The organism is Citrobacter sp. Cpo071, assembly GCF_030332765.1.
GTDB lineage: Bacteria > Pseudomonadota > Gammaproteobacteria > Enterobacterales > Enterobacteriaceae > Citrobacter > Citrobacter portucalensis.
The window spans coordinates 1-57,138 of record NZ_JAOWHE010000067.1; the positions used below are offsets into that span (position 1 = coordinate 1).

56 protein-coding genes (1 of these 56 only partly in view) are annotated in these 57,138 nt (G+C 52.5%); 8 read left to right on the forward strand and 48 right to left on the reverse strand.

Annotation, left to right across the window (positions count from 1 at the left end; all coding sequences use genetic code 11):
* Positions 1–240: 240 nt before the first annotated feature.
* Genes mukB through cmoM form a run of 4 tightly spaced genes read right to left on the reverse strand, consistent with a single transcriptional unit; the run spans position 241 to position 7,504 of the window.
* On the reverse strand, positions 241–4,701 hold the full coding sequence (gene mukB, locus OGY09_RS04000; protein ID WP_032942890.1) for a chromosome partition protein MukB: 4,461 nt from the start codon (positions 4,699–4,701) through the stop codon (positions 241–243).
* On the reverse strand, positions 4,701–5,405 hold the full coding sequence (mukE, locus tag OGY09_RS04005; RefSeq protein ID WP_032942889.1) for a chromosome partition protein MukE: 705 nt from the start codon (positions 5,403–5,405) through the stop codon (positions 4,701–4,703). Before mukE ends, mukB begins: the two co-directional genes overlap by 1 nt.
* The gene (gene mukF, locus OGY09_RS04010) at positions 5,386–6,708 is read right to left on the reverse strand and encodes a chromosome partition protein MukF (protein ID WP_003831939.1); all 1,323 of its coding nucleotides are present in this window, start codon (positions 6,706–6,708) and stop codon (positions 5,386–5,388) included. Before mukF ends, mukE begins: the two co-directional genes overlap by 20 nt.
* Positions 6,701–7,504: a tRNA uridine 5-oxyacetic acid(34) methyltransferase CmoM gene (cmoM, locus tag OGY09_RS04015; protein ID WP_003035803.1), complete on the reverse strand. Its 804-nt coding sequence runs from the start codon at positions 7,502–7,504 to the stop codon at positions 6,701–6,703. The genes mukF and cmoM overlap by 8 nt, the downstream gene beginning before the upstream one ends.
* 135 nt (positions 7,505–7,639) lie before the next feature.
* On the opposite strand from cmoM, the gene elyC reads away from it, so the two are divergent.
* Positions 7,640–8,404: an envelope biogenesis factor ElyC gene (gene elyC, locus OGY09_RS04020; protein WP_003836882.1), complete on the forward strand. Its 765-nt coding sequence runs from the start codon at positions 7,640–7,642 to the stop codon at positions 8,402–8,404.
* 93 nt (positions 8,405–8,497) lie between these two features.
* Here elyC and OGY09_RS04025 read toward each other — a convergent pair whose 3' ends face one another.
* The 13 genes from OGY09_RS04025 to OGY09_RS04085 form a co-directional block, all read right to left on the reverse strand.
* Positions 8,498–9,391 carry a YcbJ family phosphotransferase gene (locus tag OGY09_RS04025; protein WP_003831934.1) on the reverse strand — a complete coding sequence of 298 codons (894 nt, stop codon included), beginning with the start codon at positions 9,389–9,391 and terminating at the stop codon, positions 8,498–8,500.
* Between the two features lie 165 nt (positions 9,392–9,556).
* Positions 9,557–10,303, reverse strand: a complete 747-nt coding sequence (kdsB, locus tag OGY09_RS04030; RefSeq protein ID WP_003831932.1) for a 3-deoxy-manno-octulosonate cytidylyltransferase — start codon at positions 10,301–10,303, stop codon at positions 9,557–9,559.
* Positions 10,300–10,482, reverse strand: a complete 183-nt coding sequence (gene ycaR / locus OGY09_RS04035; protein ID WP_003035793.1) for a protein YcaR — start codon at positions 10,480–10,482, stop codon at positions 10,300–10,302. The genes kdsB and ycaR overlap by 4 nt, the downstream gene beginning before the upstream one ends.
* A gap of 51 nt (positions 10,483–10,533) precedes the next feature.
* Entirely contained in the window at positions 10,534–11,766 is a 1,233-nt protein-coding gene (locus tag OGY09_RS04040; protein WP_008784266.1) for a winged helix-turn-helix domain-containing protein, read from the reverse strand.
* Positions 11,767–11,807: 41 nt separating this feature from the next.
* Complete coding sequence (lpxK, locus tag OGY09_RS04045) at positions 11,808–12,785, reverse strand: tetraacyldisaccharide 4'-kinase (protein WP_032942888.1); 978 nt, start codon at positions 12,783–12,785, stop codon at positions 11,808–11,810.
* A complete protein-coding gene (gene msbA / locus OGY09_RS04050; protein ID WP_003831926.1) occupies positions 12,782–14,530 on the reverse strand; it encodes a lipid A ABC transporter ATP-binding protein/permease MsbA in 1,749 nt (582 codons plus the stop codon). Before msbA ends, lpxK begins: the two co-directional genes overlap by 4 nt.
* Before the next feature lie 36 nt (positions 14,531–14,566).
* A complete protein-coding gene (locus OGY09_RS04055; RefSeq protein ID WP_032942887.1) occupies positions 14,567–16,831 on the reverse strand; it encodes a ComEC family protein in 2,265 nt (754 codons plus the stop codon).
* A 206-nt stretch (positions 16,832–17,037) separates the two neighbouring features.
* Entirely contained in the window at positions 17,038–17,322 is a 285-nt protein-coding gene (gene ihfB, locus OGY09_RS04060) for an integration host factor subunit beta (RefSeq protein ID WP_003035780.1), read from the reverse strand.
* Between the two features lie 159 nt (positions 17,323–17,481).
* Positions 17,482–19,155 (reverse strand): 30S ribosomal protein S1, encoded by a 1,674-nt coding sequence (gene rpsA, locus OGY09_RS04065; protein ID WP_003035776.1) that lies wholly within the window; start codon positions 19,153–19,155, stop codon positions 17,482–17,484.
* A 113-nt stretch (positions 19,156–19,268) separates the two neighbouring features.
* Positions 19,269–19,952: a (d)CMP kinase gene (cmk, locus tag OGY09_RS04070; protein ID WP_003831921.1), complete on the reverse strand. Its 684-nt coding sequence runs from the start codon at positions 19,950–19,952 to the stop codon at positions 19,269–19,271.
* A gap of 171 nt (positions 19,953–20,123) precedes the next feature.
* The gene (aroA, locus tag OGY09_RS04075) at positions 20,124–21,407 is read right to left on the reverse strand and encodes a 3-phosphoshikimate 1-carboxyvinyltransferase (RefSeq protein WP_003831919.1); all 1,284 of its coding nucleotides are present in this window, start codon (positions 21,405–21,407) and stop codon (positions 20,124–20,126) included.
* A 69-nt stretch (positions 21,408–21,476) separates the two neighbouring features.
* Positions 21,477–22,565: a 3-phosphoserine/phosphohydroxythreonine transaminase gene (gene serC, locus OGY09_RS04080; protein WP_032942886.1), complete on the reverse strand. Its 1,089-nt coding sequence runs from the start codon at positions 22,563–22,565 to the stop codon at positions 21,477–21,479.
* Positions 22,566–22,777: 212 nt separating this feature from the next.
* Entirely contained in the window at positions 22,778–23,470 is a 693-nt protein-coding gene (locus tag OGY09_RS04085; protein WP_008784261.1) for a DUF421 domain-containing protein, read from the reverse strand.
* Between the two features lie 136 nt (positions 23,471–23,606).
* Here OGY09_RS04085 and ycaO point away from each other — a divergent pair, with 136 nt between their 5' ends.
* The 3 genes from ycaO to pflB all read left to right on the forward strand — a co-directional run bounded on the left by ycaO (position 23,607) and on the right by pflB (position 28,975).
* A complete protein-coding gene (gene ycaO / locus OGY09_RS04090; protein ID WP_020996515.1) occupies positions 23,607–25,367 on the forward strand; it encodes a 30S ribosomal protein S12 methylthiotransferase accessory factor YcaO in 1,761 nt (586 codons plus the stop codon).
* Between the two features lie 404 nt (positions 25,368–25,771).
* Positions 25,772–26,629, forward strand: a complete 858-nt coding sequence (gene focA, locus OGY09_RS04095) for a formate transporter FocA (protein WP_003831909.1) — start codon at positions 25,772–25,774, stop codon at positions 26,627–26,629.
* Positions 26,630–26,692: 63 nt separating this feature from the next.
* The gene (pflB, locus tag OGY09_RS04100) at positions 26,693–28,975 is read left to right on the forward strand and encodes a formate C-acetyltransferase (RefSeq protein WP_003035753.1); all 2,283 of its coding nucleotides are present in this window, start codon (positions 26,693–26,695) and stop codon (positions 28,973–28,975) included.
* A 436-nt stretch (positions 28,976–29,411) separates the two neighbouring features.
* Here pflB and OGY09_RS04105 read toward each other — a convergent pair whose 3' ends face one another.
* The 14 genes from OGY09_RS04105 to OGY09_RS04170 all read right to left on the reverse strand — a co-directional run bounded on the left by OGY09_RS04105 (position 29,412) and on the right by OGY09_RS04170 (position 40,974).
* Positions 29,412–29,633, reverse strand: a complete 222-nt coding sequence (locus OGY09_RS04105) for a DNA-binding transcriptional regulator (protein WP_047090157.1) — start codon at positions 29,631–29,633, stop codon at positions 29,412–29,414.
* Positions 29,634–29,708: 75 nt separating this feature from the next.
* Positions 29,709–30,878 carry a phage late control D family protein gene (locus OGY09_RS04110; RefSeq protein WP_286589978.1) on the reverse strand — a complete coding sequence of 390 codons (1,170 nt, stop codon included), beginning with the start codon at positions 30,876–30,878 and terminating at the stop codon, positions 29,709–29,711.
* Positions 30,875–31,339, reverse strand: a complete 465-nt coding sequence (locus OGY09_RS04115) for a phage tail protein (protein WP_286589980.1) — start codon at positions 31,337–31,339, stop codon at positions 30,875–30,877. Before OGY09_RS04115 ends, OGY09_RS04110 begins: the two co-directional genes overlap by 4 nt.
* A gap of 13 nt (positions 31,340–31,352) precedes the next feature.
* Complete coding sequence (locus OGY09_RS04120) at positions 31,353–33,794, reverse strand: phage tail tape measure protein (RefSeq protein ID WP_286589981.1); 2,442 nt, start codon at positions 33,792–33,794, stop codon at positions 31,353–31,355.
* Positions 33,784–33,942, reverse strand: a complete 159-nt coding sequence (locus tag OGY09_RS04125) for a GpE family phage tail protein (protein WP_306308100.1) — start codon at positions 33,940–33,942, stop codon at positions 33,784–33,786. The genes OGY09_RS04120 and OGY09_RS04125 overlap by 11 nt, the downstream gene beginning before the upstream one ends.
* Positions 33,939–34,253 carry a phage tail assembly protein gene (locus tag OGY09_RS04130; protein ID WP_279267796.1) on the reverse strand — a complete coding sequence of 105 codons (315 nt, stop codon included), beginning with the start codon at positions 34,251–34,253 and terminating at the stop codon, positions 33,939–33,941. Before OGY09_RS04130 ends, OGY09_RS04125 begins: the two co-directional genes overlap by 4 nt.
* Before the next feature lie 53 nt (positions 34,254–34,306).
* Positions 34,307–34,825, reverse strand: a complete 519-nt coding sequence (locus tag OGY09_RS04135; protein WP_286589984.1) for a phage major tail tube protein — start codon at positions 34,823–34,825, stop codon at positions 34,307–34,309.
* A 12-nt stretch (positions 34,826–34,837) separates the two neighbouring features.
* Positions 34,838–36,031 (reverse strand): phage tail sheath protein, encoded by a 1,194-nt coding sequence (locus OGY09_RS04140; protein WP_286589987.1) that lies wholly within the window; start codon positions 36,029–36,031, stop codon positions 34,838–34,840.
* A 135-nt stretch (positions 36,032–36,166) separates the two neighbouring features.
* Entirely contained in the window at positions 36,167–36,703 is a 537-nt protein-coding gene (locus OGY09_RS04145; protein ID WP_286589989.1) for a tail fiber assembly protein, read from the reverse strand.
* An 11-nt stretch (positions 36,704–36,714) separates the two neighbouring features.
* On the reverse strand, positions 36,715–38,538 hold the full coding sequence (locus OGY09_RS04150; RefSeq protein ID WP_286589990.1) for a phage tail-collar fiber domain-containing protein: 1,824 nt from the start codon (positions 38,536–38,538) through the stop codon (positions 36,715–36,717).
* A gap of 10 nt (positions 38,539–38,548) precedes the next feature.
* Complete coding sequence (locus OGY09_RS04155; protein ID WP_016153620.1) at positions 38,549–39,079, reverse strand: phage tail protein I; 531 nt, start codon at positions 39,077–39,079, stop codon at positions 38,549–38,551.
* A complete protein-coding gene (locus OGY09_RS04160) occupies positions 39,072–39,980 on the reverse strand; it encodes a baseplate assembly protein (RefSeq protein WP_279267801.1) in 909 nt (302 codons plus the stop codon). The genes OGY09_RS04155 and OGY09_RS04160 overlap by 8 nt, the downstream gene beginning before the upstream one ends.
* Before the next feature lie 5 nt (positions 39,981–39,985).
* Positions 39,986–40,336, reverse strand: a complete 351-nt coding sequence (locus OGY09_RS04165) for a GPW/gp25 family protein (RefSeq protein ID WP_279267802.1) — start codon at positions 40,334–40,336, stop codon at positions 39,986–39,988.
* Positions 40,333–40,974 (reverse strand): phage baseplate assembly protein V, encoded by a 642-nt coding sequence (locus tag OGY09_RS04170; RefSeq protein WP_279267803.1) that lies wholly within the window; start codon positions 40,972–40,974, stop codon positions 40,333–40,335. The genes OGY09_RS04165 and OGY09_RS04170 overlap by 4 nt, the downstream gene beginning before the upstream one ends.
* A 335-nt stretch (positions 40,975–41,309) precedes the next feature.
* On the opposite strand from OGY09_RS04170, the gene OGY09_RS04175 reads away from it, so the two are divergent.
* Both OGY09_RS04175 and OGY09_RS04180 read left to right on the forward strand, forming a co-directional pair.
* Entirely contained in the window at positions 41,310–42,353 is a 1,044-nt protein-coding gene (locus OGY09_RS04175) for a DUF262 domain-containing protein (RefSeq protein ID WP_279267804.1), read from the forward strand.
* Entirely contained in the window at positions 42,350–43,018 is a 669-nt protein-coding gene (locus tag OGY09_RS04180; protein ID WP_279267805.1) for an MAE_28990/MAE_18760 family HEPN-like nuclease, read from the forward strand. The genes OGY09_RS04175 and OGY09_RS04180 overlap by 4 nt, the downstream gene beginning before the upstream one ends.
* 35 nt (positions 43,019–43,053) lie before the next feature.
* Here the strand turns inward: OGY09_RS04180 and OGY09_RS04185 are convergent, their stop codons facing one another.
* The 11 genes from OGY09_RS04185 to OGY09_RS04235 form a co-directional block, all read right to left on the reverse strand.
* Positions 43,054–43,509, reverse strand: coding sequence for a phage virion morphogenesis protein (locus OGY09_RS04185; RefSeq protein WP_286589993.1), 456 nt, complete (start codon positions 43,507–43,509; stop codon positions 43,054–43,056).
* Positions 43,502–43,969 carry a phage tail protein gene (locus OGY09_RS04190; protein ID WP_286589995.1) on the reverse strand — a complete coding sequence of 156 codons (468 nt, stop codon included), beginning with the start codon at positions 43,967–43,969 and terminating at the stop codon, positions 43,502–43,504. Before OGY09_RS04190 ends, OGY09_RS04185 begins: the two co-directional genes overlap by 8 nt.
* The gene (gene lysC / locus OGY09_RS04195) at positions 43,932–44,177 is read right to left on the reverse strand and encodes an Rz1-like lysis system protein LysC (protein ID WP_279267808.1); all 246 of its coding nucleotides are present in this window, start codon (positions 44,175–44,177) and stop codon (positions 43,932–43,934) included. Before lysC ends, OGY09_RS04190 begins: the two co-directional genes overlap by 38 nt.
* Positions 44,065–44,490: an Rz-like lysis system protein LysB gene (gene lysB / locus OGY09_RS04200; RefSeq protein ID WP_279267947.1), complete on the reverse strand. Its 426-nt coding sequence runs from the start codon at positions 44,488–44,490 to the stop codon at positions 44,065–44,067. Before lysB ends, lysC begins: the two co-directional genes overlap by 113 nt.
* Complete coding sequence (locus OGY09_RS04205; RefSeq protein ID WP_279267809.1) at positions 44,487–44,996, reverse strand: lysozyme; 510 nt, start codon at positions 44,994–44,996, stop codon at positions 44,487–44,489. Before OGY09_RS04205 ends, lysB begins: the two co-directional genes overlap by 4 nt.
* The gene (locus OGY09_RS04210) at positions 44,980–45,201 is read right to left on the reverse strand and encodes a phage holin family protein (RefSeq protein ID WP_019077171.1); all 222 of its coding nucleotides are present in this window, start codon (positions 45,199–45,201) and stop codon (positions 44,980–44,982) included. Before OGY09_RS04210 ends, OGY09_RS04205 begins: the two co-directional genes overlap by 17 nt.
* Complete coding sequence (locus OGY09_RS04215) at positions 45,192–45,395, reverse strand: tail protein X (RefSeq protein ID WP_286589999.1); 204 nt, start codon at positions 45,393–45,395, stop codon at positions 45,192–45,194. Before OGY09_RS04215 ends, OGY09_RS04210 begins: the two co-directional genes overlap by 10 nt.
* Entirely contained in the window at positions 45,395–45,901 is a 507-nt protein-coding gene (locus OGY09_RS04220; protein ID WP_046276225.1) for a head completion/stabilization protein, read from the reverse strand. Before OGY09_RS04220 ends, OGY09_RS04215 begins: the two co-directional genes overlap by 1 nt.
* Positions 45,902–46,000: 99 nt before the next feature.
* The gene (locus tag OGY09_RS04225; protein WP_286590001.1) at positions 46,001–46,756 is read right to left on the reverse strand and encodes a phage terminase small subunit; all 756 of its coding nucleotides are present in this window, start codon (positions 46,754–46,756) and stop codon (positions 46,001–46,003) included.
* A 3-nt stretch (positions 46,757–46,759) separates the two neighbouring features.
* The gene (locus OGY09_RS04230) at positions 46,760–47,827 is read right to left on the reverse strand and encodes a phage major capsid protein, P2 family (RefSeq protein ID WP_286590003.1); all 1,068 of its coding nucleotides are present in this window, start codon (positions 47,825–47,827) and stop codon (positions 46,760–46,762) included.
* 61 nt (positions 47,828–47,888) lie between these two features.
* A complete protein-coding gene (locus OGY09_RS04235; RefSeq protein WP_286590005.1) occupies positions 47,889–48,743 on the reverse strand; it encodes a GPO family capsid scaffolding protein in 855 nt (284 codons plus the stop codon).
* 166 nt (positions 48,744–48,909) lie between these two features.
* Here OGY09_RS04235 and OGY09_RS04240 point away from each other — a divergent pair, with 166 nt between their 5' ends.
* A complete protein-coding gene (locus OGY09_RS04240; RefSeq protein WP_100194571.1) occupies positions 48,910–50,679 on the forward strand; it encodes a terminase ATPase subunit family protein in 1,770 nt (589 codons plus the stop codon).
* Position 50,680: 1 nt separating this feature from the next.
* Complete coding sequence (locus OGY09_RS04245) at positions 50,681–51,694, forward strand: phage portal protein (protein WP_286590007.1); 1,014 nt, start codon at positions 50,681–50,683, stop codon at positions 51,692–51,694.
* A 327-nt stretch (positions 51,695–52,021) separates the two neighbouring features.
* Here OGY09_RS04245 and OGY09_RS04250 read toward each other — a convergent pair whose 3' ends face one another.
* The 6 genes from OGY09_RS04250 to repB form a co-directional block, all read right to left on the reverse strand.
* Positions 52,022–53,311, reverse strand: a complete 1,290-nt coding sequence (locus tag OGY09_RS04250; protein ID WP_286590009.1) for a hypothetical protein — start codon at positions 53,309–53,311, stop codon at positions 52,022–52,024.
* 374 nt (positions 53,312–53,685) lie between these two features.
* Positions 53,686–55,977, reverse strand: coding sequence for a replication endonuclease (locus tag OGY09_RS04255; RefSeq protein ID WP_286590011.1), 2,292 nt, complete (start codon positions 55,975–55,977; stop codon positions 53,686–53,688).
* Positions 55,967–56,242: a DUF5405 family protein gene (locus tag OGY09_RS04260; RefSeq protein WP_286590013.1), complete on the reverse strand. Its 276-nt coding sequence runs from the start codon at positions 56,240–56,242 to the stop codon at positions 55,967–55,969. The genes OGY09_RS04255 and OGY09_RS04260 overlap by 11 nt, the downstream gene beginning before the upstream one ends.
* Positions 56,242–56,433: a hypothetical protein gene (locus OGY09_RS04265; protein ID WP_286590015.1), complete on the reverse strand. Its 192-nt coding sequence runs from the start codon at positions 56,431–56,433 to the stop codon at positions 56,242–56,244. Before OGY09_RS04265 ends, OGY09_RS04260 begins: the two co-directional genes overlap by 1 nt.
* A gap of 32 nt (positions 56,434–56,465) precedes the next feature.
* Entirely contained in the window at positions 56,466–56,798 is a 333-nt protein-coding gene (locus OGY09_RS04270; RefSeq protein WP_121571574.1) for a hypothetical protein, read from the reverse strand.
* 63 nt (positions 56,799–56,861) lie between these two features.
* Positions 56,862–57,138, reverse strand: the 3' portion of a protein-coding gene (repB, locus tag OGY09_RS04275) for a phage replication protein B (RefSeq protein WP_046493317.1). The gene runs 224 nt beyond the window's last position; only the last 277 of its 501 coding nucleotides appear in the window; its start codon lies beyond the right edge, outside the window; its stop codon occupies positions 56,862–56,864.

A 57,138-nucleotide genomic window follows, 5' to 3' on the forward strand; every position in this document is an offset into this window, starting at 1 on the left:
TGCAGGCTCGGCCCCGACCCGACAGGCAGACGGCATAAGACGAATAACTCGCGCAGCGACGATTTTCCCGCCGGGAGCCTAGGTTGCAAGGGAGGTGGCGGTGAGCCTCCCTTGCACGTTCACAGGTATCTGCGCTTCAGAGAAATGACACCACTGAGGTGAACGGAACCCTGAGCAAGAATCACATGTTCATCATACATGCTTAACTGATGAGCATTAGCCATGTAGCCGCCTTTTTGCTTAGCTTGCCTGCGAGGAGGCATCTTCAGTCCCCGGCAGTGGTTCCGGTAACTGAGGCGCAAATCCGCGCAACCCCACCACGTGAACGTGTTCGGTGTTCTGGAAGACTTTACGCACCAGTTTGTAGGTGGTGCCTTTCTCTGGGCTGATGTTTTCCGGCGCAGCGATAATCAGCTGCATCTGCAAACGCTCACACAGCTCAAACAAGGTCGCAATAGAACGCGCATCGAGTCGTGCAGCTTCATCAAGGAACAGCAGGCGGCAAGGAGAGATATCTTTCCCGCGCAATCTGCGGCCTTCATCTTCCCAGCTTTGCACCACCATCACCAGAATAGACATCCCGGTCCCGATCGCTTCACCCGTTGACAACGCACCAGACTCAGCACGCAGCCAGCCGTCAGAGCCACGGTTAACCTCAACTTCCATTTCCAGATAGTTACGATAATCCAGCAGCTCTTCACCAATGGTTTGTGGCGTGCGTTGCCCCATGTCTATCTGCGGATTCAGACGCTGATACAGCTTCGCCAGCGCTTCTGAGAAGGTCAGGCGATTGCTGTTAAACAAATCCTGATGCTGTTCATGCTGCTCTGAAAGTACGTCCAGCAAGGTAGCATGTGTTTCACGCACATTGACGTTCAGGCGAACGCTGTTGACCTGGCCAAACGACACGCTTTGCAACCCCTGGTTCAGCATGCGAATACGGTTCTGTTCACGCTGAATGGTCTTACGAATAATGTTCGCCACGCTGCGTGAGCTGATCGCCAGCTTCTGTTCGCGTGAGGTTAACTCTTCCGTCAGACGGCTCAGCTCAATCTCCATCTGTTCAATGGCTTCAACCGGATCATCGGTACGAATAATATCCTGGCGAATACGTTCACGCAGATGCTGGTAAACCGCGACGAAGAACTGAATTTTGCGCTCTGGACGTTTTGGATCTTCAGACAGACGCAACACATCGCGCAGGTGCTCGTTATCTGCAACCGCCAGACGTAGCGCACCGAGCGCCTTATCCGACATCGAACGCAGTTCGTCACCGGAAAGATAGGCCAACTCGCGGCGGTGCAGACGACGTTCCACACCGTTATCTTTCACCATCCGCATGACTGCACACCAGCCGGCTTTGGCGGTGACTACCTGCTCGCGCATTTCATGATAATCACGTTCCAGCTTGCGTAGTCTGCGGGTCAGGTTTTCCATCTCCGCTTCGCAGAAAGTCAGTGCTTTCTCAAGTTGGTTGCGGCGTGCACGGTTGTTGCTGAGCTGCGCATGCAGTTCGTCACGGCGAATACGCGCACGCTCTTCGGCACCGCTGTCCGCACGAACGCCGATATCCTGCAGTTCACGTTGTAAATCGTTAAGCAGCTCTTTTTTGGTGTCATAAGAGCTTTTCAGCGATGCCATGACCTGGTTGTACTGGCTTAACTGTGCGGCGTGGCTGCGCAGCGCTTCGCGAGCGCGGGTACGTTCGGCTTCCGCCTGTTCCAGGCGTTCACGCAATTTTTCGTTCAGATCGCTATTGCCGCTCAGCATTTCGGCTGAGTCGGAATAACTAAAGTGCGCCCGACGCTGTACTACTTCGGTCAGCGCAAAAGCCTGCTGACGCGCATCGCGCTGCATCTGCTGGGAGTACGCATAGTCTTCCTTCAGCTGTTCAAACTGCTCAGGGTCATTTTGCAGAACCGAAACGATAGGTTCCAGTTTCGCCAACTGATTGCCATGTTGCTGTACAAAACGCGCGGCTTCCTGAGCTTCATCCAGACGCTCGCGAATTTCGTCTACGCGATCGGCTAGCGTATCATCTGCCAGCAGATTCAAGCGCGGCAGCAGGCGGTTCAGCGCAGAGACGCCCTCTTTCGCCTGTTCAAACTGCATACGGCTTTGCTGGTTATCATTTTCATGATTGGTCAGCGCACGTTCCAGTTCAACGCGACGGCTATTCAGTTGGCGAATTTCCGCTTCTGGATCGGCTTCAAACGCCACCGACAGATGGCTGCCGATAAAGCGACTGAACGCCTGATGCAGACGTTGGGTTTTCTGGACGTCAAAGGAGAGCGTGGCGAAACGTTCAGACAGCCCTTCACGCTCGGCATGCAGGGTTTCGATACGGCTTTCACGTGCTGCACGCCCAAAAATAGGCACCGCCGGGAAGCGAGAATAACGCCACTGACGCTCGGCAGTTTTCACCACCACCGCATTTTCCAGTTCATCAACGCTGAAGACGCTGTCATCAAACGACTGCGGATCCCCTTCGATGAAATAGAGATCTTCCGGGCAATCCGTCAGCCCTTCAAGCTGTTCGGTAATCAGCGACAGATCCGGTACCACAATGGCATGACGCGAAGGACCGTATAGCGCAGAGAAGTACGGTGCATCTTCAAGGCTAACGTCATCATAAATTTCTGACAGCAGTACGCCGCCAAAGCGTTCCGCCAGCGCGTTCAGACGCTGATCTTCCGCCCCGCCCGGTTGACTTAAACGTTCAATCTCTTCATCAACTGCATTTTTACGTGCACCGACTTCATCACGCTCAACAATGGCCTCACGCTCGCGCTCCAGCAATTGTTGCAGATACTCGGTCACTTCCTGGCTGGAGGTAAACTCTTCGCCACACTGCTCGCTAAGCTGATTCAGGCTATTTTGCGCAGCCAGCCAGACAGGTGCCCGCTTCATCAAATGCTGAATACGGGATTGTAGTTGTTCCTGCTCCTGACGCAGCGTCATACGCTGTTCGCTGGCAGACGAGACGCTGTCCGACAAGGCGGCGATGCGTGCTTCAAGCTCCTGGTGCAGCGCTTCCAGCTCATCGATATCGAACTGTTTACCCTGACGCTTGCAGAATTCGGCCAGCAGACGCTCGGCATCCTGCTGTTCGCGCAGACGCTGCTCCAGTTCGCTCAGTCGCATACGCAACGGCTGAACCTGTTCTGCCAGGTGGCGCTGTTCCACGCCTTCGCGCAGCAGTTCACGCGCCACGCTCCAGGCTTCACCCCGCACCAGCGGGCCGTTGATAGCCGCCACCAGCTGATAAGCCTGTTCGAACTGGCTATGCGCGGTTTGCGCCACGCTCATTTTTTGTTCAAGCGTCAGCAGTTTTTCAGTGGCTTCCTGCTCTTTGGCCTGGAAAGTCTCCAGCCATTCGGCGGCGCTGTCGGCTGTCAGGTCCGGTAAGTGGCAGAGTTCTTTCGCCCGGTTTAGGGCCTGGATCGCCTGAGTATACTGGATGGCTCGCGTTTGCTGGACGTCCAGCGCTTGCTGGTAATCGGCAAGCTGGCTTTTCAGCTCATCCACTTCCAGCTCAGCGGCTTCTGCGCGGGCTTCGTTTTCATCCTGGCGGTCAACGGCTTCCGCGACCACCTCGTTTTGTTCTTCAAGACGGACCTGCAATTCTTCGAGATCCGCCTCGTAGCGTTCAATTTTTTCCTGCTGACGCAGCGCGGTTTGCACCAGATTCAGGTGATCGCTCGCGGCCTGGTAATCAGCTTCCAGATCGCCTTCCGCACCGTTGTGTTCACCCAGTTCACGCGCCATATCCACGTGTTTGTACTGCTCTGCCGCCAGCTGCTTGCGCGAGGTATACAGTTCACGACGATATTCCAGTGCTTTATCCAGATGGATGCGACGTTCATTGGCGTGGCGCATATAATCTGCGGCCACATAGTTGGTCGCTTCACTGATTAAATGCTTAAACAGGTCGCGGTCAGACTGGGTTACGCGAATCGCTTCCAGCGTCATACGGTTTTCACGCAGCGCGGCTTCCATATCCTGAAACGCTTTACGTACGCCGCTGTTTTCCGGCAGCAGGTAGTCACGCAGTGAACGCGTAATGGCGCTGGAGATCCCGCCGTACAGCGAGGCTTCAATCAGACGGTAGAATTTACTACGATCGGACGCAGAGCGCAGACGACGGGCAATGATGCCCAGATCGAACATCAATGAGTGATAATCGGTTATCGAGTTGAACTGCTTAAACTGCACGCCTTCCATCTCATCAAGCTTCTCTTTCAGCTCAGGTAGAGACAGTACGCGCGCCTGGCGTTCGTTCAGCGTTTCCGTCACCAGTTGGGTTGGCTGTACCGACATCGGCAGCCCCTGAATGGCAAACGGTTTGATATCCACTTTGCGATCGCGACCAGCAACCTGTTGCAGACGCACACCCACGACCACGCGCTGATGACGCGAATTAAGGACGTCGAGCATTGAATAACAAACCCCTGCTTTCAGCTTACCGTGCAGGCCTTTATCACGTGAACCGCTGGTTGCACCGGCTTCGGTGGTGTTACGGAAATGCAGCAGGGTTAAGTCCGGAATGAGCGCCGTAACAAATGCCGCCATGGTGGTGGATTTACCCGCACCGTTACCACCGGACAGCGTGGTGACCAGCTCATCGAGATCAAACGTACGGGCAAAAAAACCATTCCAGTTAATCAGCGTAAGTGAGCGAAATTTACCGCGTTCAATCATTATTCTTCTTCTCCACTGTCCGGCTGATTCTCTTCGGGCTCATCGTTGAGCTGCAGACGGTTCTCGACCGCCATCGATTCACCATCACGAATTAAGCGACGCTGTGCTTCGCGCGGATCGTCACCGCTACGCACATCCGCGCCAAAGCGGAAGACAGATTCCGTAATACGGAATTTGCTGCTGTCGTGGCCCAGAAACCACACCATGCCTAAGCGGCGCAAGCGGTTGAGCGAAGAACGCACTTTTTCCTGTAGCTTCTGGCGGTCAACGTCAGAACCGGTTGAACGGTTGTTCACCAGCTTCAGTAACTTCGCTTCATCTGCCAGCGTTAGCAGCTCGTCGTACAGCTCTTGCTGGGTAAAAATCCCTTCGTTCGCCAGGCGTTCCGGGCTGAGATAGAGATAGCAAAGAATTTTACCCACCATCATGTCCAGTTCTGACAGGACCGAACGAGGAATGAGCGTCGTTGAACGCGGACGAAGGTAGAAGAACCCTTCCGGCGCACGGATCAATTCCACGTTATAGCGGCTGTAAAACTCTTCAAAATATTCCTGAAAATCCATCAGGAAGGCATGATTATCCAGTTCATCCAGACCGATATGGCGGCCCGAACGTAAGGCACTATCCAGTGCCGGAAATAACGGATTCGCCAGCGCCTGCGCCAGCTTTACCGGCATCACTTGTTCAATATTTGTCAATGACATGCGCCTGTACCTTGGCTCCGTAATCATTAATCGGCTGCCATTTGGCTGGCAGTCCGGTGAAGTCTGCTTGCGCTACGCCAAGGCGTACCGCCTGATCGATAACAATACGCGCGACGTCGAAATGACGCGCACGTGGGTATTGCGCCAGATACTCGCGCACTACCAAACCGAGATCCAGTGGTGTTTGTCTGGATTTGTAGATAGCCAGCTGTTCTTCGATGATCGCCGCCAGCTGCTCACGGATCTCGTTAAATTCTTCATATTCCAGGTCTTCCGGAAGTTCACCGGTGACCTCTTCGTCACGCAGCACCATCTCCTCGTCACGCATATCCAGCAGACGATCGGCGTTGGCATAGGTCAGCGCCCATGGGTCGTCAAAGTAGGTCTGCACGGACTGACGCAGACGCTGGGCGAAGACGCGGTTTTTATCCATATCGATCGCGGTACGGATAAATTTATGCACGTGACGATCGTAGCCGATCCACAAGTCAATGGACTGCTGGCCCCAGCTAATAATGCGGTCGAGCTTGCTTTGTAAATCAAACACCAGCCGATCGACAAAATGCAAATCGTCATGCGTCATCGTGGCGTCCTGGATGCGTAACAGGTTAGCCTGCAGCTTATCCCCTGCCGCTTCCAGCGTATCTTGCAGCTCACGCAGCGTACCAGATGTTTCAGACAGCAGCATTTCACAGCTGGAAATCGCCGCCCGCCAGTCTTTGTTTAGCAACTGTGCGATGTCGTCTTTTACCTGCTGCTGCTGTTCATCCATGATGCGCTGGGTCAGATCGATACTGTCGAAAATCTCCGCCACCGAGTATTTCAATGGCGCATAGACGTTGCGATGCCAGTGGAACTCATCACCACCTTCCGCTGCCGCATCCGCCGCGCGCTTCAGTTCGCCTGCCACAATTGACAGCTGCATAGAAAGACGCAGCGTAGAGAATTCGCGCTGACGAATATAGTAATCTGTGATGCCAATCCCGAGCGGCGTTAAACGGTAAATGGCGTTGCCTTCAGCCTGCTCGCTGGTAAAGCGGTTCAGCAGACGTTGACGCACCATATCGTTGATCGCGTTGTTGGCGCGGACGCCGATGGTTTCGCTGGTTTGCTCAAACGCATCACTCACATGGCGGAACGCATCCACCAGTTCACCTTCACTCATCTCACCGTCAAGTCGCTCACCGTTCAACGTGGCGACCGCCAGCAGGAACGAAAGTCTGTCTACCGGCAGAGAGATGGAGAAGTCATTTTTTCTGGCCCAGGCAACCAGTTCGGGGACTGTCTGGGAAAATTCACTCATAGGTTATCCTTGCATCTGCGGCTCGGGCCGGACGTTTAATCGCGGTGACATGAATATAGCGCCCAAGGCTGATATACGGTTCCTGGCGGCAATAACGTGTTTCTATTTCTGTTAAAGCATCAAAACAGTCATGCTGTTTTTGTTTATCACGCAGATAATCATGAAACACCCTCACGCCCGTTTTACCGGTTATCTCCCAGCCAATCTCCTCCAGCCAGCCATAGACCTGCTGAGGGTCGCGCGGAAAATCGGGAGACAACGTGCGCCGTTTCTTTTTATACATTCCCTGCTGTACATAGCCGAAATTACCGACCAACACATTACGCATCAACAGACCGTTTGCATTGTAGAACATCAGCGATAAAGCACCGCCCGGGCGTAACATCGACCACAATGTTTTTAAGACGGCTTGCGGATCGGCCACCCATTCCAGCACAGCATGAAACAATATCAGATCAACCTGAGAATCCAAATGCTGTGGGATGTCCTGAGCGGCACAATGTATAAAATGCATGTTGTCGCTCACACCTTGCTCTTCTGCCGCCCGTTGCGCTCGCGCCACCATCTCAGCAGAAAGATCGCACAAGGTGACGTGATGGCCCCGCTGCGCCATCAGAATGGCTGTCTGCCCTTCTCCGCCACCCGCATCAAGCACACGCAACGTTTGGCCCGCGTAGTCGGCAAGAAGTTTGTCCAGATCCTGCCAGAGGATCGTCTGACGAAGCTGACCTTTGGTGGTGCCGTAAATGTTACGGGAAAACTTCTCTGCAATGTCATCAAAATTGCGATCCCGCATCGGGCTCTCCACATGCTGGCTTTAGGGTGACTAAGTAAAACCGCTATTTTGTCACACCCACGCCGAGAATGAACCTTCCTGGTGTAATATCCCTGCTGATCCCCTGCTGTATGGTTAAAAAAGGAACCAAAAAGGATGCTTTTTACGCTAAAGAAAGTGATTGGCGGTATGATGCTGCCACTTCCGCTAATGCTCATTATCATGGGTATAGGCCTGGCGCTGCTCTGGTTTAGCCGCTTTCAAAAAACAGGGAAAGTGTGCATTAGCCTGAGTTGGCTGGCACTGTTACTTCTAAGCTTGCAGCCCGTCGCCGACAGTCTGCTGAAACCGATTGAGGATAGCTATCCAACCTGGCAGGATACACAAAAAGTGGAATACATTGTGGTGCTGGGCGGAGGGTATACCTGGAATCCACAGTGGGCGCCAAGTTCAAACCTGATCAGCAACAGTCTTCCGCGTCTGAATGAAGGTATTCGCCTTTGGCGTGCTAACCCGGGATCGAAGCTTATCTTTACCGGCGCTGCGGCAAAGAGCAATAACGTCAGTACTGCAGAAGCGGGAGCCCGCGTAGCGCAGTCACTGGGTGTGCCGCCCGGTGATATCATCACGCTGGATAAACCTAAAGACACCGAAGAAGAAGCCGCAGCGGTTAAGCAGGCCATCGGCAGCGCGCCGTTCCTGCTGGTGACCTCCGCATCGCACTTACCGCGAGCAATGATTTTCTTCCAACAGGCCGGACTACATCCGTTGCCCGCGCCAGCCAACCAGTTAGCGATTGACTCACCGCTTAATCCGTGGGAGCGCGCGATCCCCTCTCCCGTCTGGTTGATGCATAGCGATCGTGTTGGTTACGAAACGTTGGGGCGAATCTGGCAGTGGCTAAAGGGATCGGAACATTGACAGGAATGTTGCCTGATAGCGACACTAACGCGTCTTATCAGGCCTACGTGTTCAGCGCAGAATTGTAGGCCGGATAAGGCGTTCACATGTTCATCAGGCGAGCCACGGCAGCAGTGATTTCGTGGCCAGGTCAAAGTTAGATCGATTAAAACGTCCGGTGTTGACCAGTTGCGCCACCTCATCCCATAACACATACAGCCAGCGCCGCCAGATGAAGGACTCCGCCACGGGCGCGCGTTGCAGGTATTGCCAAAGCAGACTTTCCGCCAGTGCATTATCCATTAAACGGAACAATTCATACTCTCTGGGCGCCCACAGCATCAAACCCGGTCCGACCATCGCCAGAAGCTGATCGCTACGGGCGTCTTTGAGCATGCTACGTAAACTAAAATTACCGTGGATCAGCACGCAGTTATCATTGAATCCTTCAAATAAAGCGGGCAAACACTCACGGGTACGAAACAGGATCCGCTTATCCTGCATCGTCAGCCCGGTATTGTTGAACTGATTTAAAGTGGTCCACAACACTTCAACACGCTGACGATACCAGGATGGCCAGATATTCTCTTGCGTGTTATCCACCATTCCCACGCAGCCACGGCTATCCTGCCGATGCCATGACAGCAGACCTTCTACGATCTGATCTTTTAAATGTTCCCAGCGTTCGGGCGTTCGGGCTGGCGCTTCCACCGGCACGCCACGTAAACGCTCAAGCAGTAGCACATCGGGACCGGGATGCTCTTCGTGGGTTAAGACCCCGTAAATGACGGGCATTCGCACCGTACCACTGCGCGCCAACATGGAGGTTTTCCATGCCAGCTGCTGCGCCATACCTGGCGTGGTGAAGCTTCTCGCCATCAGCGGCATCGGATTTCCCTGGCTGTCGTACAGTGACCACAGGGCCGTATCCACTTTTTCATTCACGCATTCTATGCGACTGAGTTTTTCGCCCAGCAGGTGGCTGAGTTCGGCACGCAACTGTTCCATTTCAGATTGCCCTCATAAATGCTACTGCTTTCATAATGAGCGTCGTGCAGACAGATGTCACCCGGATGAGATCAATTGATGAAAAGAAAAGTGGAGGGAAAGCGCAACGATACGACACTCCTCCCAAAAATACGCCTCAATATGGGGGGAGTGCCGTGAGAAAAACTAATGCATTTCGGCGCGAACGCGCTCAAGATCTTCGGCTGTGTCTACGCCGGTACCCGGGACTTCTTTTGCGACGGCAACGTGAATTTTTTCGCCGTACCACAGCACTCGCAGCTGCTCCAGCATTTCGATATGCTCAAGCGGGCTAGGCTGCCAGTTAACATAGCGGCGAATAAAACCGGCGCGATAGCCGTAAATGCCCAGATGGCGCAGGAAGGTGTCCCCCACCGTTTCCAGACTTTTGGCGAAACGATCGCGATCCCATGGGATGGTCGCGCGTGAAAAATAGAGAGCATATCCTTCAGCGTCCAACACGACTTTTACCGCATTCGGATTAAATGCCTCTTCCGCACTGTGAATCGGAGCCGCAAGAGTCGCCATACCGACCTGACGTTGCGCCAGATTCTCAGCCACCTGGCGAATAATGACCGCAGGAATCATCGGCTCATCACCCTGTACGTTCACAATAACGGTATCATCGCTAAAACCACATTTCTCGACGACTTCCGCCAGGCGCTCCGTACCAGACTGGTGATCGGCGCGAGTCATGCACACTTCGCCACCCACCGCTTCTACCGCGCGAGCGACATCCTCGTGATCGGTAGCAACGATGATACGTTCAGCGCCAGATTCACGCGCACGCTCCAGTACATGCACGATCATCGGTTTACCGTTGATATCCAGCAACGGCTTACCAGGCAGACGTGTGGACGCATAGCGCGCAGGAATAATGACCACAAAACTCATGATTTACTCTCATCAGCAGTCAGAACGCGGGCTTCGGTTTCCAGTAACACGGGAATGCCATCACGCAGTGGGAAAGCAAGGTTATCCAGTTTACAAATCAGTTCCTGTTTTTCCTGGTTAAACCAGAGTTTGCCATTGCATACCGGGCAGGCAATGATTTCAAGCAGACGATGATCCATAGTTCCTCCAGATGGACCGGATTGTGAATCCGTAAATATTAACATAATCGCTTAAAGGGCTGGGTCTATTTCCCAACCATGGCGTGCATCAGCAAATAAACCTTCAGGATAACGTCCCAGCGTCACGCGTGTTGCCTGTTGCCAGCGGGCAAAATCGTCAATCGCCTGAAACAATCCTTTTTGCAACGTCACTCCAGGCTTAACCCCATCCTGTAACCACAGCGAAATAACGTCCAGCACACCTGTTTTGCGGTGCATTTTGGCATCCATCCGCCCAACCAACTGTCCGCGATGCAGCAGCGGTAAGACGAAATAACCGTACTGACGTTTTGGTGCTGGCGTGTAACACTCCAGCCGATAGCTAAAATCGAATAGCTGCTCTGCCCGTTTACGATCCCAGACCACCGGATCAAAAGGTGATAATACTGCACTGTGAGTCGCCGTTAATTTGCCCGCCAGCGCCTGTTCAAGCAGCGGCTGAAGGTGGCTATGCAGCCACAAGGCTCCTAGCCCCTCAACGTCGACAGGAATAATCTGCCGCTGTTCCGCCCGTTCGTTGCACCAGTTTTTTAGCGCCGGGCGCTTCAGGCGGTAGTAGTCTGCCAGCCATTGTTCGCGGAAAATCCCCAGACTGCGGGCGCTGTTATCCAGCATGACACTTTCCGCATCTTCCTGCGAAAGTGGATCGCGTTCATCGTCCCAGTGCGGCATGACGCGATGGGTTAAATCATACACTCGCTGGAAATTACGCCGTTCCACGACCATCACTTTCCCGGCGGTGAACAACCCTTCAAGATGACGCTTCTGCGGTTTCCATTCCCACCAGCCGCTGGTCCCTTTGCGTGGATGCTCAAAATCAGCTGAGCGTACCGGCCCGTTATGCTGGATGTGCTGGAGCAGTTGCTCAATCTCATGCGCATGTTCTTTCATCCACGCCGCTTTATATTTCCAGCCCATATTCTCCGGGGCCAGCATGCGGTGACGTATCAGCATAAAATCGCTGCGCGGCAAAAAACAGGCCTCGTGCGCCCAGTATTCCATCAGTTCGCCCTGCTGTAACGAGTCGTCCAGCCATTGGGGGGAATAATCGCCTAAACGACTAAACAGCACCAGGTAAGGACTGCGCGCCACAATATTGATGGTGTCGATTTGCAGCAACGACATGCGCGAAATGGTCGCGAGAATATCTGCCGGGGTTGCCCGGCGGCGTGTTTTTTTCAGCAGACCTTGAGCAGCAAGGTGAAGATGACGGGCATCCGTCAGAGAAAGGCGCGGCAACGACATTTATGGCCTCATAAATGATTCGCTGCCGCAGCGTGAATCAGTTAGCGAGTCAGCGAGATTAAGCTATTCAGCAATACATCAGGCCGATCGCCTGACAAATGTGCATCAACAGGTAAATACCACCAGTTTTCATCGGCAAATGCCCGGCACTTAACCGCATCTTTTTCCGTCATGACCAGCGTTTGCCCGGCGTCTACAAACGCACTGACGTCACTGTAGGTCAGAGACTGATGGTCTGCCAGCGCAATGCTTTTTTGCACGCTGGCACCACATGCTTTCAGCGTGGCAAAAAAACGCGGTGGATGACCAATGCCCGCCATGGCGACAATATTGGACAATTGCGCCACATCACGGCGTTCACCTGTACGTAAATTAACGGCCAGCCCCGGTTCAAGTCGCATAGGGATTTCCCCTGGTTGCGCAACGCCACCGTTAACAATAGTCGCATCCACCGATTTAAGGCGACCTGCGCGTTCCCGCATTGGACCAGCGGGAAGCCACCAGCCGTTGCCAAACCGACGTTCGCCGTCAATGACTACGATTTCAACATCTCGCGCCAGACGATAGTGCTGTAGTCCATCGTCCGTCACAATAATCTGCACGTCGTGTTGGGCCAAAATGGCCTTTACCGCATCCGATCTTACCGGGGATACCGCTACCGGCACGCCGGTACGTTGGGCGATCAGCACAGGTTCATCGCCCGCTTCTGCGGTAGTAGTATCAGCGGTTAGCAACAGCGGGTAAGCAGTCGCTTTCCCGCCATAACCACGCGACACCACACCCACGCGAATCCCGCGTTGTCGCAGTTGTTCAACCAACCAAATCACCACCGGCGTTTTACCGTTTCCGCCCGCGGTAAGGTTTCCGACCACCACAACCGGGACTGGCGCGCGCCATGCGCGTTTAAGCCCCAACTTGTAGCATAAGCGGATCGCGCCACTCACCAGGCCATACAGCCAGGAGAGTGGAAGTAACAATCGCCACAGCGGCGATTCACCAGACCAGATACGTGCGATCATTGACCAAATTGCATTTTATGTAATTGCGCATACACCCCGCGCTGCTCAATCAGCTCGCTATGAGTCCCGCGTTCGACAATCAGACCATCCTCCACCACGATGATTTCATCGGCTTGTTCAATGGTTGAAAGACGGTGAGCAATGACCAGAGAAGTACGGTTTTTCTGTAGCTCATCCAGCGCAGACTGAATCGCGCGTTCAGATTCAGTATCAAGAGCCGATGTTGCTTCATCAAGGATCAGTATTGGGCTGTCACGCAACAAGGCACGGGCAATAGCGATACGCTGACGTTGTCCGCCGGAAAGCAGGACGCCGTTTTCACCAATCACCGTATCCAGGCCATTGTCCATCTTGTTGATGAAATCCATAGCGTAGGCCATCTGTGCCGCTTTTTCGATCTGCTCACGGCTGTACATATCGGTACGCGCGTAGGCGATATTGTTGGCAACCGTATCGTTAAACAAGTGCACATTCTGCGAAACCAACGCAACCTGATCGCGCAGTGATGCCAGGGTATATTCGCGCAGATCGTGTCCGTCCATCAGAATCTGCCCTTCATCAACATCGTAGAAGCGCGTAATCAGGCTGGCGAGAGTGGATTTCCCTGAGCCCGAACGGCCAACCAGAGCAACGGTTTTACCCGCTGGAATATTCAGGTTGATGTTACGCAGAGCCGGTACTTCACGTCCCGGATAAGTGAAAGTCACGTTGCGGAACTCGAGATCGCCGGTAGCACGATCGATCACACGTTTACCTTCATCTTTCTCCTGTTCGCTATCCAGAATCGTAAATAAGGTCTGGCATGCCGCCATACCGCGCTGGAACTGCGCGTTGACGTTGGTCAGAGATTTCAACGGACGCATTAATGCGATCATTGAGGAGAAGACAACCGTAATTGTACCTGCTGTCAGGTTTTCCATTACGCTTGGGAAGCTGGCCGCATACAACACGAAGGCCAGTGCCAAAGACGCAATCAGCTGGATGATAGGGTCGGAGATAGAAGAAGCGGAAACCATCTTCATACCCTGCAAACGCATCTTGTTGCTGACATTATCAAAGCGCTTGGTTTCAACTTCCTGACCACCAAAAATCAGAACTTCTTTATGGCCTTTCAGCATCTGCTCCGCACTGGTCGTAACCTGCCCCATGGTGTTTTGCATGTTTTTACTGATGCTACGAAAGCGCTTGGAAACCACACGGATTGCCACTGACACAATTGGCGCCAGTACAATCAGGATCAGCGACAGCTGCCAGCTGTAATAGAACATCATGATAAACAGGCCAATGATTGAGGCCCCTTCACGTACCACGGTGATCAGCGCGCCGGAAGACGATGACGCAACCTGTTCTGAATCATAGGTAATACGTGATAACAATGTCCCTGTAGACTGTTTATCAAAAAAGGAGACGGGCATGCCCATCATATGACCAAACAGGCGGCGGCGCATGGTCATGACCACTTTGCCTGACACCCATGAGATACAGTAGCTGGAGACATAGCTGGTTAAGCCACGAACTATCATCAGCCCAATGACCACCAGCGGCATCCACAGCAGCACCGAGCGATCCGTTTTACCAAAACCATCATCCAGTAATGGTTTAAGGAGCGATAACATGAAGGTATCGCTGGCCGCGTTAAGGACTAACGCTATACCCGCCACGATCAGACCCGATTTAAAAGGCGCTATGGTTGGCCATAGTCGGCGAAACGTCTGCCACGTAGAGAGATCTTTATCGTTATGCATTCAAAAAACCAGCATTTGTTAGAATAGCCGCATATTCTACCCGTTATCCTCCGACACGCCAAACCACTGATGATACCAACGAGGTAAAATCTGATCCCGCATGCTGCGTATGCGCCAGTTTTTTTGATAAAAATCCAGCGTAATCTGTCCCTGATGGGGGGTATCCAGCCATTGATAATTTTGTTGCCGATAACGTTGCTTCACTTTCCAGGACGGCAGACGCCAGGCGTTGTAACGGGATGCAGAGGCGAGTGCGACCTGCCCGTCAACCCGCTGAATGAGTGCCAGTGATGATGAAGTATTGCTGCCATGATGTGGAACCTGCATCACCGTCGACTGAAGGTGCTGCCAATAGTGACTTAGCATTTTTTGTTCAGCAGGAGATTCGATATCGCCGGTCAGCAGAATACTCTGATATCCGTCATCGACCTTAACCACACAGGAGTGGTTATTCCCCTGGTCTGTATTTCCACGCACAGGCCAGTGCGCACTGAAGGTTAACCCTTGCCATTGCCAATGATCTCCGCGAAAACACGGGAGATGACCTTTCCAGCTCAGCGGACTTCTTACCCATAGCGACGGCCAGGCTTGTTGTAAGGAGTGCAACCCGCCGCGGTGATCCATGTGCTCATGGCTTAAAATAATTCCTTCTGGCTCCAGATTATGCCAACGCAACCAGGGAATAATCAGATGTTCTGCGCTATCGCCTTCAGGCCATGCCAGACCGGTATCGTAAAGCAACGCTTTCCCATTTCGCGCGATCACCATCGCCAGCCCCTGCCCGACATCCAGCATATGCACTTGCCACACATCAGTACGCGGTGCACGCCAAAGCGGCCCACTCAGCAAAAGGAGCACAGAGAAACAGACCACCGGTAGCGTACGCAAGATATTTAGTCGCCATGCGATAATCATCATTCCGGGTAAAAATGCGAGCCATTGCCAGCGTGCATCAATATTGATCCACCCTTCAGGCAGACTTCTGAGCCCCCAAAATAGCAGCGCCAGAGAACGATCCGCCAGATACCACAGGCTTGATTCAACCATCACCGTCCCGGCTAAATGCATGATCATGCCTGCTAATATCAAGGGTACGGAAACAAACGTGACCAAAGGGACGGCAAACAAATTAGCCAGAAACGAGGTCAGACTAAAACCGTGAAACATTGCGATTTGCACGGGAAGAAGCAGAAGCGTAATACCCAATTGCAGATGAGCCAGCGCCAGAAATTGACGTCCAGCACGCGACAGCGGCCAGTCCGGGAGCGGTACCCATTGGTACCAGAACAGCAGTGCCGCAACGGCAGATGCAGACAACCATAGGCTTTGCGAAAGAACAGCAACAGGATCCACCACCACGATGGCTGCCAGACAGCAGATCCAGACCGACCATCCACTCCACTGTCTGCCGCTAAGTCTCAGCGCCCCCCAGACTAGCAGCGCAACAACCGTTCGTAATGCCGGGGGTTGCAGCCCCGTCAGCCAGGCATAAAATGTGGCGCAGACAATCCCACCCACTAATGGCATCTGCCAGCAAATCCACCTTGTTGGCATAAAAAATTGTCCAGCACGTATCAATCCTGCGGTCAGTAATGCAGCAAACGCAATATGCAGCCCGGAGATAGCCATCAAATGAGCCGTGCCGGTATCACGCATAATCGTTTTCACCTCTTGTGACACAGACAAGCGCTCCCCCATTCCCAGACCCAGTATGACCTGCTGCCAGGGATAGTCGGTGAGTGCCGTTTTCAGCGAGGAGAGATACCGCGAACGCAAACTGCATTGTGGTGTGATTACCGAAGCCTGCAAGAATCGTCCCGTCAGCGGTTGATGCTGTGCCAATGCGTAACGCTGGCTATCAAATCCGCCTTCGTTTAATTGACCATGTACAGCGCGGACTTTCAACGTCATCGCCCATGTCTGACCCGCACAAACATCACCGGGTAAATACTGCCCGTACAAGACGATTCCTTGCGCAGGAAAGATTCGTTTCCCCTGAAGGTGAGTGATCTGGCCGTAGTGCGTTGTCATATTGTCAGTTCCGGTTATCCGCACAATGGCTTGCTGGGTTTTCGCAGGCAGCGTATTACCGGCCCACAGAGCCTCTTTCGCGGCCAGGATTCCCCAAAGAAAAAACAGCAGGGTTAGTCCGGCGGAACGCATATATTTGTAGGGGAGAAAACAGAGCAGACATGCCAGACAAAATACAATGCCGATACACAACATGCCTGGCAGCATAGGTAATAGCATGAGTGGGAGAATGCCGAGTAATGCGCAGATACTCACCGTTGTTATTTTCATCAATCACCTCCCTGTTACAGGGAGTGTGCAGTACTCTTCGACGGTTGTCTGGCATCAATTTATCGTTATACGACCTGAGTTCCGCAGACATTTAGTGATGGTTGTAACGTACAAATTAACTGGGATGAGGATTCCAGGATAGGTGGACAGAAATGAAAAAAGCACCCATTTGGGTGCTTTTCTCGGCGTTAAGTCTCGCTAAAAACTTAACCGTAAATATTGGCGCGATCGCGCAGTTCTTTACCTGGTTTAAAGTGCGGAACGTATTTCCCTTCCAGATCCACTTTATCGCCGGTCTTCGGATTACGTCCGGTGCGTGGTGCGCGGTAATGCAAAGAGAAGCTGCCGAAACCGCGGATTTCAATACGCTCGCCCTGCGCAAGAGTCGAGGCCATATGTTCCAGCATCTCTTTAACTGCATCTTCAACCGCTTTCGCGGGAATATGAGGTTGCTGGGTTGCAAGTCTTTCAATCAATTCTGACTTGGTCATGATTCCTCCGGTTCCTTAAAGGCATAATTAGCTGCTGCATTGATTAAGGGCGGCCGTAGCCGCCCTTTGTCATTGATTACAGGACGAATCCTGTAATCTGTCAAGCTACTCGTCACCCTTTGTGCCGTTAACAGCACAAAGGATTTAGAGCACTCGATATTACTCGCCTTTAGCTGCTTTGAAAGCTTCAGCCATTGCGTTGTTAGAGAAGTTAGCATCTTCCTGTTTGTTAACAGTTGCGATTGCATCTTTCTCATCAGCTTCGTCTTTAGCACGAACAGACAGGCTGATTGCACGGTTCTTACGATCAACGCCGGTGAATTTAGCTTCAACGTCGTCGCCTACGCTCAGAACCAGAGTTGCATCTTCAACGCGGTCACGTGAAGCTTCAGAAGCGCGCAGGTAACCTTCAACGCCGTCAGCCAGTTCTACGGTTGCGCCTTTAGCGTCAACTGCAGTGACTTTACCGTTTACGATTGCGCCTTTCTTGTTCAGTGCAACCCAGTTGTTGAACGGATCTTCTGCGAGCTGTTTAACGCCCAGAGAGATACGCTCACGCTCTGCGTCAACCTGCAGAACAACTGCTGCGATTTCGTCGCCTTTTTTGTATTCACGAACTGCTTCTTCGCCTGCAACGTTCCAGGAGATGTCAGACAGGTGAACCAGGCCGTCGATGCCGCCGTCCAGGCCGATGAAGATACCGAAGTCAGTGATAGACTTGATTTTACCTTCAACACGGTCACCCTTGTTGTGGGTTTCCGCGAACTGCTGCCATGGGTTGTTTTTGCACTGCTTCAGACCCAGGGAGATACGACGACGTTCTTCGTCGATATCCAGAACCATAACTTCCACTACATCGCCAACGTTAACAACTTTGGACGGGTGGATGTTTTTGTTGGTCCAATCCATTTCGGAAACGTGAACCAGGCCTTCAACGCCTTCTTCGATTTCAACGAAGCAGCCGTAGTCGGTCAGGTTGGTCACGCGACCAGTCAGTTTGGTACCTTCCGGATAACGCTTAGCGATAGCTACCCATGGATCTTCGCCCAGCTGTTTCAGGCCCAGAGATACACGAGTACGCTCGCGGTCGAACTTCAGCACTTTAACAGTGATTTCGTCGCCAACGTTTACGATTTCGCTCGGATGCTTAACGCGTTTCCATGCCATGTCGGTGATGTGCAGCAGGCCGTCAACGCCACCCAGATCAACGAATGCACCGTAGTCAGTGAGGTTCTTAACGATACCTTTAACTTCCATGCCTTCCTGCAGGTTTTCCAGCAGCTGATCGCGTTCTGCGCTGTTTTCGGATTCGATAACGGCACGACGGGAAACAACAACGTTGTTACGCTTCTGATCCAGCTTGATTACTTTGAATTCAAGCTCTTTGCCTTCCAGGTGCAGCGTGTCGCGGACCGGACGAACGTCTACCAGGGAACCCGGCAGGAACGCGCGAATACCATTCAGCTCAACAGTGAAGCCACCCTTGACTTTGCCATTGATAACACCAGTAACGGTTGCAGCTTCTTCGTAAGCTTTTTCCAGCGTGATCCAAGCTTCGTGACGTTTAGCTTTTTCACGGGACAGCAGGGTTTCACCGAAGCCGTCTTCTACTGCATCCAGAGCAACGTCAACTTCGTCACCAACCTGGATTTCCAGCTCGCCCTGGGCGTTTTTGAACTGCTCTGCCGGAATGGCGGACTCAGATTTCAGACCAGCGTCAACCAGTACTACGTCTTTGTCGATAGCAACAACAACACCACGAACGATGGAACCCGGACGGGTTTCGATTTCTTTTAAGGATTCTTCAAACAGTTGAGCAAAAGATTCAGTCATGTTTAATCTTCAGGTTTCATATTTAACGTCCACCTGGCTCCATGCCGGATGGGGTTGTTTAACATACCCGCTGTCAATCCATTGCAACGGGGGTACTGCAAATTCGGTCGCACTTAAGCGAGAGCCAGTTTTTGGCGCGCGTATTGTAACGCTTTTTCAATCACTTGCTCAATGCTTAATCGGGTTGAATCCAAAACTAAAGCATCAGCAGCGGGAACCAGCGGCGCTACAGCACGATTACGATCGCGATAATCGCGTTCTTCGATCTCGGCCAAAAGGCGTTCAAAGTTAACACTAAAGCCCTTCTCCTGCAACTGTAGCATACGTCTATGCGCACGTTCTTGCGAGGAGGCGTCCAGAAAAATTTTCACCGGCGCATCCGGGAACACCACGGTGCCCATATCACGTCCATCAGCAATCAGACCTGGGGATTCGCGAAATGCGCGTTGACGACGTAATAACGCTTCACGCACGCGGGGAAACGCCGCAACCTGAGAGGCGGCATTCGCTACTTCCTGAGTACGTATTTCACCGCTGACATCTTCACCTTCAAGAATGACTTCCAGGTTGCCGTCTGTTGAGATAAAACGCACATCAAGGTGTGAGGCAAGCGGTACCAGAGCATCTTCAGATGTGACATCAACATGGTGATGTAACGCTGCGAGCGCCAGTACGCGGTAGATCGCGCCTGAATCTAACAGATGCCACTGCAATGCTTCCGCCATTGCCTTGCACAAGGTGCCTTTACCTGCACCACTTGGGCCATCAATGGTAATAACCGGGGCAATTGCCGTCATCTTTTTCTCCTTAAACGGGCGTACATTAACGTGAACGCCGCGCATTATACGCGCCAACGCCAACGATCGTTATCTTTGTGTGAAAAATGCAGAATCATTGAAGCTGAGTGTAGAATAAATAGGCAATCGGAGATGTCAGAATGTGCCGCACCCGAAAGTGCGGCAATAAAATCAGGCAGATGTACTAATACGAGCCAACTGTTCGAAATAATCCGGGAAGGTTTTGGCGGTACATTTTGGGTCAAGAATGGTCACCGGCGTGTCAGACAGCGCCACCAGCGAGAAACACATCGCCATGCGGTGATCGTTGTAGGTCGCGATGTCCGCAAATTGCAATGTTGCAGGCGGGGTGATGCGGATAAAGTCATGCCCCTCTTCCACTTCCGCGCCCACTTTGCGTAACTCCGTCGCCATCGCGAACAGACGATCGGTCTCTTTGACGCGCCAGTTGTAGATATTACGTAATGTCGTGGTGCCTTTAGCGAACAGCGCCGCCGTTGCAATGGTCATCGCCGCATCAGGAATATGGTTCATATCCATATCCACTGCGTTCAACTCGCCGTGAGTACAGGCAATAAAATCGTCGCCCCATGTAATGGTTGCACCCATTTTCTCCAGTACATCGGCAAAACGAATATCACCCTGCATGCTGTTGCGGCCAATCCCGGTAACTTTTACCGTACCGCCTTTAATAGCACCCGCCGCAAGGAAATAGGAAGCGGAAGAAGCATCACCTTCAACCAGGTATGCACCCGGTGACTGATACTGCTGCTGCCCCTTCACGACAAAGCGCTGGTAGTTTTGATTTTCAATTTCAACACCAAACGTTTTCATCAGGTTCAGTGTGATATCAATGTAAGGTTTGGATACCAGATCACCTTTAATTGCTATCGTCGTATCCTGTGGCGCCAGCGGCGCAGTCATCAGCAACGCAGTGAGGAACTGGCTGGAAACGCTACCATCTACCTCAACCTGGCCTCCGGTAAAGCCACCGCGCAGACGTAAAGGTGGATAGTTTTCCTGCTCCAGATAGTCAATTTTGGCTCCGCCCTGGCGCAGCGCATCAACCAAATGGCCAATCGGGCGCTCTTTCATGCGCGGTTCGCCCGTCAGCACGATGTCATTGCTGCCCAGACATAGCGCTGCGGCCAGTGGGCGCATTGCGGTTCCGGCGTTGCCAAGGAACAGCTCAACTGCACCTTCTGCGTGCAACACACCGCCATTGCCAACTATCTCGCAGCGGGTACGATCGGCAGAAAGGGTATAGCTAATCCCTAACGCATTCAGAGCATTGAGCATATGGCGAACATCATCGCTGTCCAGCAGATTGGTCAGGACAGTGGTGCCATTGGCTAATGCAGCCAGCAGCAAAGCGCGGTTAGAAACACTTTTGGATCCAGGCAGATTGATGGTGCCATCCACCCGCGCAATGGGTTGTAACGTCAGGGATTCCATGAAACTCGACTCTCAAAAACAGACATAAAAACCCCACAGACGGGCTGTGGGGATGAAAAGTACAGCAGATTAGCCGCGGCGGCGTTCGAAATCGACCATGAAATCGGTCAGTGCTTTAACACCTTCAAGCGGCATGGCATTGTAGATGGACGCACGCATACCGCCGACCACACGATGCCCTTTCAGCGCGTGCAGGCCCGCAGCAAAAGACTCTTCAAGGAACAGTTTATCCAATGCGCTGTCAGCCAGCTGGAACGGGACGTTCATGCGTGAACGGTTGGATTTCGCCACATCGTTACGGTAGAAATCGCTGTTATCGATTACGCCGTAGAGCAATTCCGCTTTTTGCTGGTTAATTTTATCCATCGCATTAACACCGCCCTGCTTTTTCAGCCATTTAAAGACCAGGCCAGACAGATACCAGGCAAAGGTTGGCGGCGTATTGAACATGGAATCGTTGTCATTCAGCACGGTATAGTCGAGGATTGACGGGCATGAGACATGAGCTTTACCCAGCAAATCTTCACGGACGATGACAATCGTCAGACCGGCCGGGCCGATATTTTTCTGTGCCCCGGCATAAATTACGCCATAACGACTAACGTCAAGCGGTGCGGAAAGAATGGTAGAGGACAGATCCGCCGTGACCACAACGTTGCTGGCAAAATTCGGCGTTTCATCGATCGCAATGCCATCGATGGTTTCGTTCGGGCAATAGTGCAGGTATGCCGCGTTATCAGAAAGTTGCCATTCACTCATCGGCTTAACAGCACGCAGGCCGTCCACGGTGACTTTGGCATCAATAACGTTTGGCGTGCAGTATTTTTTCGCTTCTTTAATTGCGCTGGCGGCCCAATAACCGGCATCGACGTAATCCGCGGTGGTTTTATCGCCCAGAATATTTAACGGGATACCCGCGAACTGCCCGCGACCACCGCCATGGCAGAACAACACTTTATAGTTGGAGGGGATGCTGAGAAGATCGCGAAAATCCTGCTCCGCTTCCTCTGCGACCTGGATGAATTCTTTGCCACGGTGGCTAATTTCCATCACTGACGTGCCAAGACCGTTCCAGTCACAAAGATCCTGTTGAGCCAGTTTAAGTACTTCTGCCGGTAACATTGCCGGACCTGAACTAAAATTGAAGACCTGAGCCATTTCCCCTCACCACGTTGTGTTGTTGTCCAATCAACATCCTGTCATTGACGATAATCCGGTGACAGACATTGGTATAAGTTATTCCTGTGGATATCGGTTTTATCATTCAGTGACACGCGCCGCAATGGGTAAAACTGGCAAGGGTAAAAATGTGTCATCGGTCACACAACAGAATCTATCGGATTGACGGGTAAAAACCGAGATTTTTGCTGTCAGGTAACCCGTTTTGCCCGACTGGCCTTCGACCATTCTGGATTTGCACAGCGCGGACATAATTGATGATCTCCGGCCTTCATTTGCACCACTTCGCTACAACGTATGCAGGCATAGTCCCCTGCTTCAGGTATTACTTTAAATCGTTGCGTACAACGTTTAGGCAAAATACTGAGCCCCGGCTTTACGTCCTCATCGGCAAAGAAGTAGACGCTGATTTGCCCATTCGTCTCCAGAATAGCCAGTTTCACTTGTCCCAATTGCTCCACGCCGTTCAAACGCAGTTCCATAAAGAATTCAAATTCCGTCATATTGGCGCTATTGAGCTTTGACCATGCCAGCTCGCCGTCTTCAATGATCACGACGGGTTTGCCCTCCAGAAGGTCCTCCATTTTTTCACTATGCGCCATTAGCCACATTACCAGTCGATACAGCACAGCAAGAGTAATAAAGACCACCAGCACCGGCAGCATCGGAACATCGTCATAAAACGCCACGTCTCCCGCGGCGGAACCCAGCGTAAGGATGATAAGGACTTCAAAAAGCGACATCTGGCGTACGCCACGACGTCCGGTGATTTTTAAAAACAGAAAAACCAATATAAAGGTGTAAAGGCTGCGTAGCGCAACTTCCCCCAGAAAATCCATGGGCACCTTATCAAGCGCCATACGGTGTAAATCGAAAGCTTTCATTAATATGCTCTAAACGTGATTGGCTGTAAGAAAGCATAGCCAATGCTTTTATTTACGCATGGGCTCCGGCGACGATAGCGCCGTTCATTGAAAACCCGTATCATTGCGCGCTTTCCGTACGACAAAAGTGATTTTCATGACGCAAACATTTATCCCCGGCAAAGATGCCGCTCTGGAAGACTCCATCGCTCGCTTCCAGCAAAAATTGCTCGACCTCGGTTTTCAAATTGAAGAAGCTTCGTGGTTGAATCCCGTCCCTAACGTCTGGTCTGTACATATTCGCGACAAAGAATGCGCGCTGTGCTTCACCAACGGTAAAGGCGCGACAAAAAAAGCGGCGCTGGCTTCTGCGCTGGGCGAATACTTTGAGCGTCTGTCGACTAACTACTTCTTTGCAGATTTCTGGCTGGGCGAAACTATCGCCAATGGCCCCTTCGTACATTACCCGAACGAAAAATGGTTCCCGCTGACTGAAGAAGACGATGTTCCAGAAGGTTTACTGGATGCGCGTCTGCGTGCATTTTACGATCCAGATAACGAACTGACCGGCAGCATGCTTATCGATCTACAGTCTGGTAATGAAGAACGTGGCGTCTGTGGCCTGCCGTTTACCCGCCAGTCTGATAACCAGACCGTCTACATTCCGATGAATATTATCGGCAACCTGTATGTTTCTAACGGCATGTCTGCGGGTAACACACCTAACGAAGCTCGCGTTCAGGGTCTGTCTGAAGTCTTTGAGCGCCATGTGAAGAACCGTATTATCGCCGAAAGCATCAGCCTGCCGGAAATCCCGGCCGAGGTGATGGCGCGCTATCCGGCAGTGGTGGAGTCCATCGCCACACTGGAAGCGGAAGGTTTCCCAATTTTTGCCTACGATGGCTCGCTGGGCGGCAAGTATCCGGTGATTTGCGTTGTCCTGTTCAACCCGGCCAACGGTACCTGCTTTGCCTCCTTCGGCGCACACCCGGATTTCGGCGTTGCGCTGGAGCGTACCGTGACTGAACTGCTGCAGGGCCGTGGTCTGAAGGATCTTGATGTCTTCACCCCACCGACCTTCGACGATGAGGAAGTGGCAGAACATACCAACCTTGAAACTCACTTCATCGATTCCAGCGGTCTGATCTCCTGGGATCTGTTCAAGCAGGATGCCGACTATCCGTTCGTTGACTGGAATTTCTCCGGCACCACGGAAGAAGAGTTCGCCACCCTGATGGCCATCTTCAATGCTGAAGATAAAGAAGTGTATATCGCTGACTATGAGCACCTGGGCGTTTACGCGTGCCGCATTATTGTTCCGGGAATGTCTGACATCTATCCGGCAGAAGATCTGTGGTTAGCCAACAACGCTATGGGCACCCATCTGCGTGACACCATTCTCTCTCTGCCAGGCAGTGAGTGGGATAAAGAAGACTACCTCAATCTGATTGAACAGTTGGATGAAGAAGGTTTTGACGACTTCACCCGCGTGCGCGAGCTGCTCGGTCTGGCGACCGGTGCGGATAACGGTTGGTACACCCTGCGTATTGGCGAGCTTAAAGTGATGCTGGCGCTGGCCGGTGGCGATCTGGAGCAGGCCCTGGTGTGGACCGAATGGACGATGGAATTTAACGCCTCCGTCTTTAGCGCGGAACGTGCAAACTACTATCGCTGCCTGCAAACATTGTTGCTGCTGTCTCAGGAAGAAGACCGTCAGCCGCTGCAGTATCTGAACGCATTCGTCCGCATGTACGGCGCTGAGGCGGTTGAAGCGGCAAGTGCGGCACTGAGTGGTGAAGCGCCGTTTTATGGACTTCAGCCAGTAGACAGCGATCTGCACGCATTCCCGGCACATCAGTCTCTGCTGAAAGCCTATGAGAAATTGCAACGCGCGAAAGCGGCACACTGGTCAAAATAGTGACAAACAACTTGCCTCGAGTAGGCTAAATGTATTGTCTGAGCTATATTACGGGGCGCTTAAAGCGTCCCGTTTTTTATTTTGGTCAAACCAAAAAATAAATGTAAAAGCAAGGTTAAATATTAGTGGTTGATATTAAAAAAATTAGCTTATTAATGTGGTTTTTTATCTCAATTACTCCATTTTAATTAACCGTCCCATAGGAGGCTGAAAGAAAAAATTCAACTCACTTTATAATTTTTAAAATTTATTTTTATATGGATAATCAACATGTTACACCGTAATCGCATAAAAACCATGCGTCTTACGGGCCTATAAGCCAGGCGAGATATGATCTATATCAAATTCTCATCTATAATGCTTTGTTAGTATCTCGTCGCCGACTTAATAAAGAGAGAGTTAGTGTGAAAGCTGACAACCCTTTTGATCTTATTCTACCTGCTGCAATGGCCAAAGTTGCCGAAGAAGCAGGCGTCTATAAAGCAACGAAACATCCGCTTAAGACGTTCTATCTGGCAATTACTGCCGGTGTATTCATTTCAATTGCCTTTGTTTTCTATATCACCGCCACAACCGGCACTGGTACTATGCCTTTCGGCATGGCGAAATTAGTAGGTGGTATCTGCTTTTCCCTGGGGCTGATCCTTTGTGTTGTCTGCGGTGCAGACCTCTTCACTTCAACCGTACTGATCGTCGTTGCTAAAGCCAGTGGTCGTATTACCTGGGGTCAGTTAGCGAAAAACTGGCTTAACGTTTATGTCGGCAACCTGATTGGCGCCCTGATCTTTGTGTTACTCATGTGGCTTTCTGGCGAGTATATGACCGCCAACGGTGCATGGGGGCTCAACGTTCTGCAAACAGCCGACCACAAAGTGCACCATACTTTTGTTGAGGCAGTGAGCCTTGGTATCCTGGCTAACCTGATGGTGTGTCTGGCCGTATGGATGAGCTACTCAGGCCGCAGCCTGATGGACAAAGCGTTTATCATGGTATTACCGGTCGCAATGTTTGTTGCCAGCGGTTTTGAGCACAGTATCGCAAACATGTTTATGATCCCTATGGGTATTGTAATACGCGATTTCGCCACCCCGGAATTCTGGACCGCAGTTGGGTCTTCTCCGGAGAATTTTTCTCACCTGACCGTGATGAATTTCATCACCGATAACCTGATTCCGGTTACGATCGGTAACATTATCGGCGGCGGTTTGTTGGTCGGGTTGACATACTGGGTCATTTATCTGCGTGGTAACGATCATCATTAATCAATCTGTTGATGCCCATTACACGCAGTAAATAAAAAATCCACTTAAGAAGGTAGGTGTTACATGTCCGAGCTTAATGAAAAGTTAGCCACAGCCTGGGAAGGTTTTACCAAAGGTGATTGGCAGAATGAAGTAAACGTACGTGACTTCATTCAGAAAAACTACACTCCGTATGAGGGTGACGAGTCCTTCCTGGCTGGCGCAACTGATGCGACCACTGCACTGTGGGACAGCGTGATGGAAGGCGTTAAACAGGAAAACCGCACTCACGCGCCTGTTGACTTTGACACCTCCGTTGCTTCTACCATCACTTCTCACGACGCTGGCTACATCAACAAAGCGCTCGAGAAGATTGTTGGTCTGCAGACTGAAGCTCCGCTGAAACGTGCGATCATTCCGTTTGGCGGCATCAAAATGGTTGAAGGTTCCTGCAAAGCGTACAATCGCGAACTGGACCCGATGCTGAAAAAAATCTTCACCGAATACCGCAAAACCCACAACCAGGGCGTATTCGATGTTTACACCAAAGACATTCTGAACTGCCGTAAATCCGGTGTTCTGACTGGTCTGCCAGATGCGTATGGCCGTGGCCGTATCATCGGTGACTACCGTCGCGTTGCGCTGTACGGTATCGACTACCTGATGAAAGACAAATACGCTCAGTTCGTCTCTCTGCAGTCCGATCTGGAAAACGGCGTAAACCTGGAAGCAACTATCCGTCTGCGTGAAGAAATCGCTGAACAGCACCGCGCTCTGGGTCAGATCAAAGAAATGGCTGCTAAATATGGCTGTGATATCTCTGGTCCGGCTACCAACGCTCAGGAAGCTATCCAGTGGACTTACTTCGGCTACCTGGCCGCAGTTAAATCTCAGAACGGTGCAGCAATGTCCTTCGGTCGCGTATCCACCTTCCTGGATGCTTACATCGAACGTGACCTGAAAGCAGGCAAAATCACCGAGCAAGACGCACAGGAAATGATCGACCACCTGGTCATGAAACTGCGTATGGTTCGTTTCCTGCGTACTCCTGAATATGATGAACTGTTCTCCGGTGACCCGATTTGGGCAACTGAATCAATCGGTGGTATGGGCGTTGATGGCCGTACTCTGGTTACCAAAAACAGCTTCCGCTTCCTGAACACCCTGTACACCATGGGTCCTTCTCCGGAGCCGAACATCACTGTTCTGTGGTCTGAAAAACTGCCTCTGAACTTCAAGAAATTCGCCGCTAAAGTGTCCATCGACACCTCTTCTCTGCAGTACGAGAACGATGACCTGATGCGTCCGGACTTCAACAACGATGACTACGCTATCGCTTGCTGCGTAAGCCCGATGGTTGTTGGTAAACAAATGCAGTTCTTCGGTGCGCGTGCAAACCTGGCGAAAACCATGCTGTACGCAATCAACGGTGGCGTTGATGAAAAACTGAAAATGCAGGTTGGTCCTAAATCTGAACCGATCAAAGGCGACGTTCTGAACTTCGACGAAGTTATGGACCGCATGGATCACTTCATGGATTGGCTGGCTAAACAGTACGTCACCGCGCTGAACGTTATCCACTACATGCACGACAAGTACAGCTACGAAGCCTCTCTGATGGCGCTGCACGACCGTGACGTTATCCGCACCATGGCGTGTGGTATCGCTGGTCTGTCCGTTGCTGCTGACTCCCTGTCTGCAATCAAATATGCGAAAGTTAAACCGATTCGTGACGAAGACGGTCTGGCTATCGACTTCGAAATCGAAGGCGAATACCCGCAGTTTGGTAACAACGACTCTCGCGTTGATGACATGGCGGTTGACCTGGTAGAACGTTTCATGAAGAAAATTCAGAAACTGACTACTTATCGTAACGCTATCCCGACTCAGTCTGTTCTGACCATCACCTCTAACGTGGTTTATGGTAAGAAAACTGGTAACACCCCAGATGGTCGTCGTGCTGGCGCGCCGTTCGGACCGGGAGCTAACCCAATGCACGGTCGTGACCAGAAAGGTGCTGTTGCCTCTCTGACCTCCGTTGCTAAACTGCCGTTTGCTTACGCTAAAGATGGTATTTCTTACACCTTCTCTATCGTTCCGAACGCTCTGGGTAAAGACGACGAAGTTCGTAAGACCAACCTGGCTGGTCTGATGGATGGTTACTTCCACCACGAAGCGTCCATCGAAGGTGGTCAGCACCTGAACGTGAACGTCATGAACCGCGAAATGCTGCTGGATGCGATGGAACATCCGGAAAAATATCCGCAGCTGACCATCCGCGTTTCTGGCTACGCAGTACGTTTTAACTCCCTGACTAAAGAACAGCAGCAGGACGTTATTACTCGTACCTTCACTCAGACCATGTAATTGGTTTTGACTGAAATCGTACTTTAAAAAGCGTACAATAAAGGCTCCACGTAAGTGGGGCCTTTTTAATAGCCTGCTTTGTCAGCTATCTATACTTATATACTCGATGGATTTCGAGTTGCATTGAGGCGGCAACGGAGTGAATCCCCTGGAGCGTACAGAAGTACGTGACTGGGGTGAGCGAAGGAAGCTAACAAAGATGCAGCTTGAAAGACGAAAAGTATGGATAGCAGCCAAAACAGACTCGACACAGTTAATAACTGTGCACTAACACTGGCCCCGGATGGGCCACACCTGGAGAAACACCGCAATGTCAGTTATTGGTGACATTTCTCAATAGATAACACAATGAAATAAAAGGATTTATTTCTAGTCACGTCCACACATTGACCACATCGAAAGAGAAAGCCCCGCAATTGCGGGGCTTTTTTTTGGCTCACAGCCAGGGCATTTGATGCTGACCGGTCATCGTCGGGTGCGGTGGAGCCGGTACGACTTCCCCCGGCGAAACGATGAAACGCTCAACGGTTTCAGTCGTGACAAAAGTACAACTGCAGTTGATGTTTGTGCACTGATGATACCGCTCTTTTGTGGTGTCAGAAAAATAGCGACTCGTGCGGGCATGGGCGGCGTAATGGCATTTCGGGCAGTGAAACATGATGAGCACCTCTGAGCGTTTTCAATACAGTAATTTTACTCATTTTAATCTTATAAAACAAACACATATAACAAATTACTGCACTATTTCTTCGCTCTCATACTCCACATCAGAAACCTTAACCTCAAGCTCTAAGCCCGTCGTGAAGCCGCTCCCGTTAAGGCTGTGCACCACACGGCTTATTATCCATGCCTGCTCGTCTATCACGCGCTTAAAGCCTTTCACGGCCACCGGCGTTTCAGGAAATAAATCAGCCCGGCCAGTGGCAAGCGTAATCGAAAACTCCGCCACGCCTCGCTGTATCCTGTCCCACTTTGCCTGAGCCGCGCGCATGGCCTGCGCCTTTGTGGCAAAGATGGTCGTGAGCTCAAGAACATTGTCAGACTCTCCGGCCATGTACTCACCTTCCCGCGCTTCCTGCGCCTTTTTCTCTCTGGCCTTTGTCGATGTTTTAGCGGCTTTCGGGTGCTGCAGCGTGCGCAGGTGCTGCTCTTTGGGTTTACGTTTGAGCTTTACCTTTTGCTTTTGTGGTTTCGGGTCTCTGGTGTGTAGCCATTTCGCCGTCACGCCGGTGTAAGCCTCCCGGTCTGCAATGGCGAACTGATGGCGGTCGCCGTCGCCACGCTCGACGGTCATTTGGGGGATCGGCTTACCACTGGCCGTCATCGCACTACCGGCTTTCAGGAATAATAACTTCCCGGCTTTCACCGACACGGATGCACCGTTTCGCTCAGCAAGCCGGGACAAAAACGCCGCGTCGGATTCCTGCGTCTGGTCGATATGGGGAATGGCGATGGCTTTCAGGGCGTCAGCAACACTGGCCGTCAGCTTATTACGCTGCGCGATGGTCTCAACAATCACCCCGAGCGTGGTGTCATGCCATGACTGCTCGCGCCGCGAGTTCAGCGTCCCGCGAAAATCGGCGCTGCGCCCCCGGATGGTCAGCGTATCAGGCGCGCCCCGGTGCTCGATTTCATCAACCGTGAAACTCCCCTTGTTGACCAGTGCGGATCCCTGCCAGCCCAGCCACAGCGTCAGCGATGCCCCGCGCGGTGGCAGCTCGACCAGCCCGTCGGTATCATCGAGCGCAATATCAAGCTGGTCAGCCTCAAATCCGCGATTGTCGGTCATGGTCAGGCCGATGAGCCGGTCGCTGAAATTCTGCGTGATATCCGCCCCGTCCAGCGTGAGCATATACGCGGGCGCAACCCGCGCCCCGGCCTGAATATTCATTCCCGTTATCATCCTGCCAGCCCTCCCGCCCATTCACTGGCTGACGTGACCAGATTATCCGCCTGTGTTTTCAGGTCGCCATACATGGCCGCGAGCGACTCGTCGACACGTTTCAGGGACAAAGTGAACTCGATTTTTCTCGCTGCACCGTCGCTGAAAAGCTCGGTGTGGTTATGAGTCACTTTATCGATAACGTACATCCCGTGGATCATGCCGGTTCCGTCAACCAGCGGCCACGCACGCCCCTCGTCGGCCATCAGCTCAATGGCCTGCAGCGACAGCCGCCCGCCGGTGATTTCAGGGTAAAGCGTCCCCGACAGGGTGCGCGAGGTCTCCCCCTCCCCGAGAAACTGATAAGCCGGTCGCCTGCCGATACGGTCATTGGACACCCACCGGTAGTCCTTCGAATACTGCATCGACTGATGCGGCAGGGTGCGCCGTTCAAACACAAAAAAGCCCAGCACCATTAACATTTTGCCCCCTCTCTCAGTCGAGTCTCATGTTGGATCGTTGACGCGCGCGCTTTTCACGGTCAAGTTTGTCGACGGCGTCGCGGAGCTGGCGGTCAAGGTCTCCACCCGGCGCAACGCCACCCTGCAGGGTGATGTTGTATTCGCTTTTGCTCTGGTCGATATAAGAGCGACCTGCAGGCGCAGTGACCGGCTGATACGCCTGATACCCGCCATAACTCGCTGTCGCAGGGATATACCCGCCACCCGGTGAAGCCTTATCCGCGTTGGCTGCAGTCTGGTCGAAGTCGGTCGATTCTTTTTTGATAACACCGAGTTTCTCCAGCAGCCAGTCAACCTTGCCGCTCAGGCTGTTAAACAGATTGAGCGGCGTCATCAGCGCATCAGCCAGCGCCTGACCAAACGCCACGCCGACATTTTTGCAACTGTCGAGCGTGTCCTGCGTGGCTTTCACCGGTGCAAGCAGGTCTTTAAACCACTGGCAGACAACGTCCAGCTTTTCCGCAATGGCATCAAACACCGGCGCAAGCGGGGTAAACATCGCCCCCACCGGGGCAAAGGCAGCTTTCAGCCCCTCCACCACCCCCGAGAAAAATGCGCCAATCGGCTCCCAGTATTTACGGATGAGCAGCGCCCCGGCCACCACCGCCCCGGCAACCGCCAGCACCGGCAGGCTGATTGCGCCAATGGCCGTGACAATCGCGCCGCCGACCGTACTGAAAACCACCCCGAGCACGCCAGCTGCCGCAATGATGGCATTTATCCCCATCACCACCGGCCAGGCAATCAGGCCAATCCCGCCCATCACCCCGATCAGCGCCAGCGCGCCCCCGGCGACCACGCCGAGGGTGGTCGCCAGCCCCTTATTTTTCTGGATCCAGCCGTCAAGTCTGAGCACGTACTGCGTGGCCGTCTGCGTCAGCTTACGCAGTGAGCCCTCCTGCTGGTCAAACAGGTCAGTCCCGACCGCCTCATAGGCTGACTGAAATTCTTTGAAGTCGCCGCCGAGGTTATCCTGCATAACCTTAACCAGTTCCTCGGTTTTACCGTCCGAGACTTTAAACGCGGCGGTGAGCTTATCGAGCTTGCCGGTTGAGGCCGCCGTCATCAGCACGGCGGCCGCCGAGCTGGCTTCCTCCCCGAAAATGGTTTTCATGTATTCGGCGCGCTGACCCGTCCCGAGATTATTTTTCTCAAAACTGCGCTGCATTTCTTTCAGGATGGAAAATATCGGACGCGTGTTGCCCTTGCTGTCGGAGGTTTTCACCCCGAGCTCTTTGATGGCGTCATAGGCTTTGCCGGTCGGCGCCTGCAGGCGACTCATGACCGCACGGCTTCCCGTACCCGCCATAGAGCCGGTGATTTTTGAATCATGCAGCGCCCCCACCATCGCGGCGGTTTCCTCGATACTCACCCCGGCATTTTTCGCCACCGGCGCGGCATAGGTCAGCGCATCGCTCATCCCGTCAAAATCGGCGGCGGTTTTGTTCATCGTCATCGAGAGAACATCACCAATATGCGCGACCTTGTCATTTGAGAGCTGAAACGCTGATTTCATCCCGGTCAGCAGCGCGGCGTTCTCTTCCATCGTGCGCCTGTTGGACAGCGCCATATTCAGCGTGACCGGCGTCGCCGCCTGAATGGCCGCCGCATCCCCGCCACTTTTGGCGATAATAATCTGCGCCCCCGCCGCATCATCGGCAGAGGCCGCCGTATTGTCCCCGAGCTGGCGCGCCTGTTTGCGCAGCGCCTGCATTTCGGGTGACTGTTTGTCGACACCGAGCACCGCCTGCAGCTCTGAGTTCTTCTGCGCAAATTCATAGCCCGGCATCAGCAGTTTAACCCCGGCCATCGCTCCCGCCGTCGCAATACCGACACCGGCAGCGCCCGCCGCCGCCGCGTTACCGGCCAGTGATTTACCGGCCTGATACCGTTCTTTCACCCGGCTTAACTTCGCCTGCTGTGCGCTGACTTTCGCCAGTGCCTCACGCTGACGGTTGAGCTGCGCGGTGGTTTCACTGATACGGGATTTAAGCCCCCGCTCATCATTTGCCAGATTGCGGGTATTAATCCCCGCCGCACCGAGCTCGCGCTGCTGGCGCTTTACCGACTCCGTGAGGCTGTTGTATTTCGTCTGCAGCCCTTCGGCGGCACGCTTCGCGGATTCAAACACCTGCGCCTGTGCGCGTGTCGGTCGCTCCGTATTTTTAAACTGCGTGGCGAGTGCTTCGGCTTCCTGTTTCGCTTTATCAAGCGCGTGACCGGTCACGGCAAGCTGTGCGCTGGCTTTTCGGAATCCGTCGATACGGGATGCCTGCGCATTCAGCTCGCGCAGGCTTTTCTGTGACGTGCGGATATCACCGGACAGGGATTTACTGGCGTTCTGAATCGCTTTGAGCGGGCGGCTCGCCCGGTCGACGGCATTCAGCAGCACCTCGATTCTGACGTTATTGCTCATGATGGTTTCCGCTTCGTTGCAGCGCCTTGTCGCGCCATGTCAGGAGTTCGGTCACGCTCAGGGAATGTAACTCTGATGGCGGCCAGTGAAAAATCACCGCGATATCCGCCATCAGGTCATCGACCGACAGGTTTTTCGGAAAGGTCAGCGACCCGAAGCAGGTGACAAAAAACCGACCACCTTACCGGCCAGCGAAATCAGGTCAGACGCATCGAGACGCGTGACCTCGTGCTCGGTCAGTGCGGGATACGTCATGCGTGGCAGCACTTTAATCAGCGCATCAACGTCGGAATTCGCCAGCGAGGCCAGCGACACCCCGCGCAGGGTTCCGGCATTCGGTTTGGTCAGCGTGACCTGTTCAATTTTCTGCTCACCGCGTATCAGCGGGGTATCAAAAATCACCACATTCGGATTGACGGTTTCAGTGTCAGCAACGGCAGTTTCATTGATATTTTTCATGGGTATTCTCATCAGGAAAAGGGACCGGCCAGCCTCACTGACCGGTTAAGGGATTACAGGCCAATCGCCCGGCGGTGCTCCGCCAGACGGTCGACGCCGTCGACTTTCAGCACCATGTTAACAACGTCAATCTCAATGACTTCGCGGCTATCAATCGTGAGCTGGTAATAGGCGCACTCGGTCGACATTTTGGTCGTGCCGCTTTCGCCCTGCTTGTTCTCACCACCGTCATATTCTTTGTGACGGCCACGCATCACTACCTCGACGGCAGAAATCGCGCCGGTGTCATCACGCTGGAAAGAGCCGGTAAAGCGCAGCGGCACACTGTCAGCGCCCGGCGAGGCATACTGCGCCCACAGTTCAACGTCAGGCAGACCGCCGAGCGTCCACTCCAGCGACAGCGCGTCGTCATCGAGGCCGAGGTCAACCGACACCGCGCCCGGCATCCCGCCGCCGCGATATTTCTCCAGCTTGCGGGTCAGCTTTGGCAGGGTGACGGACTCAACAACGCCCATGTAGCTGAGTCCATCGTTGAACATATTCAGGTATTTAAGTTTGCGGGGTAACGCCATGTTCCTGACTCCTTAGCTGTTGACCGCATCCGACAGGTTCGCCAGATAGGTATCGGTGATGCGCTGGCGCAGGGTCAGGTTTTCCAGCGGCGGGACGGGGGTGTAGTCGTAATCGATATACAGTTTCCCGACTTTCAGGGTCGCGGTCTCGTTCGACTCCGGGTCATACCAGCAGGAGCCGTCAACGATATACCCGTTATTTTTCAGCTCGCGGAATTTGGCATTGATACCCGATACGATGTCGCGAATGAGGGTCGGGGTAATGGGTTTATCCATCGCCCACGCATGCGCCTCCGCCATCGTGTCGGCCAGTACCTGCGCGGTGCGGGTGTAGTTCTCATACAGGAAAAGCGGGTCATCCGAGCAGGTGCGGTTTCCCCAGAATTTGAAACCGTCATTGCGGATAAGCGTGGTGACACCGGCCTTGTTAAGCAGGTTGGCGTCGGTCGCGGGCTCCTGCAAATCCCATGACACCGAGGCGCTGACGCCGGTGACGCCATTCACGCCGACGTTTGACAGGGTTTTATGCCAGCCGACGGTCTGGTCAATTTTGGCACGCAGGCCGAGTGCGCGCGCCGTTGCCCAGGCTGTCGCAGTCTCATTCGCCGTGGTGTCCCATGCCAGAAAATCAGGGAAGATAACCATCAGCTCGCGCTGGCTGAAATTCTCGCGGTAGTCGATGGCGTCAGAAATGGTTTTGCAGCCCCACGCGCTGACATAGCCAAAGGCGCGCAGGCTCTGGCAGGTTGACGCGAGCGCCGTCGCCACTTCCTGTGAGTCCAGACCCGGCACGCCGAGAATGCGCGGCTTCACGCCGGTGACGGTCTGCGCCGTCAGCAGCGCTTTCAGGCCGGTGTATTTGCCGTTTTCATCTGTCGTGCCGATGATGTTGGAAATAGTTTGTTTCTTCCCGGTCTCCGGGTCGTCCAGGTCTTCTGCGCCTTCGGCCACGCGCACGGCCACAATAACCGGCTTACACTGGTCAGCGATGGCCTGCAGGGATGCCGACAGGGTCCCCTTTTTGCCCGCCTTGCCGATAGCGCTTTGCACGTTAGTAATGAGCACCGGCTCATTGAGGGGAAACATGTTCTCGTCAGCATCGCTGGCCGTGCAGACCATGCCGATGATGGCCGTTGAGACGGTGGAAATGGTGCGCACGCCATCGTTAATCTCGATGACCTCTACGCCATGATGAAAATCACTCATCCGTTTAACTCCGTGGTTAAGGGTGAGTGTATTTTCTGTTGTGTGGTGGTGGCGGGCTATTTGTCAGGGTTGGATAAGGTCTGACACAACCGGAGGCAGGAAAGCGCGGGCAACCGCCCGCCTGAGTGATACCGGTTATGCGGGCAGTTCCGGCCATGTGATATCGGGGGCATCTTCGGGTTTGACCCTGCTGAGCATGACCCGATATTTTTTCCATTCATTAAGCGCGGTCGCTTCGTCTTCCGTTGCCATATCCAGATCAACGGCATCCTGCAGGGGGGCAATAGCCGATGTTGCATGTGACAAACGCGACAGTTTTTCGCCTTCAGCCTTAGCTGTTTGCTCTTTTTGAGAGTACAGGCGAGGGGTAATTTCACCGTCAATAAATTGCCACGTATTGTCATCAGTAAGTGTTTCGGGAATCATGCTGAGACTCATCTCAACAACCGAACAACCGTAAGGTACTAATGTTGAAACATCGGTTGAATAACCAACAATAACATTGCTGTTGTCATAAACAATTTTCATTGTGTCTGGCCCGAACCCTGCCTGAGCGTCGTACCAATCCACTCCGTCTTGAGAACGCAGAAACAGCGCTGAGAACTCAGCATTCAACTCTACGTTTTCTTCCGACTCAGGTGTATATTCAGTAAAATTTTTTAAATGAATCATTGTTCCATTCCTTACACACGTCCAATGGTCAGCCAGGTCCCGTTGACGTTCTTCTGTAACCACGTGTATTTCAGTATTTCGTTGTTATCCCAGTCGCCGTTGACGATAGCACCAATCACCACACCACCTGCGGGGGCCTGGGTGTTGGCATGCGACCCTACATTCAGATTCATAATCCCTGACTGGCGGATATCCTGGATAAAACGTGCATTGCTTTCAGCTTTTGTATAAGCCTGACCTGCTGGTGTGAAACTCCCTTTGGGTTGAAAGGTTGCGTTAAGATAATCCCGCAACCAACCACCCCACATAGTGCCATATACGTTACCGTCAGTTGCCAGACGTGCCGAACCGTTACCCGCCTGAATTTCACCCGTGGCAATGCAATTACCGTTAACTTTTAACGGTTTCAGGCTTTCAACGATGCTGCTAATAAACCGCATAACAAGCGCTGAGTTTGCATAAACATTCAGGATCCCATCGCCTTCCTGTTTGAAGCCGGTGTCACTGTCACCTAAAACGATTGAGTGACCACCGAGGCCGTTCGCCGTTCCAATTCCCAACGGACCATTAAGCGTGCCGCCGGTAATTGGTAGCGCACCTACCTCAACTGCACTGGGCTTATTTTGGGTGTTGTATTCACGCGCCCACGGCGTCCATCCACCTGTGCTGTATTTACTTCGGGACCAGATTCGTGAACTGTTGTAAGTCCGATAAACCTGAGTTACTCCAGCGCTTCTCAGAACCATCAGAGAACCCGCATTATTCTCCGGGTAATTCAGTGCTGCACTGGTATTAACGTTCGCATCCTGGGCATACAGTCCCGGCGTCTGATAGCTGTCAAGATTCTGGTTTGCACCAATCATCACGACCTGCCCGTCAAAAATATCCTGCGAGGTGATGCTGATATCACCGGTAAGCGCCTTTCCGTTTACTTTTCGCCCGGACGGCACGCGGCCATTCGCATTATCATTCGCGGCTTTTACTGCCTTTGGGGTGGCGGCAAGCAACTCAGACTCACTGTCGGTGGCGCTGCTGAGTTTCACAATACCTTTCTGCGCCGTGGTCGCGTCCTGAGCCGTATATTTACCACTGGCAAGGTCATACGCCGCCTTGACCGCTTTCGGCGTCGCTGCGAGCGTCTCAGACGTGCTGTCGGTCGCGCTGCTGAGTTTAACGATACCTTTCTGCGCTGTGCTCGCGTCCTGAGCCGTATATTTACCACTGGCAAGGTCATGAGCCGCCTTAACCGCTTTCGGCGTTGCGGCGAGCGCCTCAGACGTGCTGTCGGTCGCGCTGCTGAGCTGCACAAAGCCTTTTTCTTTCAGCGTGGCGTCAGGATGGTTGCGGGACCGCTCATGCTCAGCCAGTTTGTCGTCAACATAACCCTGCGTGGCCATCACCGTTGTCGCATCAATGGACAGTGCCACCGAGGCGATACTGCTGACAATAATCACCATGCGACAGGTCTGCGCACGCCCCGAGCCCTCCGCCAGCTCCGGCTTGTAGCTCTCCGCCATATTGGCAACGGCAATCAGCGTGCCTGCGTCATCATACAGACCCAGCTCACGCATCCAGAAGCCGCCCACCTCGGGAGGAATGACCAGCTCAGCCACGATATAGTTTCTATTTTTGTTATCCTGGCTGATTTTATTCAGCGCATGACGCCAGACTTCATTGATGAGTTTTACCTGACCGGCGTTCGGCTCCGACAGCGCGCCGCCACCATCGCCGACGGCCATCGCGGTAAGGTTCACTTTTTTACCACCCGGCATCGTGGCCGCCGCCAGTTTTGCAGCACCGGCAGTGGTGATAATTGTTTTAAATTTCGTGCTCATTATTCCTCACTTATCCGGGGTAAACCGTAATAATGTCACCGTCATACACCACACCACCGACATACATATGACCGGGAATGTCCTGAATAATATTCAGACCAATCAGGTGACGGCTCGCGGGTTTCGCATCCGCAATCAGGCGCTCCATTTCAAAATACATTTCCTCAGAAATACCGCTTTCCAGCACACCGATATCAAGCCGGAATGTGCCGGGCGGGTCGCGGGTCTCCCACCACTCCGTGACGTTGATGACATAGCCGAGCGGCTCCACCACCCGACGAACAGCACCGATAGTGCCTTTGTGGCAGTGAATGAAATACGCATCACGGATGACTGCGCGCTTCGTTTCTTCCGGCCAGTTCTCATCCCAGCGGTCGACAGAAAACGCCCACGCCAGCCACGGCAGCAAATTAGCCGGGCAGGTATCAGGACTCCACAGACGACGCAGCGGGACGGGGGTGTTTTCGATATCCGCACAGGCACGCGCCGCCGCCACCTCAAGCGGTGACGAGCCCACCGGCAGCAGACGGGTATCACTCATCCGAGCCCCCAATCACAATGCTGTAATCAGTGCAAAATGACGCCTGCGCACTGCTGAGCACGAGGTCAGCCACCGGCGCGGCCAGCTCGACACGCTGGACACCTTCAACATGCAGCGCGGCATAAATGGCAGACAGGCGAATATCACGCCCGAGACGGTGCTGCGCGCTGATATAGCCCTCCAGTTTTTTCAAGGCAGCAGCGCGAATGGGTTCACTCTCGGGACCGGGATAGAGATACAGCGAGGCGGTTATCTGGTAGTCAACAATGTCGGCTGACTGCACCGTCACTCGGTCGGCGACCGGTCTGACATCTTCGGCATTAAGCGCGTTACGGACAACAGTGAGCAGCTCATCAGAGGCGACGCCGTTGTTTTCCCGCGACAGCACAGAAATCGTCACGCAGGCGGGCGACGGGCTGGTCACGGAGATATCCGCGACCCGTCCGTCAGCGCTGCGACCATGGAACTGATAAGCGCCACCAGACCCGGCCACGCTCATTCCTTCAAACGCCTGCTGAATACGCAGGCGGTAATCGGTGTCCGACTCCATAACGGCAGGTGTGGGCGGCAGCGTGGTCTCATCGGCAGGCGTGATAACAAGACGCCCGACGCTGAAATTTGCGCCGATATTATCGAGGTCATTACCGGCGGCATACGCCAGCATGACCGCGCGCGCCGATTCATTCACGCGCTGACGCCAGATAACCTCCCGGTAAGCGTTCTCCTGCAGCAGCTTAACCATCGGCTCCGATTCGAGTGTCAGCGTGCGCGCGACCGCCTCCTGCTGTTCCTCCGGGTACAGTGAGACAAGCGTTGCCTTTCGCTCTGCCAGAATGGTTTCATAATCCAGCTCATCCACCACATCAGGCGCAGCGAGCAGGCTCAGGTCAACAATAGCCATAGTGTTTAACTCAGTGGAATGGTGATAGAAAAAGGCTGGCCTGACGCCGACCGCGTGCCGGTGATATCGACATACATCGCGCCGTCATTCTCCCCGCGTTCAAAGGTGATGGTCGTCAGGCTCACGCGCGGCTCCCACTTCTGGATCGCGGAATAACACGCGGCCATAATCTGCAGGCGCAGTGCCGGGGTCTGCGGCTGGTCCATCAATGCCGACAGCAGTGAGCCGTATTCACGGCGCATGACGCGCGAGCCAACCGGCGTGACCAGAATGTCGCGCACGCTCTGCCTGATATGCTCAACCTCAGAAATACTGAGACCGGTATGACGGTTCATTCCCAGATAGCTCGTCGTCATTTTGTCCCCACCGTTCTGTCATCGCCCCGTTTCACGCCGCCGTGGTCGTGGTCATCCACCTGCACACCGTTGGATTTAAACGTGCCGCCGCCGTGCTCGATGTCGCCGCTCATCTTCCCGCCTTTTTGCACCTCAAGCGTGGCCGTGGTCAGCTTGTTGGTGCAGACCACCTCGGGGGTATCGAGCGTAATGCGGGTGGACGCTTTGACCAGTACCAGCGGCACCGTTGCGGTAATGGCGTCCGACGCGGTAACGTCAGCGGTTTTAATACCGCTCACCGTGAGCGCCCCGCTCTCGGGTTCGTACTCGATAACCGCCCCGTCAGGAAAGGAAACGTGAAAAGCATCAGGCGAGGCCGACGGCGCGGGATGGTCATCAGAAAAAATACCGGGCAGCACAAAGGCGGTATCAAGCTCGCCGCCAATGGCAAGAATCAGCACCTGCTCGCCAACCGATGGAGCCCACCAGACGCGCGAGCGACCGGCGCGGCAGGTCAGCCAGTTTAACCAGGTGGTTTGCATCCCACCGGTCTGGACACGGCAGAGTCCTTCATCGGTATTGACTGCAGTCACAATGCCGGTGCGGATAAGGTTACGGATAGCGCGGGCGATATCCTGAATGGAATTTAAAGTTTTCATGGGGAAAGGATGACGCCGGGCAAGGCCAGCGGCAATTGAATGGTGTTTTATGAGGACTGAGACAACATCCAGCAACTAGGATGTTCCATTCAGAAAATATTGTTAAGTTAAAATTTCTCTACCTGACAATTAGCCATTTATTAATTGCAGAAATCAGCCCATCGACCAAGATGCCAAAGCCATACACCCAATCCAATGAAAAACTATAAAAAACAACAATATAACACCAACAAAGAGTAGTGTATCTGTTGGGCGAAGATAGTATCTGGAAGTATCGTCTTTTCTAATTGATTTTGTTATAGTTGAGATCATTTTATTATTCAGGATATGTAACTATGAACTTTTCAGATGCTCTTGCAGAAATACAACGAGAAAGGCGAGCAGTTGGGTTTGATACTTACGACATTACTATCAAACAACTCGTAGATATGGTTGTGGAAAATAATATTAACGTTTCACCTGATTATCAAAGACGATTTGTATGGGATGCAACCAGACAGTCACAGCTAATAGAATCAATTTTCCTTGGAATTCCTATTCCTAATATTTTCATGGCTACCAACACAGATGCTTCATGGGAAGTAATTGATGGGCTGCAACGTATAACAACCATTCTTCGTTTTGTTTCTCACAATCATGCCGTCATTGATGGTAAAAACCTAGGACCGTTAACTCTCAAAGGGTTAGAGAAAACGCCATCTCTTAATGGCGTTGCGTTTGACGATATGCCAAGCAATCTTAAACTAAATTTTCTGACTCGCCCACTTCGTATCACCGTTCTTAATGATCAGAGTGATTTCCAAGTTCGATTTGATTTATTCGAAAGATTAAACACCGGTGGAATAATACTTCACGACCAAGAAATACGTAATTGTGTTTTTCGTGGCCGTTTCTCTGAATTCATTAAAGATTGTGTGAAAAACCCCGATTTTGATGCAGTCATTAAAAGAAGTGATAAGAATGGCAGAGGTAACGTAGAAGAATTAGCTTTGAAATTCTTCGCATATTATGAAGACAGGTTGTTATTTAAACACTCCGTTAAAGAGTTCCTTAATGACTATATGGAGAAGAAAACGAAATCATTTGCAAATGAAAATCAATTGCGAGAAATATTCCAAAATACCTTTTCAGTCATCAGACAAACTCTACCTAACGGTATTGTACGTATGAATCGTTTAAATTCTACACCACTAGTTCTTTTCGAAGCTATAGCTGTTGGCGTTGCCGACATCCTTACAGCTGGCAATCAAGTTAATGCCCCTGAATTAAACAAGTTACTTGAAGACCCCGAGCTGAAAGACCTTACAACCGGAGCAACTAACAGTCTCCCTAAGCTAACAGGAAGAATAGATTTAGTATCTCAGCGAGCTGCTATATGAGTTTTGAAAACGCCCAAGTTGAAATAAGAGACAGGTTTGCTGAGGCGAATTCACTTTTGCTTTTTTTGCGTGAAAATGGGCCAGAACCACTTCAACCTGCAAGCTCCAATATAAAATCACTTAAAGGTTTGTGGATAGTATCCATATACTCTGCCGTAGAACGTGCAGTTAACGCAACAATAGAAGCGGCACTTGAAGTAATTTCCAGTCACAATAACAGAAGCATAGATTGCATTGCATCTCTTCATAGCATATTCCACTTCAGCGAAGTCAAATCTGTAAATGAATGTGGGAAAGGAAAAATATTTGACAAGTCAGTTTCTTTATTTCAAGCGACCCATAGCGAGACAGTTCTAAGAATAACTGATAACCCATTAGCGGAGAGTTTACAAAATGTTGACGCTAAGACAATGTCTTGGGTCCTTAACCTTTTTGGCGTCTCTGACTTTACTGTCTCCCCTGCATCAATAGGTCGTGTAAATGCTTTACGAGAGAGGCGAAATGCGGTTGCTCATGGACGTGAAAGTGCCTCAGAAGTTGGTGAGCGATATTCTTTCGACGAGTTAACCAATATATATAATGCTGCTGATGAAGTGGTCACCGCATTTTATCTTAATTTAAGGGAGCACTGTATCAATCAACGTTATTTAAAAACAGTTAAATAAAAGTGAAGATTCTCATCTGCGTTATATCTCATCGGTTATAACGTTAATTTGAAATGCTCGGTAAACACCCTCTCAACTAAATGTTTATCCTCTCGACGGAACCCAAGCAACTGGCGTTTCGGGTATTGCAAGTCCTGAGCATGAGGATTAGGCCGATCTTTGAGTCCGTATTGATGAATCTGCGCGATACGTTGCACCTTTCCCGTAAACTCCACCACTGCAGCATCATTGCGGCCACTGGCTTTCATGTAACGACTCGTTCGCAACTTCTGAAACATCGCCCGTTTTATTCGCCCTTTTTTCGCTCTGAGCGGCTGTCGTTTTCGCGCCTGATACGGCGTGCCATCAGGCGCTTTTTGCTGTTTGATGCGTTGCTGCTGCGATCTGCGCAGTTCCTTCGCAATTTCAGCGACCAGCCTGCGCCGCGACGCCGGTGACAATGCCCCGATAAGCCCCGCAAGTTTGTCGTCAAAAGACTTAAATTCATTCATCCCACTTACTCACCAGCTCACCATTGATATACAGCTCAGTTGGTCGTGTAACAGGCTCCGGCAGGGGCGGCTCCTGGGCATAGCTGACGTGTAACGCGCCGTTTGCCTCCCGGACAAGGGTGCGCTCAGTCAGTTGCAGGCTGATACTGATATCAACATTATCCCCGTCATTTAAATCCATCTGGAATCGATAGCCCTTTTTGCGCCCCTCATCGAGCGTGCAGATATCCGGCTGGTTTTCTCGCAGCCACGCCGCCACCGGCACAAAAATCAGGTCGGGGTCGCCGACAAAGTCACACACGATCACATTCAGCGTGTATTTCTTTTCATGGGACAGTGAGGCCGCGAGACGCGCATCGATATTCCCCTCATCGGCAAAGATGCGCATCATCTCGGGGTTATTCATGAGCTGCGGGACAGCGTCATTCAGCGCTTTGCGCAGGCTTTTCATTTTCTGCATCGATTCTATCCTGACAGTCTTTGATGGTTTCGACCTTAATCGCACAGGCGGTGAGCGCATGCTCCAGCCTGCGAATATCGGCACTCAGATCACCGTTATTGACGGGGTTGCTTCCCGGCATCGGGCAGAGGCTCACCTTCGGGCAGGCGTTGTAAACAACGGGCGGCGGAGGCGCAGCCTGTTCGGATGTGCAACCGGCGCACAGCATCAGGCAGCTTATCGCTGTACCAGCGGCGTAACGTCTCGTTTTCATTCTTTAGCCTCGTTATGGTTTCTTCCCGCCTTGCTGCCTGCTCACCGGCAACGGCCAGCTCATCACCGAGCCTGACCTGCGCATCCTCATTCGCCCTGGCGATTCGCTGCGATACGGCAAGCTGATTATTCAGCATGCCAATAGTCGTCTTTTGCTCGCTGGCAACACGGTTCGCTTTCTCAAAGGAACGGGATAAATTCGCGTTATCGTGACGCAGCCACAGCACCACGACGAGCAACCCGGCCAGCAGAATCATCAGCACTTTCATTGCATCCCCTTTACGCAGTAAGCCCATTCCCGCGCGCGGCGGTTCTCCAGCCCTTTATTTTTTGTGCCGTTGACATACACCCAGCGGGTGAGCTGGTCGCATGCCTGCCACCACTGGTGACGCTTGATAAACGAGACCAGCGTCGACCGACAGGCTGCACCGGTTCCGACGTTAAACGCAAAACTGACCAGCGAGTCATAGACGCGCGGTGGTATATCCACCGGCACACAGACCGCGAGCCGTTGCTCGACGTTAAGCACATCGGCAACGAGATTCTCCGCCGCGCGCTGTTCGGTAATATCCCCTTTCGGGACCACCCCGGCAGTGTGGCCGATGCCTGACGTCCACACTCCCGCGCTACACTGGTAAGGTGTCAGGCGACATCCTTCGAGGTCGGCAATCAGTGCCAGCCCTTCGGGCGAGGTGTTAAGCAGACGAAAGTCAGGCACCAGCGCGGCCAGCGCCAGCACGGCGGCCACACTGCAGCGTTTAATGATTGAGCTCACGGGCAGCCCCCTTATCGGGTCCGAGTGAGGTCAGGTAGCGATACGTTTTGCGCTTAAACCAGTAATTCGTCAGCGCGGTAAAAATGGCGCAGGCACTCCCCACATAGAGCGCCAGCTTTTCGGGGGACATCGCCCCGAAATACGCCAGCCCCACAGCCAGCCAGTAAGCGATAAACGTCGTGATTTTTTCCACACTCAGTCCCATAAATTCACCGTTTCGGTTTTCGGGGCGCTGTCGGTTTCGGGCAGTTCGATTGCCGTGCCGTGCGGCAGAATAACGCCCAGTTCCGACATCCCCGGATTCGCCTGCAGCACCGTTTCAACGACGCCCTCAGTGCGCCCGTAATAGCGGGCGCAAATCGCATCGAGGGTGTCACCCTGCATCGCCCTGACCTTCATCAGATTTGGCCGACAATACAGCGCGGCTTGTCCTGAATACGCGCCACAGACCAGCGCATATCCCGCCACAGTTCATCGATAACCGCCTCAGTGCTTTCCGCTTTGCGGTCGCCTTTTGCCGTCGCATCGATGCCGCGATAACGCTCAAACAGTGTGGCGCTGGTCATGGCGCAGACGGCGCGGAAATAGTGGAAACAGCGTACGCTTTCGCCATCGATATCATCGGCAGGCACATCAGCCAGCGTGTCATGCCCTGCGGCCATCTGCTCAACCCGCCACAGAGCAAGCTCCGCATTGGTTTCAGCCATACCGGCTTTAATCGCATCATTCAGGCGCAGCGCGGAAACGGTCTGCTCCAGACGCATCAGCTCGCGCACACGCTTCGGATCCACATCAGGGAAAAAGAAGGTGTTTTTTATTACCGGCTCGCTCACGCCCGGTGGTGGTATCACCACGCCCGGCACATCCTGCGGCTCTTTTTTTGGCTCAATAATCACTGTCGTCATGACAACCTCGGGTAATGGGTGGGCGGTGGACGCCGGTCGCAGTCAGGGCAATCAATACCCGCATTGACCGGCGTGCCGCCCGGCTCGGGGAGCGCTCTGTTAACCTGCGGCTTTTGCCGCTTTCGGGGGACGCCCGCGCCGTGCCGCCGGTTTAGCTGCAGGTTTGCGCGTGCGCGGTTTATTCTGTTTGGGTGCAGGTTCTGCTTTGGGTTTCAGCGCGCGCTCGAGCTGTTCAATATCCTTTTTCACACCGACAGCCCGTTCTAACTGGATCGCCCGCTGCAGGTGCGCCAGCGCGTCAGTCAGACGGCCAGCCTCACGCAGCACGTAGCCGGTAATTTTGTGCAGCTTCGCGCGCACGATATCCGGCATGTCTGCCCGTTCGGTCAGTGCGATGGTGTCGAGCAGGAGCGGCAGCCCGACAGGCTGTTTCGCATCGAGCAGGCGCTGCGCTGACAGGGCGACCTCTTCGGCCAGTAAATACGGCGTGGTGCGCCGGTGGCCGCCGGTCGGCATGGTCAGGCCATAGGTCATCGCATAGCGGGCAATTTCCAGCGCACCGGCGATGTCATCCGCATCGAGACGCCACAGCATGACGGTCATGACAATGTCATCCTGCCCCCCTTTTCCGGCGCTGAGGACACCCGACACCCACGGCAGATAGAACGGCATCAGCTCACGCTTTTTGTCTGCCTTGCGTTCATTTGAGCGGATTTGTTTTAACGTGCGACAGTCTGCGGCCAGCTTGACGAGCATCTGCTCATAGGCAGTTGCATTGCGCAGCGGAGCAGCAGCCCGCCGCGCAGTCTCAGAGGCCGAGACCCGCATCATGTGACGCGCTGCGGGACTCGTCATGGCTTATTCCCCGCTTTCCGGTGCGGCAGGTGCGGTGAAGTCACCGAGATTGATGTTTTCAATCAGGCAACCGGCGGCGTAAGTCTCGACCACATAGTCAATATTCATCGACTCGTAGTTTTCGACACGGTCCTTTTTCGGCTCCTCGATGATGGCGCGGCGGTGTGCGTCATCCATGAAGTAAATCGACAGGTTATCGAGGCGAGTCACCATCAGGGCATTCGCCGGGAAATACGGCACGCGCACAGCAGGCAGGTTGCCGATACGCTTCTGGCTGATGATGATGTCAGCGGCCAGCGTTTCACTGTTTTCCTGCGCCTTGTTAACCAGCGGGAAATATTTATCCGCCATCAGCTTACGGCCGGTGATAACGACGAGCTCCGGGTCATCCTGATAAATCTCATCAATCAGGTTGGTGGTCGAATCCATCACCAGCGCATCGAGGTTTTCATAGTCACCGTTTTTACCCACGCGGATCACATCGGAAATGACCTTGCCGTCATCATCGGTGACGTTGGACATCACACGCGCAGCAGCTTCATTGCGGTACTTCTGCAGCCAGCCCACCGCGACATCCTGCAGCATCGGATTCGTTTTGCGGTTGGAGGTCTCCGCGCGGGTGATACCGTTGAAACCGGCCATGATAAAATCGAGCGACTGACGCTTGATAATCGCGTCACGGATACGGGTCTGAAAGTCCTGGAATCGCGCCCACAGGTCGAGCTGTTTGTAACGGATATGGAAATCAAAGTTGATTTGCGCGCATTCGTATTTGTTGGATTCGAGCGCAGTGAAATCAGCGGTCTTACGCTCGTCATCGGCGGCGGTGTCCGTGGTGCTCGCAATCGTACCGTTGACGCCGACCCCGACTTTTTCGCCTTTCAGCTCGTCGACCGGCACGATATTGATTTTGGTCAGAAACGCGGATGACGCCTGCAGGGTGGTCATCAGGGTCTGCGTCACGGACGGCTCAACGGTGAATTTTTTCGCCACGTCATCGGTGTCGACGCCGTTCAGCTCCGCCACGCGGGACAGGTAAGCATTGAATTTAAAGCGGGTATCTTTACGCATTGTTATTCCTGTTTTTCTAAAAAGGGGCATCAGGCCGGGTGACGCGCACCCGGCAGGTCTGTCAGCAGTTGGTCAGCAGCCCGTCACCCGTCCCGCCTTTCGATTTCTCGCGGCGCGGCTGGCGATAGCTTTCGGTGTTATCGAGGGAGCTTTTCAGGGCGTTCAGCGCCTGCGCGCTCTGCGTGGTCTGGCTGGTCACGTCCTGCTTTAGCTGTGCAAAGGCGGTTTCCAGCTCGGTGACGCGCGTTTCGGTGGCGGTCAGGTTGGTCTGTACCTGCTCAGAGACGGCGGTCACCGCTTCATGCACATCAGCAAGACGGGCGTCATCGCTGACCTGTTTGCGGCTGAAAATCGATTTGACCTTGTCGGTCAGGCTGTTGAGCATGGAGTCGGGTACATCCTCGAATTCCAGCTCAGCAAGGGAGGCCACCGAGAAGAGATCGCCCGGCTGGTCTTTTTTACCGGCGAGCGGGTTCTGAGCAGCACGGCTGCAGAATTCGAGATATTCCGTGCCGAGGCTTGCCGGGTCATCGGTCACAGCGAGGCCAATCAGGTAACATTTACCGGTGTTTGAGAAATTCGGGCGAATTTCCATGGAGGTGTAAACCTTCTGACCGGCACGCACCATGCTCACCAGTTCATCAAGCGGGGCAATCCTGGCAAACAGTGCCTTTTTGCCGTTCAGCGCAGAGTCATCACTGATGATTTCCGCTTTCACTTCTGTCACGTCGCCGTAGCGTTTAAACGGACCGTCAGGCCAGAGGCTTTTGATGTGTTCGAGGTTAATACGGCAACCGTAGACGCGCGGGTCAAAAGTATCCGCCATGTCCTGAATGTCATCACCGTTGATGACACGGCCATCGCAGGTGTCACCCTCGACGCCGATGCGAAACCATTTAGAAACTTTCTTTGCCATTGTTCAGGTGTCCTGATGTTGGGTTTTCGGTTCGGGTGTAGTTTCCCGACTCCGCCCCGCATCAGCCACCGCTTGCAGACGTGTACCCCCTGACACAACAGGGGGTTAGCGATAATGCCTGGCTATTTCCTTAGCCTTGCCCCGTATTCACTGACACGAGGCAACCATGACCATTTCGACTGACCTCTCCCTTTTGCATGACCCCCGACGACAGGCTCGGCTGTTGTTCTGGCAGGGGTTTTCCGTGCCACAAATCGCCGACACGCTGCAGGTCAAGCGCCCGACCGTGCAGAGCTGGAAACAGCGTGACGGATGGGAGGAAACCGCTCCGCTTAACCGCGTGGAATCCACGCTTGAGGCGCGCCTGATTCAGCTTTATGCAAAGCCTGACCTCACACCGCATGACTTCAAGGTCGCTGACTTTCTGTCACGCCAGATGGAACGGCTCGCGCGCGTCAGCCGTTACGGCCAGACCGGAAACGAGGCAGATTTAAACCCCAACATTGCCAGCCGCAACAAAGGCGAGCGCCGCAAGCCAAAACGTAATTTTTTCAGCGATGAGGCCATCGAAAAGCTCGAAGAGATTTTCTTCGATCAATCCTTTGAGTATCAGCTCAACTGGCACAAGGCCGGTATCGCGCACCGTATTCGCCACATCCTCAAATCGCGCCAGATTGGCGCCACGTTTTACTTTGCCCGCGAGTCATTGCTGCGCGCCCTGAAAACCGGGCAAAACCAGATATTTTTGTCAGCCAGTAAGACGCAGGCTTACGTGTTCCGAAAGTACATCATCGCCTTTGCCCGCATGGTCGACGTCGACCTGTCAGGCGACCCGATTGTCATCGGCAACAACGGCGCAGAGCTGATTTTTCTCGGGACAAATTCCAACACGGCGCAGAGTCATAACGGTGACCTGTATGTCGATGAAATTTTCTGGATCCCCAACTTTCAGAAACTGCGCAAAGTCGCCTCGGGGATGGCGTCACAGTCACACCTGCGCACCACCTACTTTTCAACCCCCTCGACGCTGGCACATGGCGCATATCCGTTCTGGTCAGGTGAGCTGTTTAACCGGGGACGCAGCAGCGCCGCCGAGCGTGTCGACATCGATATCAGTCATAAGGCGCTGGCCGGGGGCGTGCTGTGCCCGGACGGTCAGTGGCGGCAGATTGTCACCATCGAGGACGCGCTCGCCGGGGGATGCACGCTGTTTAATCTGGATCAACTGAAACAGGAAAACAGCGCCGACGATTTCCGCAACCTCTTCATGTGTGAGTTTGTCGACGATAAGGCATCGGTATTCCCGTTCGAGGAGCTGCAGCGCTGCATGGTCGATGCGATGGAAGAATGGGAGGACTTCGAGCCGTTTTCTGACCGTCCGTTTAACTGGCGCCCGGTCTGGATTGGCTATGACCCGTCACACACCGGCGACAGTGCAGGCTGTGCGGTACTGGCTCCGCCACTGGTTGCCGGTGGCAAGTTCCGCATCCTTGAGCGTCACCAGTGGAAAGGCATGGATTTTGCGACGCAGGCCGAGGCTATCCGCGAGCTGACCGAAAAATACTGCGTCGAGTATATCGGCATCGATGCGACCGGCATCGGCCAGGGTGTTTACCAGCTCGTGCGCTCGTTCTTCCCGGCGGCGCGCGCCATTCGCTACACACCGGAAATGAAAACCGCGATGGTGCTGAAAGCGAAAGACACCATCAGACGCGGGTGTCTGGAATACGACGCCGGTGCAACCGACATCACTCAGTCATTTATGGCTATCCGTAAAACCATGACCAGCAGCGGGCGCAGCTCCACCTATGAGGCCAGCCGCAGTGAAGAAGCCAGCCACGCAGACATCGCATGGGCAACTATGCACGCCCTGTTAAACGAGCCGCTTTCCGCCGGTAGCGGTATGCATTCAACGTCAATTCTGGATATTAACTGACATGAAAAAACAACAGAAGAAACATGCCACAACGACCGCCAGCGCGCCGCAAAAAATGGAGGCGTTCACCTTTGGCGAGCCCTCCGCCGTTCTGGATCGCCGCGATATCCTCGATTATGTCGAATGCATCAATAACGGGAAGTGGTATGAGCCGCCGGTCAACTTCTCAGGTCTGGCAAAAAGCCTGCGCGCCGCCGTGCATCACAGCTCGCCGATTTACGTGAAACGAAATATTCTGACGAGCACCTACATCCCGCACCCGCTGCTGTCGCGTCAGGATTTCAGCCGCCTCGTGCTGGATTATCTGGTCTTTGCCAACGGCTATCTCGAGAAGCGCATGAGCGTTACCGGCCAGCTTTTAAAACTGGAAACATCACCGGCAAAATATACCCGCCGGGGTGTCGAGGAAGGTGTTTACTGGTACATATCGAGCTTTAACAACCCGCACCCGTTCGCACCCGGCTCGGTGTTTCACCTGCTGGAGCCTGATATCAATCAGGAATTGTACGGCATGCCGGAATACCTGAGTGCACTTAATTCCGCCTGGCTGAATGAATCCGCCACCCTGTTTCGTCGCAAGTATTACCAGAATGGCGCGCACGCGGGTTACATCATGTACGTCACCGACGCAGCGCAAAGCAGCACCGACGTCGAGTCGCTGCGTTCTGCAATGCGTGATTCAAAGGGACTCGGGAATTTTAAAAACCTGTTTTTCTACGCTCCCAACGGGAAACCGGATGGCATCAAGATAGTGCCGCTGAGTGAGGTCGCCACGAAAGATGACTTTTTCAATATCAAAAAGGTGAGCGCCGCTGACCTGCTCGATGCGCACCGCGTACCGTTCCAGCTCATGGGGGGCAAGCCGGAAAATATTGGCTCAATGGGGGATGTTGAGAAGGTAGCGCGGGTGTTTGTGCGTAATGAGCTCACCCCACTGCAGGAACGCTTTAAAGAGATTAACGACTGGCTCGGGATGGAGGTGATCCGCTTTAAAGATTACAGCCTCGAATCATAATAACCCCTCAAAAATTGCCGCCTCCGGGCGGCCTACCCCCTGACAGCCTTAGACAGACCACGTGCCACACAATCCCACGGACACATCATCGCAGACCTGCAAAGCACCAGCGCCGTCACGACGCCCACAGACGCAATAAATTAAATGCTGTCACCACCTCTGGCGCGCAGTGCTATCCCCGCCACGCCTGCCCGCTTTATGGGTCGGTTTTAATGCAGTTGCACGAACACGCCGGAGGCGCACCAGCACTGGCGGCACTCACGCTCGATAGAAGAGGAAAAAATATGCAAATTGATGCTTCCTTCACATGCAGCAATGCTATCTGGATCATTTTAAAAAAAGATGTCGGTACTTTTCTAAAGGTGAGGGCTCCAAGGCATTAATTTCGGATGAAGAAAATGTAACGCTATCTTGCTCTTGCAGTTGTTTAAATCTGGTAATTGAATCCCTGATCAACCAAGACATTGACATCATTTCTAAAGGGACTCTAAGCATCATCTGCCATGACAACCCCCATATTAATGAACTATCAAACTCTTTAAATAACATGGAGTAATCATCATCATTGATGAAAATAAGTTCAAAGCCTTCATTTCGAGCTATCTCTTTGAAACAATCCAAATCCAAAATGCATAAAATTGTTAGGTCACCATTTATAAAATCACACAAATCACTAGGGTTGTTTATAAGATTAACGAAAGGGGTTAATGGAATCCAACTTTGATTGCTTTTACATTCATTCAAAAAAATCGGCGCCATCTGCCCCCCACTTAAATCTAGCTTGGACAAAATATCCCCAATATTGCCATCACGAATCGATATTACATAGAAGCCATCTTCCAACTTAATCCACGAACTGTCTTGACTCCTACAAATAACTAACTGTTCATTTATTTCCTTTTTATATGTAACTTCTGGAATGCATAGTTCCATTCTAGCAATCAAAGGAAAACCTCTAAAATTTTCAGCCTTATCCTCTGATAAAAATCCACCTAGCTTTTGTAAGTTTACTTTTTGACGTTCAACGCGACTGTTTTTGTTTTGACTTGACTTAACTTCTACTAGCACAGGAACGCCTCCACTAAACAAACAAACATCCCCATGTCTCATACTCATTGTAATATCATTAAGCAACGCTGGAAAGCCAGCACTGCAAGCATCCTTTACAATATTCCACTCCTCTTTTAGACCATTTTTCCCTCCCAACGCACCAGCCAATTCTTTAGGGCTATAATCTACAACATTATAAAAACAATGCTTAACATCAAACTTATCAAGATACAAAAAAACGACACCATCACCAAACATTTTGAAAATGTATATCTTAAATTTCATATTCTCAATGCATTCATCTACATTTTTCATTCTCTCTTTGATGAGTATGGATTGTTCTTTTTGCAAGCCACCTTTTCTTTTTATTCTTTTCAACTCAATTAAATGAGACTTTAACCTCTTGATTATTCTTTCACACTTAATTATGTGCTTAATTATTTTAAACTGAAATGACAATAACAATGATGTATTTGAGAGATTTTCCTCAAGTTTCAAAAGGTCTTCTTTTAAATCGAATATTACAGTCTCATGAAACTCTCTACTCAATTCATTTTTTATTTTCATGCAAACCTCAGCACTAGAAAAAATCAATATCTACTATGACATTTTGTGGTGGAGATCATCATTAACGTTTTCCTCCGCCAGCTCAATATAAATAAACGTTAGCAAGTAATTATTTCATATTGAAAACACGTTACCTGTTCTCAAGTCCATATGCGCCGCTACGGTCTCCTTTATTTCTCTTTTGTATATTCCTCATACAAAAAAACTATCTTATCAAAAACAAGGCAATAGGTTGAGTTTTTTGTTTTGCCTTCAGTCCAGTACAGCTAACGCCTCGCAATGCTCGTTGTCGAACGCCGCCAGCGCTGAAAACAAGTTACAACACTGGCGGCGTTATCCCGGATAATTACCTATCTGGATTAACTTAGTTGTCATTAGGTACACTCCGTTTCAGTTGAAAAACCCGGCCACTCATCAGCAACCGCATAACTGAATTTTTTCTCGCCATATGTCACCGTTGCGCCTCGCGCCAGTACATCCAGTTCCCACCTTTCCGGCGTGATGCCGTGTTGTGCGAGGTCAAACCGGATGCGTGATATCTGGTCGCGCTGCGATTTTGTCAGGCGAGCTGAAGGTGCTAATTCATCCGGCTTCAACGGTGATCGGTTTCTTTGTTGCCTGTTTTGAGGTTTAGCCCCCGCTTTTAGCGCGTCCCTGAGCACCTTCACGGCGTCCGGGTCATTCCAGTCGATAACCCCTGCATCAATGAGATTTATCACCGCTGCGGCTTGCTCAGACGGTGTAGGCGTCATATCCCTGTCGGTTCCGTTGGCAGGTAACCCACAGTTATTGACAGGACTCCGAGGCGCGGCGATGCCGCTTTTTAAAGTCAAAGGCTCAACGGCAACGGCCTTTGGAACAATGCGCCATTCTGATGTACGGGTGATCCGAATGTGACCCGCGCCAAGATGCGGGGCGTAAATACCGACGACTCTCTCGATATCCTCTTCATATTCGTTAACCTCATCGGTCGTGGTGCGCGCAACCCTGACGGTCTGGTCATCACGCCTGACATTCGCGCCACCCTGTGCGGCAATATAGAAATCAAACTCCCCCTCATCAGCAGCCGCGCGAGCCGCTTCAACACGCTCGTCAAAGTCGCTGGCAATGCTGACGCCGCGAGGCAGCTTTCTTAGCTCGCGATATGCGCCCATCGTCGGGATGCCAATCGGTTTAAACTGAGGGATGCGCCATGTTGACGCCCATGCGGTGACCGCTGAGGCGGTATCTTTCAGGGGTTTACCGGTGTCTTTATCGAGCTGGCCATCGAGCGCATAGCCGTCGATATTTTTAGCGATATATTTTGCGATATAGCCAGCCGCGCCGCCTTTGTTGAGGTGTTTAGCCTCGAAGCGATTACGCGCCGCTCCGCGCTCGTTACCGTCTTCCTTCATCGCATAGCGCCACATAATGTCGATAATCTGCTTACGCTGGCTGCGTTTGCAAAACAACATCATATGCCAGTGGGGAGTTGCATCGTGATGAGGCTCAACAACGCGCATCCCGTACACCTGCAAATCATTATCTTTGAATGCCGTGCGCATTTTGCTCCAGATGCTGCATAAATAGCGCTGACCATCTTTCGGCGTGTACGCCTCATCATTCCAGCCGTGATTAAGCTGGACGGTTTTATTCTCACCTTTCCCAACCTGACGGGTCGGGTGATATTTTGACGGCGTGGTGATGGTGATAAACATGCCAACGTCGCCGACTGATGCGGCGTAACGCTCAATACCGGCGATGGTATTCATCAGCTCCATACGACGAATTTCAGGGTTTGAAATACTCGCCATAACCTTGCTAATCAGGTCGATACGCTCGCCGTTCGCTTTATTCTCGAGCTCGCAGGATTTGAGGTATTCCAGATTAGCCAGGCGGCGCGCGTGAACGTCCCGAATTGCTGTCTTGCTGGCATACGGAGAACGGTCTTTATTGACCTCACCGGCAGCAATCAGCAGGGACTCACGCCAGCGCATGCGCTGGGCTTTAAGCTGGCTGACCCACCACTCGTTATTCATCATGCGCGCGATGGCCGAGTAGGCCATACGGATGGTCATCTGACCTTTCTGGTATTTCTTCCAGTACATCGGGGTGATGTTAAGCGCGCGCACCGCGCCAGCGAGCTGGCCGTAAAGATACGATTGAGCATCATCGGTAAACAGCGCCTCTTTGCTCCCGTATGCCTCGGTGTATTCATCGCTAAACTCTTCATACGCCATGAAAATCTGTGCAGATAATCGGGCGGCGAATTTCTTCAGCACTTTGTCATTCATATCCGGCAGCGTTTCAAATTCATCGCGTTCGGATAAAAGCCGTATCGATTTACTGGTGTCCATCCCGTACACCTGATTAACACGCTCGAGGCGCGGCCAGAGCCGCTCTTCGAATGTTTTTTTCAGGTAAAACAGGCCATGCACCGGGCTTTTAGTCCGGCGTATGTAGTTATAACGCGAGGTGAAATGCGAGCGCAGAAAGAACGGCAGGCGGTCAATCTTGAATAAAACCGCTTGCACCTGACGGAATTCGGCACGTGTAAGAGGTCTGTCGCGACCAATGGCCGCTTTTGGTTTATTCCATGGGAAAGCGCCGGTGAAGGGCTCACCGGCATTTTTGCGAAATGGTGGTGGAGGCGAAGGGGTGACACGCCCCCGGTTCTCAACGGCCATCGTTGCAGAAAGCCGCCTGACACTGTTCGGCCACGCGCTCAACCTGCACGGCCAGCGATTCAAATGCGGTTGCGTCGCCGGTCAGAATTGAATGATGCAGTAAACCGGAAACAAGCTGGCTCAATTTCGGATAATAACCGACAGTATTCAGCCACTCTTTACCGGCATTATTACCCGTCAGTGCAGTTTTCTTTTCGCATAAAATAAATTGAAACTGGTCACTGGTGACGACATAGCGGTCGCCGATTTCAATACGAATACCCATTAGTTAGACTCCTGACAAGATGATTCAACAATTCTGATAATTGTTTCGGTCAACTCTTTTACAAATTTCCCGGCATCAGGATTACCCACACCAAAGATGGTTGCCTGAGCCAATGAAATAATGCGCATTTTGTTAATAACGTCTTTTGTTGCTTCACGTCTGATTTGTTCATTACTTTTATTTGCTGGCATTTAAACAAGCCCCGTTAATTATGACTGCATCGTTAGAAAGGGAGACCATCATCAAAACCGGATTCGCTACGCTCGGCACGACGTCGCCGCTGCTGTTCGCGCCAGACATACTTGACGATTTTATTGATATCACTCGCTGACAAAGAAACTGCTGTAGTGCTGGCGGGCACAAAAGAAGGTTTAGAGGCAAGGTAAAACAGATAACCAACTTCGCCTGGTGCAAAAAACTCGTCTAAAACTGCTGAGATAATTTTGTTTATATCAACATTAAAAATAAATACTTGCTTATGCTTTTTAATAAAGCGCCAGCAATCATACACCTCGCAAGTATTGCTTTTATAAATAAGCTCTATTAATTCTTTCATTCCATTCTCCAGATAAAAGAAATCTCCACGCAGTTAAGCGCGTTAAATTCACTTCAAACCTAATTAATGCAAATACTGTTCAGGCTTCACCGATGTTAAAATCGTTGGTGCGTTTTCAAATAGCGCAATTAATTCACGCAGTGCGCGTAAGAGCTTCTCACGCCAATAACATGACGCCTCATCGGTGCGCCAGATGGGTTGATTAAATTCTTTTTCTGTTAACCCGGCATGCATGAAAAGAGCGCGGCGCTGGCTGACGGTCATGCGCCCGACAAACGTTGAGGCACTCGCGCCCATCTGGCGGGATTTAGAAAAGGTATTACGCAGCTCGTCAATCGCG

Excerpts from the sequence above, each read along its gene's own strand:
- mukB (WP_032942890.1), bottom strand. The coding sequence starts at position 4,701 with ATGATTGAACGCGGTAAATTTCGCTCACTTACGCTGATTAACTGGAAT.
- mukE (WP_032942889.1), bottom strand. The coding sequence starts at position 5,405 with ATGTCATTGACAAATATTGAACAAGTGATGCCGGTAAAGCTGGCGCAG.
- mukF (WP_003831939.1), bottom strand. The coding sequence starts at position 6,708 with ATGAGTGAATTTTCCCAGACAGTCCCCGAACTGGTTGCCTGGGCCAGA.
- cmoM (WP_003035803.1), bottom strand. The coding sequence starts at position 7,504 with ATGCGGGATCGCAATTTTGATGACATTGCAGAGAAGTTTTCCCGTAAC.
- elyC (WP_003836882.1), top strand. The coding sequence starts at position 7,640 with ATGCTTTTTACGCTAAAGAAAGTGATTGGCGGTATGATGCTGCCACTT.
- OGY09_RS04025 (WP_003831934.1), bottom strand. The coding sequence starts at position 9,391 with ATGGAACAGTTGCGTGCCGAACTCAGCCACCTGCTGGGCGAAAAACTC.
- kdsB (WP_003831932.1), bottom strand. The coding sequence starts at position 10,303 with ATGAGTTTTGTGGTCATTATTCCTGCGCGCTATGCGTCCACACGTCTG.
- ycaR (WP_003035793.1), bottom strand. The coding sequence starts at position 10,482 with ATGGATCATCGTCTGCTTGAAATCATTGCCTGCCCGGTATGCAATGGC.
- OGY09_RS04040 (WP_008784266.1), bottom strand. The coding sequence starts at position 11,766 with ATGTCGTTGCCGCGCCTTTCTCTGACGGATGCCCGTCATCTTCACCTT.
- lpxK (WP_032942888.1), bottom strand. The coding sequence starts at position 12,785 with ATGATCGCACGTATCTGGTCTGGTGAATCGCCGCTGTGGCGATTGTTA.
- msbA (WP_003831926.1), bottom strand. The coding sequence starts at position 14,530 with ATGCATAACGATAAAGATCTCTCTACGTGGCAGACGTTTCGCCGACTA.
- OGY09_RS04055 (WP_032942887.1), bottom strand. The coding sequence starts at position 16,831 with ATGAAAATAACAACGGTGAGTATCTGCGCATTACTCGGCATTCTCCCA.
- ihfB (WP_003035780.1), bottom strand. The coding sequence starts at position 17,322 with ATGACCAAGTCAGAATTGATTGAAAGACTTGCAACCCAGCAACCTCAT.
- rpsA (WP_003035776.1), bottom strand. The coding sequence starts at position 19,155 with ATGACTGAATCTTTTGCTCAACTGTTTGAAGAATCCTTAAAAGAAATC.
- cmk (WP_003831921.1), bottom strand. The coding sequence starts at position 19,952 with ATGACGGCAATTGCCCCGGTTATTACCATTGATGGCCCAAGTGGTGCA.
- aroA (WP_003831919.1), bottom strand. The coding sequence starts at position 21,407 with ATGGAATCCCTGACGTTACAACCCATTGCGCGGGTGGATGGCACCATC.
- serC (WP_032942886.1), bottom strand. The coding sequence starts at position 22,565 with ATGGCTCAGGTCTTCAATTTTAGTTCAGGTCCGGCAATGTTACCGGCA.
- OGY09_RS04085 (WP_008784261.1), bottom strand. The coding sequence starts at position 23,470 with ATGAAAGCTTTCGATTTACACCGTATGGCGCTTGATAAGGTGCCCATG.
- ycaO (WP_020996515.1), top strand. The coding sequence starts at position 23,607 with ATGACGCAAACATTTATCCCCGGCAAAGATGCCGCTCTGGAAGACTCC.
- pflB (WP_003035753.1), top strand. The coding sequence starts at position 26,693 with ATGTCCGAGCTTAATGAAAAGTTAGCCACAGCCTGGGAAGGTTTTACC.
- OGY09_RS04105 (WP_047090157.1), bottom strand. The coding sequence starts at position 29,633 with ATGTTTCACTGCCCGAAATGCCATTACGCCGCCCATGCCCGCACGAGT.
- OGY09_RS04110 (WP_286589978.1), bottom strand. The coding sequence starts at position 30,878 with ATGATAACGGGAATGAATATTCAGGCCGGGGCGCGGGTTGCGCCCGCG.
- OGY09_RS04115 (WP_286589980.1), bottom strand. The coding sequence starts at position 31,339 with ATGTTAATGGTGCTGGGCTTTTTTGTGTTTGAACGGCGCACCCTGCCG.
- OGY09_RS04120 (WP_286589981.1), bottom strand. The coding sequence starts at position 33,794 with ATGAGCAATAACGTCAGAATCGAGGTGCTGCTGAATGCCGTCGACCGG.
- OGY09_RS04130 (WP_279267796.1), bottom strand. The coding sequence starts at position 34,253 with ATGAAAAATATCAATGAAACTGCCGTTGCTGACACTGAAACCGTCAAT.
- OGY09_RS04135 (WP_286589984.1), bottom strand. The coding sequence starts at position 34,825 with ATGGCGTTACCCCGCAAACTTAAATACCTGAATATGTTCAACGATGGA.
- OGY09_RS04140 (WP_286589987.1), bottom strand. The coding sequence starts at position 36,031 with ATGAGTGATTTTCATCATGGCGTAGAGGTCATCGAGATTAACGATGGC.
- OGY09_RS04145 (WP_286589989.1), bottom strand. The coding sequence starts at position 36,703 with ATGATTCATTTAAAAAATTTTACTGAATATACACCTGAGTCGGAAGAA.
- OGY09_RS04150 (WP_286589990.1), bottom strand. The coding sequence starts at position 38,538 with ATGAGCACGAAATTTAAAACAATTATCACCACTGCCGGTGCTGCAAAA.
- OGY09_RS04155 (WP_016153620.1), bottom strand. The coding sequence starts at position 39,079 with ATGAGTGATACCCGTCTGCTGCCGGTGGGCTCGTCACCGCTTGAGGTG.
- OGY09_RS04160 (WP_279267801.1), bottom strand. The coding sequence starts at position 39,980 with ATGGCTATTGTTGACCTGAGCCTGCTCGCTGCGCCTGATGTGGTGGAT.
- OGY09_RS04165 (WP_279267802.1), bottom strand. The coding sequence starts at position 40,336 with ATGACGACGAGCTATCTGGGAATGAACCGTCATACCGGTCTCAGTATT.
- OGY09_RS04170 (WP_279267803.1), bottom strand. The coding sequence starts at position 40,974 with ATGAAAACTTTAAATTCCATTCAGGATATCGCCCGCGCTATCCGTAAC.
- OGY09_RS04175 (WP_279267804.1), top strand. The coding sequence starts at position 41,310 with ATGAACTTTTCAGATGCTCTTGCAGAAATACAACGAGAAAGGCGAGCA.
- OGY09_RS04180 (WP_279267805.1), top strand. The coding sequence starts at position 42,350 with ATGAGTTTTGAAAACGCCCAAGTTGAAATAAGAGACAGGTTTGCTGAG.
- OGY09_RS04185 (WP_286589993.1), bottom strand. The coding sequence starts at position 43,509 with ATGAATGAATTTAAGTCTTTTGACGACAAACTTGCGGGGCTTATCGGG.
- OGY09_RS04190 (WP_286589995.1), bottom strand. The coding sequence starts at position 43,969 with ATGCAGAAAATGAAAAGCCTGCGCAAAGCGCTGAATGACGCTGTCCCG.
- lysC (WP_279267808.1), bottom strand. The coding sequence starts at position 44,177 with ATGCTGTGCGCCGGTTGCACATCCGAACAGGCTGCGCCTCCGCCGCCC.
- lysB (WP_279267947.1), bottom strand. The coding sequence starts at position 44,490 with ATGAAAGTGCTGATGATTCTGCTGGCCGGGTTGCTCGTCGTGGTGCTG.
- OGY09_RS04210 (WP_019077171.1), bottom strand. The coding sequence starts at position 45,201 with ATGGGACTGAGTGTGGAAAAAATCACGACGTTTATCGCTTACTGGCTG.
- OGY09_RS04215 (WP_286589999.1), bottom strand. The coding sequence starts at position 45,395 with ATGAAGGTCAGGGCGATGCAGGGTGACACCCTCGATGCGATTTGCGCC.
- OGY09_RS04220 (WP_046276225.1), bottom strand. The coding sequence starts at position 45,901 with ATGACGACAGTGATTATTGAGCCAAAAAAAGAGCCGCAGGATGTGCCG.
- OGY09_RS04225 (WP_286590001.1), bottom strand. The coding sequence starts at position 46,756 with ATGACGAGTCCCGCAGCGCGTCACATGATGCGGGTCTCGGCCTCTGAG.
- OGY09_RS04230 (WP_286590003.1), bottom strand. The coding sequence starts at position 47,827 with ATGCGTAAAGATACCCGCTTTAAATTCAATGCTTACCTGTCCCGCGTG.
- OGY09_RS04235 (WP_286590005.1), bottom strand. The coding sequence starts at position 48,743 with ATGGCAAAGAAAGTTTCTAAATGGTTTCGCATCGGCGTCGAGGGTGAC.
- OGY09_RS04240 (WP_100194571.1), top strand. The coding sequence starts at position 48,910 with ATGACCATTTCGACTGACCTCTCCCTTTTGCATGACCCCCGACGACAG.
- OGY09_RS04245 (WP_286590007.1), top strand. The coding sequence starts at position 50,681 with ATGAAAAAACAACAGAAGAAACATGCCACAACGACCGCCAGCGCGCCG.
- OGY09_RS04250 (WP_286590009.1), bottom strand. The coding sequence starts at position 53,311 with ATGAAAATAAAAAATGAATTGAGTAGAGAGTTTCATGAGACTGTAATA.
- OGY09_RS04255 (WP_286590011.1), bottom strand. The coding sequence starts at position 55,977 with ATGGCCGTTGAGAACCGGGGGCGTGTCACCCCTTCGCCTCCACCACCA.
- OGY09_RS04260 (WP_286590013.1), bottom strand. The coding sequence starts at position 56,242 with ATGGGTATTCGTATTGAAATCGGCGACCGCTATGTCGTCACCAGTGAC.
- OGY09_RS04265 (WP_286590015.1), bottom strand. The coding sequence starts at position 56,433 with ATGCCAGCAAATAAAAGTAATGAACAAATCAGACGTGAAGCAACAAAA.
- OGY09_RS04270 (WP_121571574.1), bottom strand. The coding sequence starts at position 56,798 with ATGAAAGAATTAATAGAGCTTATTTATAAAAGCAATACTTGCGAGGTG.